At 44.8% G+C, this 57,671-nt stretch carries 52 protein-coding genes, 1 tRNA gene and 2 pseudogenes; 43 read left to right on the forward strand and 12 right to left on the reverse strand.

The window, feature by feature from the left end; translation table 11 throughout:
- Positions 1-118 precede the first annotated feature (118 nt).
- The 20 genes and pseudogenes from GVO60_RS11765 to GVO60_RS11860 form a co-directional block, all read left to right on the forward strand.
- Positions 119-979 (forward strand): annotated as a pseudogene (locus tag GVO60_RS11765) (alpha-amylase family protein); the annotation flags it as partial.
- A 57-nt stretch (positions 980-1,036) separates the two neighbouring features.
- Positions 1,037-1,558: a crossover junction endodeoxyribonuclease RuvC gene (ruvC, locus tag GVO60_RS11770; protein ID WP_159654231.1), complete on the forward strand. Its 522-nt coding sequence runs from the start codon at positions 1,037-1,039 to the stop codon at positions 1,556-1,558.
- Positions 1,559-1,698: 140 nt separating this feature from the next.
- The gene (ruvA, locus tag GVO60_RS11775) at positions 1,699-2,316 is read left to right on the forward strand and encodes a Holliday junction branch migration protein RuvA (protein ID WP_159654233.1); all 618 of its coding nucleotides are present in this window, start codon (positions 1,699-1,701) and stop codon (positions 2,314-2,316) included.
- An 18-nt stretch (positions 2,317-2,334) separates the two neighbouring features.
- Positions 2,335-3,339: a Holliday junction branch migration DNA helicase RuvB gene (gene ruvB, locus GVO60_RS11780; protein ID WP_159654235.1), complete on the forward strand. Its 1,005-nt coding sequence runs from the start codon at positions 2,335-2,337 to the stop codon at positions 3,337-3,339.
- A gap of 458 nt (positions 3,340-3,797) precedes the next feature.
- Complete coding sequence (gene cydA, locus GVO60_RS11785; protein WP_159654237.1) at positions 3,798-5,384, forward strand: cytochrome ubiquinol oxidase subunit I; 1,587 nt, start codon at positions 3,798-3,800, stop codon at positions 5,382-5,384.
- Between the two features lie 15 nt (positions 5,385-5,399).
- Complete coding sequence (gene cydB, locus GVO60_RS11790) at positions 5,400-6,536, forward strand: cytochrome d ubiquinol oxidase subunit II (protein WP_159654239.1); 1,137 nt, start codon at positions 5,400-5,402, stop codon at positions 6,534-6,536.
- A 12-nt stretch (positions 6,537-6,548) separates the two neighbouring features.
- Complete coding sequence (cydX, locus tag GVO60_RS11795) at positions 6,549-6,656, forward strand: cytochrome bd-I oxidase subunit CydX (RefSeq protein WP_000270284.1); 108 nt, start codon at positions 6,549-6,551, stop codon at positions 6,654-6,656.
- Positions 6,649-6,951 carry a cyd operon protein YbgE gene (gene ybgE / locus GVO60_RS11800; protein ID WP_159654241.1) on the forward strand — a complete coding sequence of 101 codons (303 nt, stop codon included), beginning with the start codon at positions 6,649-6,651 and terminating at the stop codon, positions 6,949-6,951. The genes cydX and ybgE overlap by 8 nt, the downstream gene beginning before the upstream one ends.
- A 166-nt stretch (positions 6,952-7,117) precedes the next feature.
- The gene (ybgC, locus tag GVO60_RS11805; protein ID WP_159654243.1) at positions 7,118-7,537 is read left to right on the forward strand and encodes a tol-pal system-associated acyl-CoA thioesterase; all 420 of its coding nucleotides are present in this window, start codon (positions 7,118-7,120) and stop codon (positions 7,535-7,537) included.
- Positions 7,527-8,225: a protein TolQ gene (tolQ, locus tag GVO60_RS11810; RefSeq protein WP_159654245.1), complete on the forward strand. Its 699-nt coding sequence runs from the start codon at positions 7,527-7,529 to the stop codon at positions 8,223-8,225. The genes ybgC and tolQ overlap by 11 nt, the downstream gene beginning before the upstream one ends.
- A gap of 5 nt (positions 8,226-8,230) precedes the next feature.
- Positions 8,231-8,674: an ExbD/TolR family protein gene (locus GVO60_RS11815; protein ID WP_159654247.1), complete on the forward strand. Its 444-nt coding sequence runs from the start codon at positions 8,231-8,233 to the stop codon at positions 8,672-8,674.
- Between the two features lie 12 nt (positions 8,675-8,686).
- A complete protein-coding gene (gene tolA, locus GVO60_RS11820) occupies positions 8,687-9,760 on the forward strand; it encodes a cell envelope integrity protein TolA (protein ID WP_159654249.1) in 1,074 nt (357 codons plus the stop codon).
- Between the two features lie 40 nt (positions 9,761-9,800).
- Positions 9,801-11,129, forward strand: coding sequence for a Tol-Pal system beta propeller repeat protein TolB (tolB, locus tag GVO60_RS11825; RefSeq protein WP_371862456.1), 1,329 nt, complete (start codon positions 9,801-9,803; stop codon positions 11,127-11,129).
- Between the two features lie 34 nt (positions 11,130-11,163).
- On the forward strand, positions 11,164-11,691 hold the full coding sequence (gene pal, locus GVO60_RS11830) for a peptidoglycan-associated lipoprotein Pal (protein WP_159654253.1): 528 nt from the start codon (positions 11,164-11,166) through the stop codon (positions 11,689-11,691).
- A gap of 15 nt (positions 11,692-11,706) precedes the next feature.
- The gene (gene ybgF / locus GVO60_RS11835; RefSeq protein WP_159654255.1) at positions 11,707-12,483 is read left to right on the forward strand and encodes a tol-pal system protein YbgF; all 777 of its coding nucleotides are present in this window, start codon (positions 11,707-11,709) and stop codon (positions 12,481-12,483) included.
- Between the two features lie 136 nt (positions 12,484-12,619).
- Positions 12,620-13,681: a quinolinate synthase NadA gene (gene nadA / locus GVO60_RS11840; protein ID WP_159654257.1), complete on the forward strand. Its 1,062-nt coding sequence runs from the start codon at positions 12,620-12,622 to the stop codon at positions 13,679-13,681.
- A 105-nt stretch (positions 13,682-13,786) separates the two neighbouring features.
- Positions 13,787-14,830 (forward strand): potassium channel family protein, encoded by a 1,044-nt coding sequence (locus tag GVO60_RS11845; RefSeq protein ID WP_159654259.1) that lies wholly within the window; start codon positions 13,787-13,789, stop codon positions 14,828-14,830.
- Positions 14,830-15,246 carry a DUF350 domain-containing protein gene (locus GVO60_RS11850; RefSeq protein ID WP_159654261.1) on the forward strand — a complete coding sequence of 139 codons (417 nt, stop codon included), beginning with the start codon at positions 14,830-14,832 and terminating at the stop codon, positions 15,244-15,246. The genes GVO60_RS11845 and GVO60_RS11850 overlap by 1 nt, the downstream gene beginning before the upstream one ends.
- An 8-nt stretch (positions 15,247-15,254) precedes the next feature.
- Positions 15,255-15,812, forward strand: a complete 558-nt coding sequence (locus GVO60_RS11855; protein WP_159654263.1) for a DUF1190 domain-containing protein — start codon at positions 15,255-15,257, stop codon at positions 15,810-15,812.
- Positions 15,813-15,814: 2 nt separating this feature from the next.
- Entirely contained in the window at positions 15,815-16,978 is a 1,164-nt protein-coding gene (locus GVO60_RS11860; protein WP_159654265.1) for a glutathionylspermidine synthase family protein, read from the forward strand.
- A 50-nt stretch (positions 16,979-17,028) separates the two neighbouring features.
- Here GVO60_RS11860 and GVO60_RS11865 read toward each other — a convergent pair whose 3' ends face one another.
- Positions 17,029-17,598: a UPF0149 family protein gene (locus GVO60_RS11865; RefSeq protein WP_159654267.1), complete on the reverse strand. Its 570-nt coding sequence runs from the start codon at positions 17,596-17,598 to the stop codon at positions 17,029-17,031.
- Between the two features lie 126 nt (positions 17,599-17,724).
- Between GVO60_RS11865 and GVO60_RS11870 the strand changes: the two genes are divergently transcribed.
- The 5 genes and pseudogenes from GVO60_RS11870 (at position 17,725) to GVO60_RS11890 (ending at position 22,941) form a co-directional block, all read left to right on the forward strand.
- Entirely contained in the window at positions 17,725-20,157 is a 2,433-nt protein-coding gene (locus GVO60_RS11870; RefSeq protein WP_159654269.1) for a hybrid sensor histidine kinase/response regulator, read from the forward strand.
- 223 nt (positions 20,158-20,380) lie between these two features.
- On the forward strand, positions 20,381-20,830 hold the full coding sequence (locus GVO60_RS11875) for an L-alanine exporter AlaE (protein ID WP_159654271.1): 450 nt from the start codon (positions 20,381-20,383) through the stop codon (positions 20,828-20,830).
- Positions 20,831-20,975: 145 nt separating this feature from the next.
- A tRNA-Ser gene (locus tag GVO60_RS11880) sits at positions 20,976-21,063 on the forward strand.
- 270 nt (positions 21,064-21,333) lie between these two features.
- Positions 21,334-21,447, forward strand: a pseudogene (locus GVO60_RS11885) (helix-turn-helix domain-containing protein); the annotation flags it as partial.
- A gap of 147 nt (positions 21,448-21,594) precedes the next feature.
- Positions 21,595-22,941 carry a hypothetical protein gene (locus tag GVO60_RS11890; protein WP_159654273.1) on the forward strand — a complete coding sequence of 449 codons (1,347 nt, stop codon included), beginning with the start codon at positions 21,595-21,597 and terminating at the stop codon, positions 22,939-22,941.
- Between the two features lie 515 nt (positions 22,942-23,456).
- Here the strand turns inward: GVO60_RS11890 and GVO60_RS11895 are convergent.
- On the reverse strand, positions 23,457-24,428 hold the full coding sequence (locus GVO60_RS11895) for a nuclease-related domain-containing protein (protein ID WP_159654275.1): 972 nt from the start codon (positions 24,426-24,428) through the stop codon (positions 23,457-23,459).
- Positions 24,429-24,646: 218 nt separating this feature from the next.
- Between GVO60_RS11895 and GVO60_RS11900 the strand changes: the two genes are divergently transcribed.
- From GVO60_RS11900 to GVO60_RS11945, 10 genes are all read left to right on the forward strand, one after another.
- Positions 24,647-25,264, forward strand: coding sequence for a class I SAM-dependent methyltransferase (locus GVO60_RS11900; protein ID WP_159654277.1), 618 nt, complete (start codon positions 24,647-24,649; stop codon positions 25,262-25,264).
- A 3-nt stretch (positions 25,265-25,267) separates the two neighbouring features.
- Positions 25,268-26,395 carry an HNH endonuclease gene (locus tag GVO60_RS11905; RefSeq protein ID WP_159654279.1) on the forward strand — a complete coding sequence of 376 codons (1,128 nt, stop codon included), beginning with the start codon at positions 25,268-25,270 and terminating at the stop codon, positions 26,393-26,395.
- Between the two features lie 293 nt (positions 26,396-26,688).
- A complete protein-coding gene (gene pnuC / locus GVO60_RS11910) occupies positions 26,689-27,426 on the forward strand; it encodes a nicotinamide riboside transporter PnuC (RefSeq protein WP_159654281.1) in 738 nt (245 codons plus the stop codon).
- A 4-nt stretch (positions 27,427-27,430) separates the two neighbouring features.
- Positions 27,431-28,162, forward strand: coding sequence for a nucleoside phosphorylase (locus GVO60_RS11915; protein WP_159654283.1), 732 nt, complete (start codon positions 27,431-27,433; stop codon positions 28,160-28,162).
- 122 nt (positions 28,163-28,284) lie between these two features.
- Positions 28,285-28,965: a Crp/Fnr family transcriptional regulator gene (locus tag GVO60_RS11920; protein WP_159654285.1), complete on the forward strand. Its 681-nt coding sequence runs from the start codon at positions 28,285-28,287 to the stop codon at positions 28,963-28,965.
- Between the two features lie 507 nt (positions 28,966-29,472).
- A complete protein-coding gene (locus GVO60_RS11925) occupies positions 29,473-31,056 on the forward strand; it encodes an L-lactate permease (protein WP_159654287.1) in 1,584 nt (527 codons plus the stop codon).
- A gap of 131 nt (positions 31,057-31,187) precedes the next feature.
- Positions 31,188-31,907, forward strand: coding sequence for a (Fe-S)-binding protein (locus tag GVO60_RS11930; RefSeq protein WP_159654289.1), 720 nt, complete (start codon positions 31,188-31,190; stop codon positions 31,905-31,907).
- A gap of 10 nt (positions 31,908-31,917) precedes the next feature.
- Positions 31,918-33,333, forward strand: a complete 1,416-nt coding sequence (locus tag GVO60_RS11935) for a LutB/LldF family L-lactate oxidation iron-sulfur protein (protein WP_159654291.1) — start codon at positions 31,918-31,920, stop codon at positions 33,331-33,333.
- Between the two features lie 10 nt (positions 33,334-33,343).
- Positions 33,344-34,099, forward strand: coding sequence for a LutC/YkgG family protein (locus tag GVO60_RS11940; protein ID WP_159654293.1), 756 nt, complete (start codon positions 33,344-33,346; stop codon positions 34,097-34,099).
- Between the two features lie 139 nt (positions 34,100-34,238).
- Positions 34,239-35,141, forward strand: a complete 903-nt coding sequence (locus tag GVO60_RS11945; protein ID WP_159654295.1) for a LysR family transcriptional regulator — start codon at positions 34,239-34,241, stop codon at positions 35,139-35,141.
- Between the two features lie 30 nt (positions 35,142-35,171).
- On the opposite strand, the gene GVO60_RS11950 is transcribed toward GVO60_RS11945, so the two are convergent.
- A complete protein-coding gene (locus tag GVO60_RS11950; protein WP_159654297.1) occupies positions 35,172-36,089 on the reverse strand; it encodes a LysR family transcriptional regulator in 918 nt (305 codons plus the stop codon).
- A 165-nt stretch (positions 36,090-36,254) separates the two neighbouring features.
- Between GVO60_RS11950 and GVO60_RS11955 the strand changes: the two genes are divergently transcribed.
- Positions 36,255-37,361, forward strand: coding sequence for an alkene reductase (locus GVO60_RS11955; protein WP_159654299.1), 1,107 nt, complete (start codon positions 36,255-36,257; stop codon positions 37,359-37,361).
- A gap of 116 nt (positions 37,362-37,477) precedes the next feature.
- On the forward strand, positions 37,478-37,702 hold the full coding sequence (locus GVO60_RS11960; RefSeq protein WP_159654301.1) for a hypothetical protein: 225 nt from the start codon (positions 37,478-37,480) through the stop codon (positions 37,700-37,702).
- Between the two features lie 4 nt (positions 37,703-37,706).
- On the opposite strand, the gene GVO60_RS11965 is transcribed toward GVO60_RS11960, so the two are convergent.
- Positions 37,707-39,767: a sensor histidine kinase gene (locus GVO60_RS11965; protein ID WP_159654303.1), complete on the reverse strand. Its 2,061-nt coding sequence runs from the start codon at positions 39,765-39,767 to the stop codon at positions 37,707-37,709.
- Positions 39,768-39,950: 183 nt separating this feature from the next.
- Between GVO60_RS11965 and GVO60_RS11970 the strand changes: the two genes are divergently transcribed.
- The 4 genes from GVO60_RS11970 (at position 39,951) to lhgD (ending at position 46,054) form a co-directional block, all read left to right on the forward strand.
- On the forward strand, positions 39,951-41,291 hold the full coding sequence (locus tag GVO60_RS11970; RefSeq protein WP_159654305.1) for a sigma-54-dependent transcriptional regulator: 1,341 nt from the start codon (positions 39,951-39,953) through the stop codon (positions 41,289-41,291).
- Between the two features lie 304 nt (positions 41,292-41,595).
- A complete protein-coding gene (locus tag GVO60_RS11975; protein ID WP_159654307.1) occupies positions 41,596-42,606 on the forward strand; it encodes a TAXI family TRAP transporter solute-binding subunit in 1,011 nt (336 codons plus the stop codon).
- A 90-nt stretch (positions 42,607-42,696) separates the two neighbouring features.
- Positions 42,697-44,832 carry a TRAP transporter permease gene (locus tag GVO60_RS11980; protein ID WP_159654309.1) on the forward strand — a complete coding sequence of 712 codons (2,136 nt, stop codon included), beginning with the start codon at positions 42,697-42,699 and terminating at the stop codon, positions 44,830-44,832.
- A 7-nt stretch (positions 44,833-44,839) separates the two neighbouring features.
- Positions 44,840-46,054: an L-2-hydroxyglutarate dehydrogenase gene (gene lhgD / locus GVO60_RS11985; RefSeq protein ID WP_159654825.1), complete on the forward strand. Its 1,215-nt coding sequence runs from the start codon at positions 44,840-44,842 to the stop codon at positions 46,052-46,054.
- A 12-nt stretch (positions 46,055-46,066) separates the two neighbouring features.
- On the opposite strand, the gene GVO60_RS11990 is transcribed toward lhgD, so the two are convergent.
- From GVO60_RS11990 to GVO60_RS12010, 5 genes are all read right to left on the reverse strand, one after another.
- Positions 46,067-46,522, reverse strand: coding sequence for a hypothetical protein (locus tag GVO60_RS11990; RefSeq protein WP_159654311.1), 456 nt, complete (start codon positions 46,520-46,522; stop codon positions 46,067-46,069).
- A 198-nt stretch (positions 46,523-46,720) separates the two neighbouring features.
- Positions 46,721-48,118, reverse strand: coding sequence for a PTS fructose transporter subunit IIBC (locus tag GVO60_RS11995; RefSeq protein ID WP_159654313.1), 1,398 nt, complete (start codon positions 48,116-48,118; stop codon positions 46,721-46,723).
- A gap of 13 nt (positions 48,119-48,131) precedes the next feature.
- Entirely contained in the window at positions 48,132-48,572 is a 441-nt protein-coding gene (locus tag GVO60_RS12000) for a PTS sugar transporter subunit IIA (RefSeq protein WP_159654315.1), read from the reverse strand.
- Positions 48,573-48,831: 259 nt separating this feature from the next.
- Positions 48,832-50,049 carry a mannose-6-phosphate isomerase, class I gene (gene manA, locus GVO60_RS12005; RefSeq protein WP_159654317.1) on the reverse strand — a complete coding sequence of 406 codons (1,218 nt, stop codon included), beginning with the start codon at positions 50,047-50,049 and terminating at the stop codon, positions 48,832-48,834.
- An 84-nt stretch (positions 50,050-50,133) separates the two neighbouring features.
- Positions 50,134-52,038, reverse strand: coding sequence for a PTS fructose transporter subunit IIABC (locus GVO60_RS12010; protein ID WP_159654319.1), 1,905 nt, complete (start codon positions 52,036-52,038; stop codon positions 50,134-50,136).
- A gap of 380 nt (positions 52,039-52,418) precedes the next feature.
- Here GVO60_RS12010 and GVO60_RS12015 point away from each other — a divergent pair, with 380 nt between their 5' ends.
- The gene (locus GVO60_RS12015; protein WP_159654321.1) at positions 52,419-53,258 is read left to right on the forward strand and encodes a helix-turn-helix transcriptional regulator; all 840 of its coding nucleotides are present in this window, start codon (positions 52,419-52,421) and stop codon (positions 53,256-53,258) included.
- A gap of 17 nt (positions 53,259-53,275) precedes the next feature.
- Here GVO60_RS12015 and GVO60_RS12020 read toward each other — a convergent pair whose 3' ends face one another.
- Complete coding sequence (locus GVO60_RS12020; protein ID WP_159654323.1) at positions 53,276-54,052, reverse strand: PTS sugar transporter subunit IIA; 777 nt, start codon at positions 54,050-54,052, stop codon at positions 53,276-53,278.
- A gap of 12 nt (positions 54,053-54,064) precedes the next feature.
- A complete protein-coding gene (locus GVO60_RS12025; RefSeq protein ID WP_159654325.1) occupies positions 54,065-54,364 on the reverse strand; it encodes a PTS fructose transporter subunit IIB in 300 nt (99 codons plus the stop codon).
- 202 nt (positions 54,365-54,566) lie between these two features.
- Here GVO60_RS12025 and GVO60_RS12030 point away from each other — a divergent pair, with 202 nt between their 5' ends.
- Positions 54,567-56,435: a fructose-specific PTS transporter subunit EIIC gene (locus tag GVO60_RS12030; protein WP_159654327.1), complete on the forward strand. Its 1,869-nt coding sequence runs from the start codon at positions 54,567-54,569 to the stop codon at positions 56,433-56,435.
- Positions 56,436-56,527: 92 nt separating this feature from the next.
- On the opposite strand, the gene GVO60_RS12035 is transcribed toward GVO60_RS12030, so the two are convergent.
- Complete coding sequence (locus GVO60_RS12035; protein WP_159654329.1) at positions 56,528-57,622, reverse strand: HD-GYP domain-containing protein; 1,095 nt, start codon at positions 57,620-57,622, stop codon at positions 56,528-56,530.
- Positions 57,623-57,671 lie beyond the last annotated feature (49 nt).

A 57,671-nucleotide genomic window follows, 5' to 3' on the forward strand; every position in this document is an offset into this window, starting at 1 on the left:
CTGTAACCAAATAGCTGGAAAGCTAAACTCGCGCCCAAGGAAAAGACTTGGGTTCTTTACACCTCAGGAGTATATTCATGCGCATCTGTAAAAAGTGTCGCACTTCAAACTTGATACTAAGCATGAAGACGGACGCTTACTTAAAGCGGAAGATGTCACGTATGCTGGTTGGCGCTGTACACCTTGGTATGTTCTAGACACGTCTAATCCTGAAGTTCAAGAGCACTTAACTCGCGTTATTAAAGTAATGCGTGACGAGTGGGGTGTTGAACTATTCAAACTGGACGCCAATTACTGGGGTACATTAAAGGGCCGACGTAGCCAAACAGGTATAACCGGTGTAGAGGCTTATCGCCTTGGTATGGAAGCGATCGCCAAAGGGGCGGGTGATGGGCTTATTTTAGGCTGTAATGCGCCTATGTGGCCTTCAGTAGGTTTGGTCGATGCAATGCGAGTGTCTGATGATGTGGAACGAAACGAAACTCGATTTGAACAGATCGCTAAAGAGACATTTTATCGCAGTTGGCAGCATCGTAAATTGTGGCAAATTGACCCTGATTGCGCGACGTTTGTTTCCCTGCCGAATCAAGCCACTGAAAGACAAAATTACGAGTTTCATCGTAATGTGCTACTTGCTAGCGGTGGTCTATTGTTATCGGGTGACCCGTTACCAGAGCTTACGCCATTTGCAAAACAAACCTTATCCAAGCTGGTGCTGAGACATAAGCACTGCCAAGATGCGGCTCGTTTTACAGCACTTAATTTACACCACGCGTTTTTGCCGTTAACTGCGCATAACGATTTACACTGTTTGTTTAATTATCAGCAGCCAGCGCGAGGTATTACCCTAACCGCTGAGCAGCCTGTCTATTGGTATGATTACTGGACCGGAGAAAAACTCGCAGAAGAAGCGACGCCTGTCATTGAGGTTAGTTTGGAGTCGGGTTTGTCTAGTCGAGCAATAATTACCTCGATATAGTCGGCTGTGTGCTTTACCATATCAGATTGAAGAAAATCATATCGATATCAGGTATCAATGTCAGTAATACTAGGTATAGACCCCGGCTCACGAATCACGGGTTATGGGGTCATACGACAGAACGGGCGTCACCTCCAATATCTTGGTAGTGGATGCATACGCACCTCAGAGAAAGAGCTTCCGGGACGCCTAAAGCAGATTTATGCTGGTGTTTCGGAGATCATCACCCAGTTCCAGCCTGACGTATTTGCGATAGAGCAGGTGTTCATGGCGCGCAATGCGGATTCGGCGCTGAAACTCGGTCAAGCGCGCGGTAGTGCCATTGTTGCGGCAGTGAATGCCGATCTTGAAGTTTTCGAATACGCCGCTCGATTAATTAAACAAGCGGTAACAGGTACGGGCGGCGCAGATAAAGAGCAAGTCCAGCACATGGTGCAGCAAATGCTTAAGTTACCCGGAAAACCGCAAGCGGATGCCGCAGACGCCCTAGGTGTGGCTATCTGTCATGCCAACACCAATAAAACTCTTATCGCGATGGCAGGGAAAGCGACCAGCGCACGTCGAGGACGTTATCGCTAGATACGTATCGTTGTCGTGGATTTCTTGTAAATTGGCTCTATCTTGTCGTCTCAAAAATCTAAGATCAAACAATAAAGAACTGGATGTCTATCCAGTTCTTTATTATCCTGTCGAAAATTCATTTCCAAAGAGTAAACACCGTGATTGGACGTCTGCGCGGCATTCTAATTGAAAAACAACCCCCTGAATTGTTAATTGAAGTCAATGGTATCGGCTATGAAGTTCAAATGCCGATGAGCTGTTTTTATGAACTGCCAAACGTAGGTGAAGAAGCAATCATCTATACTCATTTTGTCGTGCGTGAAGATGCTCAGTTACTGTATGGCTTCAATACGGTTAAAGAGCGTGCTTTGTTCCGTGAAGTAATTAAGGCAAATGGTGTTGGGCCGAAATTGGGCTTAGGTATTTTGTCTGGTATGACGGCAAGCCAGTTTGTTTCTTGCGTGGAACGCGAAGATGTTTCAACACTGGTTAAGCTGCCGGGCGTTGGTAAGAAAACAGCAGAACGCTTAGTGGTCGAAATGAAAGATCGACTAAAAGGCTGGGGCGCAGGGGATCTGTTTACCCCGTTTACTGATGCAGCGCCGGTTGATTCTGCGCCACAAGCTTCACAAAGCAGTGCGGAAGAAGAAGCAGTGAGTGCACTGCTTGCTTTAGGTTATAAGCCGACTCAAGCTTCTAAAGTTGTTTCTCAGGTTCTAAAACCGGGTATGAGTAGCGAAGAGCTGATTCGCGAATCCCTTAAGTCTATGGTTTAACGGTTAAGGTCAAAAATAATGATTGAAGCGGATCGCCTGATCGCCCCAGAAAGCCCAATCTATCGTGAAGAAGATGTGATAGATCGCGCCATTCGACCTAAAAAGCTTGAAGACTACAAAGGCCAAGATCATGTTCGTGGCCAAATGGAGATCTTCATTAAAGCGGCTCAATTGCGTGAAGAAGCGCTCGACCACCTTTTGATTTTTGGTCCTCCAGGCTTGGGTAAAACCACATTGGCAAACATTGTTGCTAACGAGATGGGGGTAAATATTCGTACCACTTCTGGCCCTGTGCTTGAAAAAGCAGGTGATCTTGCGGCGTTGTTGACCAATCTTGAAGAAAACGATGTCTTATTTATCGATGAGATCCACCGCTTAAGCCCTATGGTTGAAGAGGTACTCTATCCAGCAATGGAAGATTACCAACTCGATATTATGATAGGCGAGGGGCCTGCGGCTCGCTCCATCAAAATCGATCTTCCTCCTTTTACCTTGATTGGGGCAACAACCCGAGCGGGTTCATTAACTTCACCACTACGCGACCGATTTGGTATTACTCAGCGTTTGGAGTATTACAATATTCCCGACCTGCAAAACATCGTTCAACGTAGTGCCGATTGTTTAGGTCTCTCTATGGAGGCTGACGGTGCATTAGAAGTGGCTCGACGAGCTCGTGGAACGCCTCGTATCGCAAACCGACTATTACGCCGAGTTCGTGATTACGCGGAAGTAAAAGGTAACGGCCATATTTGCGCAGAGATTGCCGATAAAGCTCTGAACATGCTGGACGTAGATGCTCAAGGTTTTGACTATATGGATCGTAAGTTGCTGCTTGCGATCATGGAAAAATTCGGTGGTGGACCTGTGGGCCTAGATAATATGGCAGCAGCCATTGGTGAAGAAAAAGACACCATAGAAGATGTACTTGAACCTTACCTTATTCAACAAGGTTATTTGCAAAGAACGCCAAGAGGGCGAATTGCAACGGATCGAGCCTATCTTCATTTCGGAATTGAAAAATAAGTTTTCAGGTCAGCCACTCTTGGCTGACTTTTTATTTCGAGTGATCCAGATCACGTTTGAAAAATTCCTTCTACCACTAATTAGGTAATAACTTTACTGCAGATGTTAAGTTATTGTTCTGCATAAATACTTGTATCCCTCCATCGATTACCTGTACTTAACAAATGACCTCTCAAATGCTTGATTTGGATCAAGTTGTCGCTTTTTTAATCAAAAATGCAAAACAAAAGTTGATACAAATCAAAGCGGAACTCTCCTATAAACCTTTTGAAACAATCTGTTTTTAGCAGTAATATTAGCGCCAGCTATATTAGCTCATGCTTAACAATTAACTAACCGTTACGGTACATTCCTGCAACAATACGCCGTTCTTCGGTAACAATATTTAAGTCTTCACAACGCTTACTTATGCAGGGACCAATGTAAAGAGTGTCTTCAGCCGACACATAGGAGCAAACATGATTGACGTAGTTGATCTATCGCGGTTGCAATTTGCACTAACAGCGATGTATCACTTCCTCTTCGTACCACTGACTCTAGGTATGGCTTTCCTTCTAGCCATCATGGAATCTCTGTACGTAATGACGGACAAGCAAATCTATAAGGACATGACAAAGTTCTGGGGTAAGCTTTTCGGTATTAACTTCGCACTTGGTGTGGCAACTGGCCTTACCATGGAATTCCAGTTTGGTACTAACTGGTCTTATTACTCCCATTACGTAGGTGATATATTCGGTGCGCCGCTCGCGATCGAAGCCCTCGTAGCCTTTTTCTTAGAATCCACTTTTGTTGGTCTATTCTTCTTTGGTTGGGATCGCTTATCTAAACGTCAACACCTTGCTGTAACTTGGCTTGTTGCTCTTGGCTCTAACTTCTCTGCACTTTGGATCTTGGTAGCTAACGGCTGGATGCAAAACCCAGTTGGTGCTGAATTTAACTTCGAAACCATGCGTATGGAAATGGTGAGCTTCGCTGAGGTTGTATTAAACCCAGTAGCTCAAGTTAAGTTCGTACACACGGTTGCATCAGGTTACACCACAGGTGCAATGTTCATTCTTGGTATCAGCTCTTACTACCTACTAAAAGGTCGTGATATCGCGTTTGCACGTCGTTCATTTGCTATTGCTGCGTCTTTCGGTATGGCAGCTATCCTTTCTGTAATCGTACTAGGTGATGAATCTGGTTACGAGCTAGGTGAAGTTCAGAAAGTGAAGCTAGCGGCTGTAGAAGCTGAATGGCATACAGAACCGGCACCTGCAGCATTCACAGTATTTGGTCTTCCAAATCAAGAAGAAATGCACACAGATTTCGCAATTAAGATTCCATACGTAATGGGTATCATCGCGACACGTTCATTTGACGAGCAAGTAACGGGTCTTCGTGACCTTCGTGATGAGCACGTAGATCGTATCCGTACGGGTATGTATGCGTACGAATTACTTGAGAAGCTTCGTGCGGGGGATCGCTCTGAAGAAAACCAAGCTGCATTTGACGAAGTGAAAGGTGATCTAGGTTACGGTTTACTTCTTAAGCGTTACACAGAGAACGTTGTTGATGCGACAGAAGATCAAATCCAAGCTGCTGCGGATGACTCAATCCCAACAGTATGGCCTCTATTCTTCTCATTCCGTATCATGGTTGTGTGTGGCTTCATCATGCTATTCGTCTTTGGTGCTGCGTTTGTTCAAACATGTCGCCAGAAGATCGAACAGAAACCTTGGATCCTAAAAGCAGCGCTATTCAGTATTCCACTACCATGGATCGCTATCGAAGCGGGTTGGTTTGTTGCTGAATACGGTCGTCAACCTTGGGCTGTTGGTGAAATTCTACCAACGCACGTAGCGGCTTCTGCATTGACAGTAGGTGAGCTATGGACATCACTATTTGCAATTATCGCACTTTACACAGTGTTCCTAATTGCAGAAGTGTACCTAATGCTTAAGTTTGCACGTAAAGGTCCAAGCAGCCTGAAAACAGGTCGCTACCACTTTGAACAAAATGGTCAGTCTGTAGAAGACAAAGTTGGCCGTTCAGTCGAAGTTTAAGTGAGGGAATATTAAATGTTTGATTACGAAATCTTACGACTCATCTGGTGGATTCTAATTGGCGTATTGCTAGTTGGTTTCGCAGTAACGGATGGCTTTGATATGGGTGTTGCGTCGCTATCACCTGTGATCGGCAAAACTGATACTGAACGTCGTATTATGCTAAACACGATTGCCCCTCACTGGGACGGCAACCAAGTTTGGCTAATCACAGCTGGTGGTGCACTATTTGCTGCATGGCCGCTTGTTTACGCTACGTCGTTTTCCGGCTTCTACCTAGCAATGTACGTCACTCTAGCCGCGCTTTGGTTACGTCCACTTGCTCTTGATTACCGCTCTAAGATTGAAGACCCTAAATGGCGTCAAGCTTGGGACTACGCACTTTGCTTTAGTGGCACTGTTCCACCAATCATCTTTGGTGTGGCATTTGGTAACTTACTACAAGGTGTACCGTTCGAGCTAAACTCACTGCTTATGTCTGAGTACAAAGGTTCGTTCTTTGCGCTGCTTAACCCATTTGCACTTCTATGTGGTGTATTGAGCCTGATGCTATTTGTACTTCAAGGCGCAACTTGGCTACAAATGAAGACCACTGAAGCGCTGCATACTCGTGCTCGTAACGTGGCGCAAATCGCGGGTCTAGTTGCAGTTGCATTGTTTGTTATTGGTGGTTTCTGGGTTCAGTCTATTGATGGCTACGTAATTACAAGTACGCTTGATACAATGGCAGATTCAAACCCACTAAACAAAGAAGTGGCAGTACAAGCGGGTGCTTGGATGGCAAACTTCGAAACTTACCCAGCAATGTGGGCTGCGCCAATCCTTGGTGTGTTTATGCCGCTGTTGGCTGTGATTGCGTCTCGCTTTGAGCGTGGTGGTTTTGCATTCTTGTTTTCAAGCTTGTCTAACGCAGGTGTTATCTTGACTGCTGGCTTTGCAATGTTCCCATTCGTAATGCCTTCAAGCCTAGTACCTAGTCACAGCTTAACTATGTGGGACTCAACGGCGAGTGAATTGACGCTTGGCCTAATGACTGCTGTAGCTGCAGTTATGGTTCCTGTGATTCTTGCTTACACGACTTGGACATACTACAAAATGTTTGGTCGTCTTGATAAGAAACACATCGAAGACAACGACGTTTCAGCTTACTAAGGAGCAATTACTATGTGGTATTTCGCATGGATTCTAGGTGTACTACTTGCTTGTGCATTCGGTATCATCAACGCTCTTTGGTTAGAGCACTCAGAAATGATGGACAAAGACAGTGAGTAATCTCGCTGCGCAGGTAGCTAAGCTGCATGCACCATTGGATAAGACCCTGCTTAGGGTCTTATCACTTGTTTTAGGTTTTTATCACGTTGCTATGGTGATGTGGGATCCTGAAGCTTACTCCGCCTCTATCGGTGGGTTTAATGCTTTAATTTCACCACTTTTGATTTGGGCTATTTGCTCAAGCATGGTATTTGGATTGAGCTTTAAACCACGCAATTGGTATTGGCAGGTCCTATTCAGCCCGTATTTTTCACTTTCGATTTTGAGTTACTTAACCCTGATTCGACTGCTCTAATTTGGGCTGATTAAAAATCATTCGTATATTTATTAAAATAGCGCCAACAAATGATAGTTGGCGCTATTTTTTTGTTTCAATCTTTGAAAACCTCAATTAACCCTTGCATAAACAGCGCCGAGTTGCGTTATAGTAAAGCTCTTCAATCAGTTAATAGGCTATAGATGTGCAACAAGCCCAAGCAATTTTTGACTGGCCAGTAACGGTTTATTATGAAGATACCGACGCTGGTGGAGTGGTATACCACTCAAACTATCTCAAGTTTTTCGAACGAGCTCGTACGGAGCTACTTCGCACAATTGGCGTATCACAACACTCTCTTTTGGAACAAAAGATTGGTTTTGTAGTCCGACACATGGACATCGATTTTCTGCAAGGTGCACGCCTAGACGACCAATTGCTGGTCAAGACTCATATTGCAGAACTGAAAAAAGCATCTTTAACCTTCTGTCAGGAGATCGTAAATCCTGACGGCAAAACATTGTGTAAGGCAATGGTTAAGGTAGCATGTATCGATAATGAGAAAATGAGGCCGCAAGCGATCCCTCAATCAATAGTTATGGAGTTAACTCATAGTGACCGCTGAAATTTCAATGCTTGACCTGTTTTTACAAGCAAGTCTGTTAGTAAAAATGGTGATGTTGACCTTGTTAGGTATGTCGATTGCTTCATGGGCAATGATCATTAAACGCAGCAAGGTTTTGTCGAAAGCGGCAAAAGATGCCGAAACATTTGAAGACAAGTTCTGGTCGGGCACCGATCTTTCTATCCTTTATCAAAACGCTAAGAAGCGTAAAGATGAACTGGCGGGAACGGAAGAGATCTTTTATTCAGGCTTTACTGAGTTTGCTCGTCTACGCAAATCAAACGCAGATTCACCAGACTTTATTATGGAAGGTACTGGTCGCTCTATGCGTGTTGCCGTTGCCCGTGAAGTCGATGAATTGGAAACTAATCTGCCTTTCCTAGCAACCGTTGGTTCGATCAGCCCTTATATTGGCCTTTTTGGTACGGTATGGGGGATCATGCACGCCTTTATCGCACTGGGTGAAGTGAAACAAGCAACGTTAGCTATGGTTGCTCCGGGTATTGCTGAGGCTCTTGTTGCGACTGCTATGGGTCTATTCGCTGCAATTCCAGCGGTAATGGCTTATAACCGTTTGAGCAATAAAGTTGGCAAACTAGAGCATAACTACGCGACGTTTTCCGAAGAATTCCACAGCATTTTGCACCGTCAAGCAATGGCTGGCCGTGATAGCGCGCACAAGGAATAACTGAGATGGCGGGCTATCAACGCAAAAAGAGAAAGATGACAGCGGAGATTAACGTCGTGCCTTATATCGACGTTATGTTAGTTCTGTTGATCATCTTTATGGTGACATCGCCGTTTGTAACGCAAGGGGTGGATGTTGAGTTGCCAAAAACAGCCACGGCAAAGCCAGCCTCTGAGTTAGCCGGCGAAAGTGATGCAAGCTTTATCATCGTTGAAATTGATCGTGACGGAAATTTAGGCCTGAGTGTGAACGATGAAGAGATGATGCACGGTCTTTCCTTACAGGACATCATCGTGCGCGTTAAAGCTGAGTTATCTCTAAAACCTGATTCACCAGTTGCGGTGGGCGGGGATGCAGCTACGCCTTATGCAGAAGTGGTACTGGTATTAGACGAATTGGGTCGAGCAGGGATTCCTAAAGTTGGATTGCTGACGGACATCAAGGAATAAGTCCCTGAGTTTATGAAACAGAATAGTAAGCCTAAGAAAAAAAGTGATTACACTAAGCCGATAGCAATATCGGCTTCACTGCATGCGATCTTGTTCATTGCGCTTATCTGGGGAGCGGACTTCACGATGTCGAAACCCGAGCCAACAGGGCAATTGGTTCAAGCCGTGGTGATCGATCCTGCACTTGTTAAACAACAAGCTCAGCAGATCCGTAGCCAACGTCAAGAAGCCGCAAAGAAAGAGCAAGATAGATTAGACAAGTTGCGTCGTGAGAGTGAACAGCTTGAGAAAAACCGTAAAGCCGAAGAAGAACGCATCCGCAAGCTAAAAGAACAGCAAGCGAAAGAAGCGAAAGCGACTCGTGAAGCAGAGCGTATGCGCATTGAAAAAGAGAAAGAACGCAAAGCCGAAGAAGAACGAGTACGCAAAGAGAAACAACGTGCTGAAAAGCTTGAAGCTGAGCGGAAAAAGAAAGAAGCCGAGGTTAAGAAGGCGGAAGAACAACGATTAGCGAAAGAGGCTGCGGTTGCCAAAGCTGAAAAAGAGCGTTTAGAACGTGAAAAAGCAGCGAAAGAAGCGCAAGAAAAAGCTAAACGTGAACGTGAAGCCGCTGAAAAAGCCGAGAAAGAGCGTATTGCTAAAGAGAAGGCTGCAAAAGAAGCGGCAGAAAAAGCCCGTAAAGAGAAAGAGCGCTTAGAGCAACTTGAACGCGAGCGCAAAGAGCAAGAAGCAGCTCTAAACGATATCTTTGCTGGCCTAGAAACAGAATCTGAGCAAAACAGTGATGCGCGCGGCCAGTTTGCGACGAGTGAAGCCAACCGCTACGGCGCTATTTACACCCAGCTTATCCAACAAAACTTATTGTTGGAGGACAGCTTTAGGGGAAAGTCGTGTAAGGTTAATTTGCGTTTGATCCCAACAGGATCGGGCGCCATTGTGGGTGATCTTAGCGTTCTAGATGGTGATAGCCGTCTATGTGCAGCAACAAAGCGTGCAGTAGCGCAGGTGGGGACGTTTCCTTTGCCAAAAGACCAAGATGTGGTCAGCAAGTTGAAGAATATCAATTTAACCGTAGTACCTGAGTAATAAGGAAAAGCTTGTGTTAAAGCGACTAATTTTAGGATGTATGCTCACTGTGTTGGGCGCGTTTCAGGTAGCCAATGCGGCACTTGAACTTGTCATTACCGATGGTATCGATTCGGCACGACCAATCGCCATTGTTCCATTCAAATGGGAAGGAGCAACTAAGCTACCGCAAGATGTGTCAGCTGTGATTGCCTCGGATTTACAACGTAGTGGTAAATTCAGCCCAGTTGCGACTAGCAAAATGCCTCAAACACCTTACAGTGAAGCTGAAGTGGATTTTGATGCATGGACAGGTCTTGGTGTTGATGCGTTATTAACCGGTAGCATTACGCAAAATGCAGAAGGCAATTATGTTATCAATTACCAACTGGTTGATGTAGTACGCGGTCAGTTGACGCAAGGTCAAGGAAAGGCGCTAAGTGCTGATGGCCAACTTGTACTATCTAAGTACCATGTATTGTTCAACAAACGCGCAACCGTACCTAGCGAGCGACTACGTGAATACGCGCACCGTATCTCTGATCTTGTGTACCAAGAGCTTACTGGTGAACGCGGTGCTTTCTTAACGCGTATTGCTTATGTTGTTGTTAACGACAAAGACAAAAAATACCCATATCAACTACGTGTTGCTGACTACGATGGTTACAACGAGCGTCTAGTGCTTCGTTCTAAACAGCCGCTAATGTCTCCAGCATGGTCGCCTGATGGACAAAAGCTGGCGTATGTGAGCTTCCAAAATGGTCAGGCAGAAATTTTCATCATGAATATCTATACCGGTGAGCGTGAGAAAGTAACCTCATACCCTCGTCATAATGGCGCACCAAGATTCTCGCCAGATGGCAATACGCTAGCCCTAGTTCTATCTAAAACCGGTAGCTTGCAAGTTTACACGTTGGACTTAAAAACTCGTAAGCTAACGCAAATAACTCGTGGTCGCTCAAATAACACTGAACCGTATTGGCATCCAGATGGTAAATCCCTTATCTTTACTTCGGATCGCGGCGGTCGTCCTCAGATCTATCAGGTTGATTTAGCAAATGGTTCTCCTAGCCGATTAACATGGCAGGGTAGCCAAAACCTAGGTGGTCAAATTACACCAGACGGCCGTTTCTTAGTAATGGTTAACCGTAGTAACTCTGGTTTTAATCTGGCGAAACAAGATTTGGAAACTGGCGCAGTACAGATTCTAACGAAGACTCTACTTGATGAGTCTCCAAGCATTGCACCAAATGGTGGAATGGTTATTTACAGCTCTATCTACAATAAAACCAACGTTCTTTCGATGGTTTCAATAGATGGTCGCTTTAAAGCTCGATTACCGGCAACAAATGGACGAGTTCGTGCGCCTGCATGGTCACCGTTTTTGTAGCAAGTAAGTATCAATAAGTAAGGAAAAAACAACAATGCAACTAAACAAAGTTCTTAAAGGGCTACTGATTGCGCTACCAGTACTGGCTGTTACAGCTTGTAGTTCAAGCGATGACGCAGCAAACGCTTCTGGTTCTACAGAAACTAACCAATCTCAAACGACTGACGGTACAGTAGTATCTCCAATCGATGAGAACAGCCTACTGACAGAGCAAGAGCTAAAAGAACAAGCTCTACGCGAAACTCAGACTATCTACTTCGCGTTTGACAACGCAACTATCGCAGGCGACTACGAAGAAATGCTAGCAGCACACGCAGCATTCCTAAGCAAAAACCCTGCTCTACAAGTTACTGTAGAAGGTCACGCAGATGAGCGCGGTACTCCTGAGTACAACATCGCACTAGGTGAGCGTCGTGCAACTGCAGTTGCTAAGTACCTTCAAGCACTAGGTGTTCAAGCGGACCAAATCTCGATTGTTAGCTACGGCGAAGAGAAGCCTCTTCTTCTAGGTCAATCTGAAGATGTATACGCTAAGAACCGTCGTGCTGTTCTAGTATACTAATTAAGGAATATCCTTATGTTCAGTAACCTAAAGCGCGTTGTTACGCTTACGTTACTGGCAAGTGCAGCGGGCCCTGTGTTCGCTGCACCAGCTCCAGTATCCGATTTAAGTGGCAGTAATTCAGCAACGACATCATCTGTTCGTTCAAATGAAACGGACGTGCAGCGCCTTGAGCGTTTGCTTGAAAACCGCAACCGCGTTCAATTGCAGATGCAGCAGCAACTGGATGAGATGGCTCTTGAGATCAGTGAGCTACGTGGTCAATTGGAAAAGAACAACTATGACATGCAGCAAATGTTGCAGCGTCAAAGAGAGTTGTTTATTGAATTAGACAAAGTGCGTGGTCAAGTGAGTGCTGCTCCGGTAGCGGCTGTTAAAGCTGACGACGCGACTAAGAAGTCGACAGGTGGCACATTCAGCTCGAATGCGGATGAGCAAACCGCTTATCAAGACGCTGTCGATCTTATCTTGAAAAAACGTGACTATACGGGCGCAATTGCTGCGTTCCAACAGTTCCAAAAAGATTACCCAGACTCTTCTTTTACCTCTAACTCTCACTATTGGTTAGGTCAGCTCTATTTTGCTAAAAAGCAAGATAAAGAAGCGGTAAAGAGCTTTGCAGCCGTGATCTCTTATAAAGATTCAAACAAGCGGGCAGATGCCTTGGTGAAATTAGGTGATATTGCTAGCCGCAATAATAATGCAGAGCAAGCGAACAAGTATTATCAACAAGTATTAAGCGAATATCCTGACAGTGCGTCAGCAAAACTCGCGAAAGAGCGTATTAAATAAATTAAGAGGAGTGCCAACGCACTCCTTTTTGTTGGCTGATTAACAAGCTTCTAAGTAATTCCCCTATACACTGGCATCTTGATTCCGCTTGAGGTTACAATACTCGGATTACCGGAAGTTGCGTAGAGCAAGAGCAATGAGCCACATTTTAGACAAAATTGACACTGTATACCCATTCCCACCAAAACCGATCCCTCTTACAGACGACGAAAAACAAGCGTATATCGCCAATATTAAAAAGCTTCTGAAAGAGAAAGATGCGGTTTTAATCGCACACTACTATACCGATCCAGAGATCCAAGCTCTCGCTGAAGAAACGGGCGGTTTCGTTGGTGATTCGCTTGAAATGGCTAAGTTTGGTAACCGTCATCCAGCGAGCACGCTGATCATTGGCGGTGTTCGTTTTATGGGGGAGTCTGCCAAGATTCTTACTCCAGAAAAACGTATTTTAATGCCAACATTGGAAGCTGAATGTTCTTTGGACTTAGGCTGTCCTGCGGATAAGTTCTCTGAGTTCTGTGATGCTCACCCTGACCATACGGTTGTTGTGTATGCCAACACATCTGCTGCGGTAAAAGCGCGCGCAGATTGGGTGGTAACATCAAGTATTGCTCTAGAAATCGTTGAGCACCTAGATGCGGAAGATAAACCAATCATCTGGGGCCCAGATCGCCACTTAGGCTCTTACATTTCAAACAAGACTGGCGCAGATATGCTGCTATGGCAAGGCGAGTGTATCGTTCACGACGAATTCTCTGCTGATGCGCTACGCAAGATGAAAGGGCTCTATCCTGAAGCGGCCATTCTTGTTCACCCAGAATCACCAGCAAGTGTTGTTGAACTGGCGGATGCCGTTGGTTCAACTAGCCAGCTTATTAAGGCGGCGAAAGAGCTACCACAGAAGAAGATGATCGTTGCAACGGACAAAGGTATCTTCTTTAAGATGCAACAATTAGTACCAGAAAAGGAACTGATTGAAGCGCCAACAGCAGGCGCAGGTGCAACTTGTCGTAGCTGTGCGCATTGTCCTTGGATGGCAATGAACGGTCTTAAAGCGATTGAAAGTGCCTTGCGAGATGGCGGTGAAGAGCATGAGATTTTCGTAGACGAAGAGCTTCGCGTTAAGTCGCTCGTTCCTCTTAATCGCATGCTTGATTTCGCTGAGCAGTTAAATCTGCAAGTGAAGGGTAACGCCTAATCTAGAGTGACCCACATCACATATATAAAGCCAGCTCAATGAGCTGGTTTTTTTATGTCTGCTTTTTCCTTTATATTCACAAGCTTGATGAATAGGGGTGTGAATATGGCCGTTTGGTTGTTTATGAAGAAGTGGTTCAGGTCGCATGTGTTTCGGTTAAGTAACCGTAACTTACTGATCTTGAGTCTACTCTATGTCGTCATTTCTTGGCTGCTTTTGAAAGCCTCCGGAGAACAATCGCTCACGAATGAATTCTCTACATTCATTTACTACTTAATGGTCACAGCATCAACGGTTGGCTATGGCGATTATTCACCGTCTTCGGATGCAGGCAAGTGGGTCGTGGTGCTGTTTGTGATTCCTGGAGGCTTGAGCTTGTTTGCTGCCTTGTTGGGGCGAATCGCAAGTGGGGCGATAGAGTATTGGCGTGCTGGAATTTTGGGTAAACGGAGAGTTCGTGTGGAAAATCATATTTTGTTGTTAGGTTGGAACGGTCAGCGCACGACGCATTTGATTCGTATGCTGCAACATGAAGAAGAAGGCAAAAGACCGATCGTTCTTTGTAGCCGATCAGACATCGAAAACCCGCTGCCGGGTGAAATCAATTTTGTCAAAGTGACTAGCTACACTGACAGCCAACAAATGAAGTTGGCGAAGGTATCGCAAGCGAGCTGTATTATTGTCGATAATCTAGAAGATGACATTACTCTGTCTGCATCACTTTACTGCGCCAACATCAACCCAGACGCTCATTTACTGGCATATTTTAAAGATGATGCGCTTGGGCATTTACTCAGTCAGCATTGCCCGAAAGCGGAGTGTATTCCTGCGGTTGGAGCGGAAATGCTAGCGAAAGCGGCAGTCGATCCTGGCTCTAGTGCTTTACACCAAGAATTACTCGCTTCAACCCGAGGCATGACGCAGTACTCAACTTGTTACCCTGCAAACGAAAGTGAAACCTCGGTGGAATCCATTTTCACTTTTATTAAGAAAAAATACCAAGCGACATTAATTGCAATGGATATTGGCAATGGCATTGAGCTCAATCCTGATTTGGAACGAAAAGTGCCTGCCGGCAGCAAGCTATTTTATATTGCAGATGAACGAATTGACTCGTTTGACTGGACGTCAATGAACAAGGAAAAATAATGGAAATGTTATCTGGCCTACTCGCAGGCTTCCCAAACTTCGCGCTTTATTTTGGCTTATCCATCTTATTTGTGCTGGCGTTTAAGTTTATCTATGTTCGCTTAACGCCTTATGACGAGTGGCAATTAATTAAAGACAAACAAAACACCACAGCAGCCATTGCATTAAGTGGTGCATTTTTAGGTTACTGTTTGGCTATCGCGGGGGCGGCGAAAAACTCCGTTAACCTGCTGGACTTTGCGGTTTGGGGGCTGGTGGCTATGGTCGCTCAAATGATGGCGTTTGCTATTGTTCGTTTTGTTCTTGTTCCTAAAATTGCAGAGCGTGTCGAAAACGACGAGTTACCTGCGGGGATTGTTTTAGCAACGGTGTCTATTTCTATCGGCGTACTTAACGCTGCGTGTATGTCGTACTAGGGGGCAGGATGAAACGCAGTTCTAATGTCCAACGCCCTTCAATGGAAAAGGCGCTTGGTAAAGCCTTTCCGTTTGTTATGTTTGGCGGCTTTATGATCTTCTCTCAGTACGAGTCGAAGACAGAGGGCGCGATCTATTATGATGCTAACGAGTGCCAAGATAACAACCCGGAAGAAGCACAGCAGTGTGAATTGGCTTACCAAGATGCGATGGATGAAGCCGAGCGAAGCGCACCAAGATACAAAACAGAACGTGAGTGCGAATATGACTTTCGTGAAGATGATTGCTACTACAGCTCACGTTACTTTTCTTATATTCCTCGAATGAGCGGTTTTTTCTATTCTACCGATTTAGATGATTTCGACGGTTATAAGAAGCGTTATTACTCACAGCCAATGTATCGATTTAAGAAAGGCTATTACTCTGGTACTGGTAGCTTTTACGGCTCTCACCGAGTTCAAACGGTGAAAATGTCGAGCGGTAGCTTACGCAAAGGTGGCACCATTGGAAAGGCTATGTCTCGTGGTGGTTTTGGTAAAGCGGTCTCGTCTAGTCGTGGCGGGTAACAATGCTAAGGCGTGATATCAAAGAGAGAGCGAATTGGAAAGCGCTGGCACAAAGGTATGGGTTTGGTTTTCATTCAATGTACGATCAACCCTACTGGGACGAATCGGCTTTCTACCAATTTAACCTCCAGCAAATAGAACAAGATCTCGAAGCTCCGACGGAAGAACTGCACCAGATGTGTTTGTCGATTGTCGATAAAGTGGTGCATGACGAGCAGTTACTGACTCGCTTTGCTATTCCTAGCTCTATGTGGGGAGAGGTGCGCTCATCATGGATGCGTAAAGAGCCTTCACTCTACTCTCGACTCGATTTCGCTTACAACGGCACTGGGCCGGCGAAGCTCTATGAAAACAACGCTGACACGCCCACCTCGTTATTTGAGACTGCCTTTTGGCAATGGCTCTGGTTAGAAGACATTGTTAATCAAGGGAATATGCCTCGCTCGGCCGATCAGTTTAATATCTTACAAGACTTTCTCATTGAGCGTTTTAGAGAAATCGCCACGCTTCAACCTGGGCAAATGTTGCATTTCTCTTGCTGCAAATATACCGAAGAAGACAAAGGCACCGTTCAGTATCTTGAAGATTGCGCCAAAGAAGCAGGATTACAAACGGCCTTTGTTTATGTCGAAGATATTGGTGTAGATGCCAATGGCCAATTTGTGGATAGTAATAACCGCCTCATTCGTTGGATGTTTAAGCTCTACCCTTGGGAGTTTATGTTTGAGGATCAATACTCTGCGCATTTAGCGTCAGCCAAAGTGAACTGGCTTGAACCTATGTGGAAGTCGGTGCTATCTAATAAAGCTTTACTGCCATTATTGTGGAAAGAGTTTGAAGGCCACCCCAATCTTTTACCTGCTTACTTTGGCAAAGATCGTAAAGCGAATGCTTTGACGGATTACGTTATTAAGCCATTGTTTTCACGAGAAGGGGCGAATATTGAAATTGTCCGAGGAGGGCAGTCTGTGATCAAAACAGCAGGGCCTTATACTTCTGATGATGTGATCATTCAACAATATTGTCCTTTGCCTAAGTTTGGTGAGAACCACACCTTAGTCGGTAGCTGGCTGGTGAATGATCGAGCGGCAGGCATTTCGATTCGTGAAGACGCCTCGCTCGTCACGCAAGATATGGCGAGATATATCCCACATGTCATCATCTAAAAAAGGGGCGAAATTCGCCCCTTTTTGCATATTTTATAGCAAGCTAAACTTTATTTTGTTTCAACCAATGCCGCGCCGCGCATCGTTAAACCACAAAGCATCATAGGTACAGAGTTAAAGATTTCAGTAAACTGATCTAAACCTTCCATACCTTGCTCGCTCAATGTCGCGATAGAGGTTTCAGGATCATACAACATGCTAAGTGACAGCAGTACGCCACCAAGTAGTGCGCTATCTTCGCTGTCTTCTGGCATGATGGTTTCCCAATCATCACGCGCAAGCTGCCAACCTTGAAGGAAGCCTTCACAAAAATCACGGCTCGCTTCATTGACGATCTCTTCTTCATCTAGCGCGCAAGACTCAGGCCATTGCCACTCGTTATCTAACAAGGCTGGACGGTACTCATTCCAAAGAGCAACGATCAGCTCGACATACGTTTCAAACTGTTCGCCACAAGAAAAAGGTGCAGCATCTTCACCGCCCCATAAGAAGGGCAGCCACTCTTCAGGTGGTAAAACGTTCGGTGCAGTTGCCATAGCGGTTACAAAACCACGCGTTTTTGCTTCGTTGATCAGCTTGTCTTGTAGCTCAGGTAGAGCAAGAAGGTCTGTAAGGCTCAATGTAAATACCATAAATGTGATTGAGTTGTGATTGCGCAATGTTAACAGGCGATGTGGGCGATAAAAAGGTTGAAGGTACCAAATATTCACTATAATTTTTGGTAAACAACAAAAATTCAATTGGTTATGGATATACGCTCCTCGCTCAAACGAAAAAGTATTTACGCGCTCGCATTTTACCTTGCGGTGGTGATTGCTCTTATTGGTACGGTCAGCTATCAAGTGGTAGAACCGCCGACTCGTGATCAATTGAAAAAGAATCTTGATTTGCGTACCGAGCTCATAGCAGTTCAAATTCAAGAGCCGATAAACAGTTCACTCGGTATTTTACAAAGTGTGGCCAGTATTGGCAGCAACCACGAAACCCAAGAACATCAGGCAGAACTTCTTCATAGCCTATTTTCCTTAGTGAAAGGCGTCACCATTAGTGGTGGGCTTTGGCCGATTCCCTATTCCATATATGACGATATGGCTTATTCAAGCTTATTCTTCAATCGCTCAGAAGATGGTGTAGTCGACCGAGTGTATTCTTGGGATAACCCTCAATCTGGTGGCTACGATAACGAATCTTGGTATACCTCTGTTGTAAATACTCCGATTGGTACCGTGTCTTGGTCTCAGGTGTATATTGACCCTTTTACGCAGGTTCAAATGATCACTGCCTCAACGCCTTATTATATTGATGGCGTGTTTTCTGGGGTTGCGACGGTAGACATCTCACTCGAAAGCTTAGTGAACTTTGTACGCCGCCACGCTGAAGAATATGACTTGGGAGTGATATTACGAGATTCCTATGGAGAGATGATTACTGAACATAACTTTCAAATCGTAGAAGGGATATACATCAGCCAATTTAGCTTTGGCGACTTTAATTGGAGTGTGGATGTCGTCAATGCAAAGCGCATCGTAGCAGAACAAGTTTATGATGTGGTTTCTAAAGTAGAGACGGGCATCATCCCGATCATGTTGTTGTGCGTAATGCTTGGTTACTTTCTGATTAACCGTTTCTTGATCTCGCCAGTTATCGCTATTGCAAAAAACGTCGATGATTCGAAAGAGGGCGGTATCATCGATATTCGTTACAATAGCCGGGATGAAATTAGACACCTCATTGATACCTTTAATCAAAAAACCGTTTACATAGAAGCCGAAAAGGTCAAAGCGCAGGCATCGACTAAAGCGAAGAGTGCGTTTTTGGCGACCCTTTCTCACGAGATCAGAACGCCAATGAATGGTGTGCTAGGTACCGCTCAGATCTTATTGAAAACCCAGATGGATAAAGAGCAGCGTAAACACCTTCGTACCTTGTATGACTCTGGCGATCACATGATGACGCTACTCAATGAGATTCTCGACTTTTCTAAGATAGAGCAGGGACATCTGGAGTTAGAGTGCAATCCATTTCCACTTGAATCAATTTTGGGCAGTATCAACAGTGTTTATCACACGCTGTGCTCAGAAAAGGGTTTGCAATTTAAAATAGTTTCCGACGTGCCGATAGACAGGTGGTTTCGCTCCGATAAGGCGCGCTTGCGTCAGATTTTATTTAACTTACTCAATAATGCCGTCAAGTTTACTTCTCATGGATATGTAGAAGTACACTTCAGTGAAATTACGGTGAATGGCTATAACTATCTGCAAATAAAAGTACGAGACACCGGAATTGGAATTGCCAAAGAGGCTCAAGCCAAGATCTTTAACCCATTCGAACAAGCTGAATCCTCTACGACTCGACGTTTTGGCGGGACAGGTCTAGGCCTTGCTATCGTGAAGCAACTGTGTGAGTTAATGGATGGAGATATTCAGTTAACTAGCGAAACGGGCATTGGTTCTTGTTTTGAAGTTAAATTACAAATGGAAGTCTGTGATGCCATCTCTATTGAAGCGAAAGAGCATAAAAAATTAGATTACAAAGGCCTAAAAGTGCTGATCGTCGAAGACAATCGAACGAATGCGATCATCATGACAACCTTTATGACCAACAAAGGCTTTATTTGCGAATGTGTAGAGAATGGCGAGCTGGCCGTGCATGCAGTTGTTACAGGGCAATATGATTTGATTTTGATGGATAACCATATGCCAGTCATGGATGGGGTAGAAGCAACAACGACGATTCGAGCGCTGAATGATAGTAAGTCCCAATTGCTGATATTTGGTTGTACTGCGGATGTGTTTAAAGATACCCGTGAACGCATGCACAAAGCAGGGGTGGATTACATTATCTCGAAGCCCATCGATGAAAATGATCTTGATGACGCCCTATTTACTTACGTTGAGAAGCTGTACCAATATCAGCCGAAGCTACTTAAAACACAATCTAGCTCGGTAGAAGAAAGTGTGGAAGAGTTGTTAGTGGCATGCTTTATGGCGATTGAAAACTGTGAATATAGAGCAGCATTAGGTTCATTCCAGAGAATTTGTGGGCAGATTGATGTCGAAGCGAACCCTTTATTAACCTCATGCATTGAGCGTATCGACGCTAATCTAAATAATAATGAGGCTCCGAATCAGGGAGACATAGATTTATTTGCCGTTCAAGTAACTGAGTTCTGTAGTTAAATTACATGATTTGACTGTTTTTTGACCTTGTGGCGGAAAAGTAGTGATTTAGACCAAGTTTACTTACAAATTTGGTTGTTTATTTACCGCTTGTTTTTAAATTTGAAATCTAAAACTAGATAATTGGTGTTTTAATAGCGATATAAACTACTAGTGTGATTTTTAGTTAGTTTTTCGTGTTGTATATTTGATGTTTTGCTAGTTATTTGTTTTGGAGTAAGTAATGAAGTCTCGCGGGCCTTTTTGTATTCGCAATGCCGCAGCGGATACGTTCGCCATGGTGGTGTTCTGTTTTATCTCAGGAATGATCATTGAGATTTTTATTTCAGGCATGACCTTTGAACAATCTTTGGCTTCGCGAACTCTGTCTATTCCAGTAAATATCGCGATTGCATTCCCTTACGGCCTATTCCGAGATTTTGTGCTACGCCAAGGCGCGAGAATCTCTGACACTGGCGTAATGAAGAACCTGTCTGATTTGGTGGCGTATGTTTTGTTTCAATCACCAGTTTATGCCGCGATTCTGTTTACTGTCGGTGCTTCTACCGATCAAATCATCACAGCGGTAACCTCTAACGCTGTCGTTTCTTGCGGTATGGGCGTACTTTACGGTTACTTCTTAGATATGTGTCGTAAGTGGTTTCGCGTACCTGGCTACTATCAAGAGGCCTAATTTGCTTGATTCACAATCGAATTAGCCAGTTAATAACCAAACAAACGCAATAGGGCGCTTTTTTTAGGGATTGGACTTGACCTAACCTAATAGAATCATTAAATTAGCGCCTCGTTGGTTAACGAAACCAACCACAATTTGATTCGGTGAGTTGTCCGAGTGGCTGAAGGAGCACGCCTGGAAAGTGTGTATACGGCAACGTATCGAGAGTTCGAATCTCTCACTCACCGCCACATTCTAAAAGGTCTGATTTATCAGGCCTTTTTTTCATATCTGAAGGTTCTACAAGATAGCAGTAGCCCACACTGGAGCTAACACATGCTATTAAACCATCGTTTACCCTCACGTAAAGCATTGTACCTTTTCACCAGTCGAACGGGTGTTTATACCTTTCGGTGGAGCATTAGGAATAATGGCAAGCACCACCAGCTAACACTTAGTCTAAAAACAAGAGATTCCCTCACTGCTGTTAGGTTGGCTTCTGATTTGGCTATTCGACTCTCGATAAGACTTTACATTCACGCATACAGGAACTTGCAGATCAGGGAGTGAATAAGCACGCGATCAGTAAAGAGCTTGGGTGTAGTCGGACGACGGTGTATAAGGTGTTGGGGTAAGGAAAAGTCCTTGCGCTTTCTCTTCTTAGACGATTACTTAAAGTTGTTAATATTAATTTGTCGCATAAATGATAAATATATCTTTAATTATTTCCATTTATTACCTAGGTGCTTAATTGTGATTTTGATTCAAAAAATAATTTCTGTTTGAAAGGTAAACTTCACACATCATTTGAACAAGAGATTAAACTAGTTTTGAAAAATCCGATTTTATTGACTTTTTTGCTTGCTGCTACTCCAGTCGTAACGGCTGGGGTTAGAATCCCTCCGCCTGAACCTATTTATATGGAAAAATCAATAACAGCAGATGGTAGTGATATAGAATGGGCTAACATTGAGCCCGATTTTAATATTAATTATAACGATATTGGTGTTGAACTTAGCATTCAAGAGTTTGTTAACAAGTTCTACTATAACTATGTACCTTCCCAAATCATCGACCAAAAGGTGACAGGCTATTTGTTTAAGATTGACGGCACAGAGACCTTCAAACTGGGTGAAAAGCTGTCGCTTGTTGTTAAGTTTAAAGATCTAGCTAGTGGTGAGTTGCTAACTAGGACAAGCTGTAGTACTAAACAGTATAGTAACGGAAGAAGAGTTAAAAAGTGTACGACTGTTGATTTAAAGAATCAGCTTGATTTATACAGAGATAAAAAAACAGGAAAGCTACGTTATAAATATGATTCTGACGGATTCCATGTAGAGTATGGCTCTAAGCTCATTAATGGTACGGAATTTTTTGAAATATATACCAGTGATGGGAATTTTTTCACTCATGAAAACCTAAAACTAGGGACTTATAAACCAGTTGTTATCGTGACTGCTCAAAACGAATTGAGTGACAAGGCTGGTGTAGGGCGAATGCAGAGGTCGTTTAATAACAGCCCTTGGTCTTCATACTCTAGTCGACATATTTATGATATACAGCCCGGAGCTGAAGCCTATCTTAGAGATATACCTGATGTGAGACCAGTTGTTCAGGTTGGGGTAAGTGCTCAGCTCCATCGTACTGATTTTAATCTTGCTGTATCTTCTGATTTCAGAAACTTAACACTTTCTTATGATGCCGGAGCGACTCTCATTAACACTGACCGCGAAATTGAAATATTTGTCAACGCTTTTGCTACTGATGACTTAAATAAAGTTACAACAGGTAGAACAACAACGGTTGCTGGTGATATTGGACTTCCGGGACCTCTGATCAACAAAATAAACGTTGGGGCGCAAGTTATTTACGATGATGAGGATCTAGCGTTTGGCGCAGGCCTTTCATTTGGAGTGGGTCTTCCTGATTCTGACGTATCGGTTAACTACGGGAATATCTTGTTTACGACAGAAGAAGAATTATCTCCTGCCAAAGTTGTAGCTGCTGTACTTAAAAGACAAAAGAAAGAATCAGGCAGTGACAAGAAAGAACGTATTCATAGAGAGAACCGACGAGAAGGTAGAACTTCAAGAGTAAGAGGTGAAGGGGGAAGATCAATTGAGAATTAGAACATATGTGCTCTATTGAAATAGTTTCAAATAGTGATTGGCTGAGGTTGTTGTCGGCTATTGTTGGTTTGGGTGTTTTCTTTAAGGTATTTATATTAAAGAGGCTGTCGAACCATCCATATGAAGGAAAAAAAACGGAGTATTTTGCCCGTGGACTAGGCTTTATTGGGACTGTTTTTATGACGTGGGCGTTAATTGTTCATGTGATAGCTATCTACGAAAAAGCCTGTTTGAGTTAAGTAAAAAAATGTGGCCTTGCTGATCACTCCAGCTTAGTCTGGCCACTTCCTACCTTTTCCCACCAAACAGCATGCAATGGGCTAAACACGTGAAACTTCGTTACACAGCCCATCACATAAAGGTCGAAAAAGATAGGGCGGCACAACTTATCGTCAGCTCTGACTTGTATACTCTCGGTACGTTTTCTTTTGGCTGTACCGACCAATCCATAAAAGACGCAAGTTGTTTAAAGCCCCAGCAGAAATGCTAGGGCTCTTTCGTTCATATCTTTTAGGTTACAGCTGAGCAGAGTTCGTATGCTTAAAAGTGGTTTGCGAGCCACAGTTACAGCTTACGGTGTAAAGTTGTTTTCGCTTAGAAACTCGAGTTTTTTTGCTACCACAACTCAGACATGCTTGAACCATCGAAGTATTTGTTTCGCATTCGGAACAGGTTACATAGTAGCCAAATTTTCCATACTTTGGCTCCGTGTTGCTGTTTTCGCATTTTTTACATTGAAACCATGATGAGCGGTTAGTTAGATCTGTACATTTAGCGCCTTCATTTTTAGTTGCTTTTGAATCGCTAGCGTTAGCCTTTAAGTGTTCGGTAGATTGTTTTTGGGGTGGTAAATTTGGTGTGTGAGCGGCCAGTAGAAAGTACTTAATATTAGTGAGTTCGGATGAGCTGAAAGAAGGGTTAGGTCTTAAAATATTGCTGTTGCGAGAAATAATTTCTTTTACACGACTGCCAATTGCTTCCGCTTTAACGACTTTCGGTGAAAGTTTAGAAGGTATATGTGAGCGGTCAATGATTGCGTCGTTTGAAGCAGCACATAATATGTCCCAGCAGCGCCCACCAAAGTATCCTTGAAGTGCAACTACAAGTACTTTTGCAAGCATAGAATCCGCATTATCATTTAGTAGTTTTTTAAGAAGTCTAGCTTGTATCTCAGCTTGAGTAATTGGGGACGGCATTCCAGCCCAACGCCCACGAACCGTTCTTTGCCATTCCAATTGGTCATTGATTTTCACCGTACCTTTTATTGATTTTGACTCTATGAGAATGAATCCTTTTTTATAGACAACCAAATGGTCGATTTGGGCGAATTCGTGATTGAGTTCGATTCTTAGATCATTGAAAACAAGAACATCCTCCTGCTCTGAAAATTGACGTTTTAAATAAAAAGCTACATCACTTTCAACCTGGTCACCGAGCTGTTTTTTATAGTCGGTCGATACCGAAACGTCTTTGTCCTTAATTATCATTATTCCTAGCCTATGATTTTCTTTTTATGCTATCACGCTCGTATCATTCTTTGGTCAAGCAAACGAGCATAAATATGTTTAGTTTGTGATGCATCGTAAAAACAATGGTCAGCTAAATACGAGATTAACTCACAATAAGTCATTCTTTTCTCGTACTTTATCGCCATATGCAATCAAGATGGTTATTATGCCTTTAGGGAAACTTTTGGGTATTTGCCATGGATGTAAACCTCTCTTTTTACGACGAAAATGCTGTTCAATTGGCTGAGCAGTATGACTCTGTTGATTTTGAATCTGTACATAGTAGTTGGCGATCATATTGGCCCCTATCTGGTAGCCGAGTGCTGGATATCGGGGCAGGGTCAGGGAGAGACGCCCAGTGGTTTGATTCACAAGGCTGTAAGGTAGTCGCTATTGAGCCTTCGGCAGGTTTCCGCCAGTTAGGCCAAGAGCGTACCTCAGCTGCAGTTCATTGGGTTGATGCGCAGCTTCCAGACCTTAGTTCTATAGACTCTTTGCCTTATAGATTCGATCTTATTCTTGTTTCAGCTGTTTGGATGCATATTCCGGTACCTAAGCGCTATCAGTCACTTCTCTCGATGGTAGAACGGTTAGCTGAAAAGGGAAGAGTAGTCATTACCCTACGTCATGGTGCGTTCGGTGATGGGCGTACAAGCTATGGTGTTTCTCTTGCTGAATTAGAACAGATAGCTCAACGATTAGAGTTAGTGATTTGCCATGTTGAAGATACCGAGGATGGCCTATCTCGGACAGGATTGACTTGGCAAACTGTGGTATTAGAAAAAGCATCATCAATGCAGAGAAAGAGGAAATAAGCAGTGTCTCTTGAGTTCTATGTTGAAAAGTTTCAGAACCTGAATATGAACAGTGCTGGCGGTAAGAAAAGCCCGCATAAGGTGTGTATGCTGCTGACTGTAATGGACTTGATTCAAGCTGGTCATCTAGTAAAGAACAGAATTGAGTTCAACCAAGCGGTGAAAGATCGCTTTAGCCATTACTTTGATAGTTTTGCCCAAGGCAAGGATCGTAATACTCCAGAGAATCCGTTTTACCATCTTAAAAGTGAAGGCTTTTGGCACCTGAGTTATCACGCTGGTTATGATGAGACAAACACCAAAAGGTATTCAACCAAAGCGATAAAGTTTGCCTATTTAGACCAAGAGCTGTTTGATTATATGAATAGCTCTATTGTTTCAAATGAGTTGAAAGATGCACTTGTGGCGAATTTTGCCGATCTTCCATCTTTGTTTCGCCAATGGCTGCTCGATATTGGTAAGTCAGAGAAAACTGCGAAGAACTACGTAGGGGCGATTCGAGGTTCTATCTCTAATTGGCTCGCAGATGTAGGTGAACTCGAACAACCACTCACAGAGGTTAAATCTTATAAGCAGTTTATTCGTTATGAAGAGCGAGTAAGGCAGTTGGATGAGTTTAAGATTCGGGACTCGCGCGGTAAAGGGATGTATAGCGCGGCGCTCAATCACTACCATCAGTTTCTAGCCGATCTGTCACAGGTTGATGTTAATGCCGATGTTCGTGGTGTTTTGAACGATAACAAGCTGACAGAAACTGAAAAAACGATCTTGGTTAACACTCGAATGGGGCAGGGCCAGTTTCGCTCGAAGCTGGTGGATATGTGGGGTGGTTGCGCGGTAACAGGCTATCGAAATACGCAACTTCTGGTTGCTTCGCATATTAAGCCTTGGCGCAATTCAAACAACGAAGAAAGGCTTGATAAGTTTAACGGATTGCTACTTGTTGCGAACTTAGATAAGGCGTTCGATCTCGGGTTTATATCCTTTGATGATGGCGGCAAAGTGATGATTTCAAAGTACCTAGAAGCACCCGATGTTCTAGGCCTTAGGGAAGGGATGTCGTTTAATATAAGACGAGAGAATAAGCCCTATCTTGGCTACCATCGTGGAGTGTTGTTTAAAGGTTTCTAACTTTGTTCTGCACTCAATAAAGAAAGAGCCAGACATCGCCGCCTTCGCTTGAGGCTTCAAGAGCGACTCAACCGTCAAACCATTGGTTCTTTCACTTTAGGTTAATTGAGAAAGGTAAACTGAATATCAGATGGTCAGCAGTTTTTGATTTGACCTCTAATACTGAAGTTTAAACTTAGTATTGATCTGATTTATGATCGGGTACATCGAAGGGGGGACAAATGTCCTCCTTTTTGTTTGCTGCGACACCATAAGATGAGCGGATTCCAAGCACAATAATAAAGGACATCTTCATGGACCTATTTGCCCTGTTAGACATCAACAACACCCTTGTTAACATTCCTATTGGTGGTGGCTATGCAATGAGCTGGATCGAAGCCTTTGGTACGGTTTTCGGTCTGCTTTGTATTTGGTTTGCGAGCCAAGAAAAAACCATTAACTACTTGTTCGGTCTGCTGAACGTAACACTTTTTGCCGTTATCTTTTTCCAGATTCAGCTTTACGGATTGCTTCTGCTTCAACTGTTCTTCTTTTGCGCCAACATCTATGGTTGGTATGCATGGACAAGACCAAATGCCCAAGGTGAAACTCTTGAGGTTCGCTGGTTAAATAAACGGAAGCTGATAGCGACAGGTTCAATTAGCGTTGTAGCAATTGCGATGCTAACGATTTATATCGACCCATTCTTCTTTGCGTTGGCTAACATTGCTGTTGATACACTGAATGTGTTCGGTGTTGGTTTGTCTGAGCCAGTCTTAGAGCCTGATGCGTTCCCATTCTGGGATGCAACCATGACAGTGCTATCTATCGTGGCGCAAATCTTGATGACACGTAAGTACGTTGAGAACTGGATTCTTTGGGTCGTTATCAACATCATCAGCGTTGGCATATACGCGACACAAGGCGTGTACGCAATGTCAGTTCAATACGCGATTCTAATGTTCATTGCAGCAAACGGAACAAGAGAGTGGGCACGTAGCGCGAAACGCAATGGTGAGAAGACTCTAACTCAAGCGACAGCACAAGGTTAAGTCGATGATGAAACAACCTCATATTGGCGTAGACAGCACTCAAATAGCGCCGCGAGTGATCGTCTGTGGTGAGCCAGATCGAGCAAACCGTATTGCCGCGTTGTTTGATGACGCAGAATTGGTCTCTGAAAACCGTGAGTATCGAGTGTTTACGGGCACATACAAAGGTCAACGTGTCTCAGTGTGCAGTACGGGTATTGGCGCGCCATCGATGATCATTGCAGTGGAAGAGCTAAAGCATTGTGGTGTGACAGATGTGATTCGAGTAGGGTCGGCTGGCGCGATGCAATCTGGTATTCAACTTGGAGAATTGATTTTGGTAGAAGGCGCAGTAAGAGATGAAGGTGGCTCAAAAGCTTACGTTCGTTCTTCTTACCCGGCGTATGCAAGCTTTTCGTTACTGAAAACACTAGACAGCTATTTAGCTGAAAAAGAAGCGCGCTATCATTTAGGTGTGGTTCGCTCTCATGACAGCTTCTATACCGATGACGAAGAGTCCATCTGCGAATATTGGAACAAAAAAGGTATTCTCGGCGCAGATATGGAAACTTCTGCTCTATTTACCGTAGGACGTCTTCGTGGCCTGAATGTCGCTTCAATCTTGAACAATGTGGTTTTGTATCAACAAGATGTGAAGGAAGGGGTCGGACAGTACGTAGACGAAGCGCAAGTGATGATGGATGGTGAGCGTTTGGCATCTTATGCCGCTCTTGAAGCCTTAATTGCGCAAAGTTAACTAGATCACAGCGTAGTTAGTTTTTAAAGCGGCACCTTGGTGTCGCTTTTTTATTGGCTGTCTTCAAACTATTCTAGCAAGTACAATCTATTTGAGATTGATGTCGCTAAAGAGAAACTCACGTGAAAATAAGCCCTTACCCAACCGGACGTTTCAAAAGCTTTCTAGAGCAAAAGAGCACTGAGTTTCGTGACCTGATCTTTCAATGCCAAATCGGTAGCCGATACTTTGATTCAGGTGAAGAGATCCTCCGCCAAGGTGAGCAGCTTCAATATTTGTATGTTGTGCCAGTTGGCCGAGTGTCAATGAGCATTATTGCAGCAAATGGGCGTCGCTTTCAGTTGGGGGAAGCCAATTGCGATTACCATCTCTATGGTGAAATGGAGTACTTTACTCAGACACCTTGCCAATGGAATGTGGTTGCCGATGAACACATGCAAGTGGATATAATCTGCATCCATAAATTGACTGAGGCGCTACATCAGCAACCTGACATGATGTTCTTCTTCGCTTCTGCGTTGGCGGAGGATTATCAAGATTCGATGGACATTTACACCAATCGTTTGTTACATCCAATCACTTACAACATCGCCTATGATTTGCTGGTGCAAAAACAAACCAACACCTTGTTGGGAGGATTCGATAAAGTTAATCAAGAAGCGGAACGTTTTGGTACATCGGGGCGTGTTTATCGTCGGGCAGTAAAGGATCTTATGGATAAGGGCTTAATCACGAAAGGTGAACAGGGGCTTGAAATAACCGATGAAACCGCACTGAAAGCGTATCTTGATACGTACGAATAAGCCGAAAGTATTTCCCTGCGATAGGTGCCTCAAAATGACTTTAACTCATAGTAGCGAAAGCTCCTTTTAAATAAGAAAATATGCCTATTAATATATTTTCTTATTCTCTCTCTTTTTAATATCTCCTTTTATAGTCAATTTACAAATTAATATAGTGACTTACTGTATTAATAGTATTGATGAGAATAATTCTTATACCACTTGTTCTTATCTTATTAATTAGTTGCCACTTTGAACTTTATTGTTTCCAAAACAGCTCCAATTAAACTGCTTGTCATCATTAGTGCTTCTATAACTTATTGAAATTTAATAATTGTAGATAGTTCAGACTTCAACCGACTAGTAGCACGTCACAGATTCCTTCTGATGTAAAAATTGGCTTATTTAAATATCAATAGCTAATTCAAATCCTCTCTCTAAAATAACCACAACAATTATAAGCTTTACCTTAAGCAACAAAAATCAAAATAAAAATAACGATTCCAATAACGAAAACATGGAGGCCCAATGGCCAACTTATTGATATCTATTGCCCCTATTATTTTACTCATATGGATGATGACCAAAAAAAAGGCCATTCCTTCAAATATTGCTTTGCCGCTAACGGCACTGTTAGTCGGTGTCATTCAACTGTTTTACTTTGACGCGCACATCACGCCAGTTGTGGCCAGTGCTATTGCTGGTGCGCTATCTGCCATTACACCAATTTCGATTATCGCCGGAGCCATACTTTTAAATAGAACCATCTCTTTATCCGGTGCGGAAGCGGTCATCAAACGTTGGCTCGAAGGGGTCAGCCGCAATCAAATTGCGCAGCTTATGATCATTGGTTGGGCGTTTGCCTTTATGATTGAAGGTGCTTCAGGGTTTGGTACACCGGCGGCAATTGCAGCGCCAATCTTAGTTGGGCTTGGTTTTCCGGCGCTTCGTGTGGCTATGTTGGCACTTATTATGAACTCTGTGCCTGTCTCTTTTGGTGCGGTGGGTACGCCGACTTGGTTTGGCTTTAGCGGCCTTGGGTTGAGTGAACACGATCTACTGGAAATTGGTCGCACTTCCGCATTGCTGCATACGGTTGCTGCGGTTTTTGTTCCGGTAATTGCGCTGAGCTTTGTCGTAAGCTGGAAGTCCATCCTACGTAATATTATCTTTATTCAGCTCAGTATTTTTTCTTGTACTCTGCCATACCTTGCTTTTGCGCAGTGGAACTATGAGTTTCCAGCGCTGATTGGCGGGGCGATTGGTCTCACTATCTCTATTGTATTGGCGCGGTTAAACATCGGGATGGAGCCAAAACAGCCAGAGGAAAATGAACAACAAGCGCAGATTCCAAGGGCCGAAATTCTCAAAGCGATGAGCCCAACATTACTGCTTATCGCCATTCTCATTATTACTCGTATCCAGCAACTCGGGATAAAGCAGCTCTTAACCGATTCGACTCAGCTGTTCACCATTCAACTTGGTCATTTTGCGGAGTTTAGTGTCTCGAATGCTTTAATCTTAAAACTGAGCCAGATTCTGGGAACAGAAACATCATGGGCGTACAAAACCTTGTATGTGCCTGCATTAATCCCTTTTTTATTAGTGGTGCTCGTCAGTGCGCTCGTCTTCAAAATGAGTAAACAGCAGCTATGCCAAGTGTTTACTGAAACAGGGCAGCGAATCAAAACACCTTTCATTGCTCTTGTTGGTGCGCTGATCATGGTGAAGTTTATGATGATGGGAGATGCAAACTCTCCAATCATGACCACCGGTAGAGCACTGTCTGATCTGTTGGGCACCAGTTGGCAGTTCTTCGCTTCATACCTTGGCGCGTTGGGTGCGTTCTTTTCTGGCTCGGCGACCGTTTCTAATCTCACATTCGGTGGCATTCAACAAACCATCGCGCAGACAGTCGGCTTGCCACAAAACCTTATTTTAGCGCTGCAATCTGTTGGCGGTTCGATGGGCAATATGGTTTGTATCAATAACATCATCGCTGTTTCAACCATTTTGGGTATCGCCAATAAAGAGGGTTACATCATCAAGCGAACGGTGATCCCTATGGTTCTGTATGGGGTGATTGTCGCCTTAGTGAGCAGCGCTATTTAAACCAATTATGCCTACCTGCGCTGTAGTAAGGGCTTTGGGAACAGAGTCATGCAGGTGGGCAAACTATAAAAAATCACTGGATTTAGGGCGTATGCCGAGTAATCAAAGTCAGTGAACACTGGAGCATAAAAATGAAGGTTAACTTTTTTGTCACTTGTTTATGTGACTCTGTGAAATCGGAAGTCGCCCAAAAGACGGTGTTACTTCTAGAGCAGTTAGGCTGCGAGGTTCTATTCCCAACTCAGCAAGGTTGTTGCGGTCAGCCGTCATTAAATAGCGGCTATATTGAGCAAAGCAAACCAGCCATGAAAAAGTTGATTGAGAGCTTTGAAGGCAATGATTTCCCAATTGTGACGCCTGCAGGATCTTGCGCAGCTTCTATCAAAAAATACCCAGAATACTTAGCCTCTGAACCTGAGTGGGCTAAAAGAGCGCAAAAGGTTGCGGATCGCTTATTCGAGCTGACTCAGTTCATCGTTAACAAGTTAGATAAAGTGGATGTGGGCGCTCGTCTTAACGGACGCGCGGTCTACCACCCATCTTGCAGTTTGATTCGTAAATTGGGTGTGCGTGAAGAGCCACTCAAGCTACTAGAAAATGTAGAAGGGTTGGAGATGCTGCCAATCAAAAACCAAGAAACGTGCTGCGGTTTTGGTGGGACGTTCTCGGTCAAAATGTCAGAAATCTCCGGTGAAATGGTGAAGGAAAAAGTCCGCCATATCAGTGATGTCAGCCCAGACTATTTGATCGGCGCTGATATTAGCTGTTTGATCAACATTGGCGGTCGTATTAGTCGTGAAGGCAAGCCCGTTAAAGTAATGCATATCGTTGATGTGTTGTTGAGTCGTTAAGGAGAAGAGTATGTCGATGAAAACCAGCGATGTGGCCTTCAAGCAGCGCATCAAAGTAAAAATGCAAGATGAGTTTATGCGTCATTCTGTGGCGAATGCTCAGGAGCGCATGTTCAACAATCGCCAAATTGCGGCGGACAAGCTCGGCCACTGGGAAGAGTGGCGTGATATGGGCATGGACATTCGTAATCATGTATTAGAAAACCTAGATTACTACCTGCATCAACTGAGTGAGAACGTGGTAAAAAACGGTGGCAGTGTTTTTTTTGCTTCGACTGCAGAAGAGGCAACGGATTACATCGAAACCATCATTCAGCAGAAAGGGGCCAAAAAAGTCGTCAAATCCAAATCTATGGTGACGGAAGAAATTGGTCTAAATAAAGTGATTGAGCGCAATGGCTGCGAAGTGGTTGAAACCGATTTGGGTGAATACATTTTGCAAGTGGATGATTGCGATGCGCCTTCGCATATCGTTGTGCCTGCTCTACACAAAAACCGTACGCAAATTAAAGCGATCTTTAAAGACAAGCTCAACTACCAAGGCTCGGAAGATCCAGAAGAGATGACGCGCTTTGTACGTGATTATATTCGCCATGATTTTCTAGAGGCGGATATTGGCATTACCGGTTGTAACTTTGCGGTCGCGGAGTCGGGCACGGTTACCTTAGTCACCAATGAAGGTAATGCGCGTTTGGCGACAAGTTTGCCAAAAACGCATATTGCGGTGATGGGTATGGAGCGCATTGTTCCAACCTTTGAAGAACTGGATATTGTGATCAGTTTGCTTTGTCGCAGTGCGGTCGGTTTACCGTTGACTGGGTATGTCACCGCTTTAACTGGCCCACGTGAAGCGGAGCATTGCGACGGCCCAGAAGAGTTCCACTTAGTGATTGTCGACAATGGCCGATCAGACATTTTGGGTTCTGAGTTTAAAGACATCTTGCGCTGTGTTCGCTGCGCAGCATGTGTGAATACGTGCCCAGCTTATCGTCATATCGGCGGGCAATCTTACGGCTCTATCTATTCGGGGCCAATTGGTGCGGTCCTTTCCCCACTACTTGGCGGGTACGACGATTTTAAAGATCTGCCATACGCTTGCAGTTTATGTAAATCTTGTCATGACGTGTGCCCAGTTAAGATCCCGCTTTCTGATCTACTCATGAACCATCGTGAAAAAATGGCCAGTGACAAGATCACGCCTTTTAGTGAGAGAGCTATCGTTTCTGGTTTCAACCTAATTAACGCTAAACCGCTTTTGTGGGATATGAGCATCAAAGTGGGCGCAACAGTCGCTAGCGGTTTGATCCGAGATGGAAAAATGCCACTCAGTGTCGGCGCAATTAAGCAGTGGAATGAATCGAGAGATCTTCCCACACCAGATGGCCAGTCGTTCCGTAGCTGGTTTGCCAATCGAAAACAGAAATAAGGATCTCATGATGTCTACGTTAAAAGATAACAGCCAGGCAGCGGTTCATAATCGCGATCAGTTTCTGCTTAATATCGCCAACAAACTTGGTAGAAGCGCTCCGTTAACACAGGTTACAAGGCCTTTGCTTCGTCATTCTTGCCACCAAGAGGTGATGAAAGGGCTGAGTACCGAACAGTTAAAGCAAGTATTGCAAGAGTACGCGCACACCTCGTTAGGGGCTGAAGTCATTGAGACGACAAAGAGCCAGCTTCAAGCCGTGTTGGGTGAAGTCTGTCAACGTGCCTGCGCCGCCGAACAAGATACAAAAAGAGTCGATACGATTTTTTCAGCGTCTCCTGCTTTATTGGAACTTGTCACACCATCGGAGCTCGCGAACGAACAGCATCAAGTGCATGTTTGGGATAACGCCTTAGGTTATGAAGCGAATATCACCATTGCGGAGCGCGCTAAGATTGGTGTCGTAATGGCGGAACAAGCACTCGCTGAGTCAGGAACAGTGGTGCTTTATAGCGACCCAAAACAAGGGCGCTCAATCAGTTTATTGCCTGAAAGCTCTGTCTTTGTAATTGCCAAAAGTACGTTGTTACCTCGCTTAACTCAGGCGACGATGGCACTGCACAACAAAGCTCAAAAGGGTGAACGCATTCCTTCATGCGTTAACTTTATCTCAGGGCCAAGCTCTACTGCTGATATTGAGCTGATCAAAGTGGTGGGGGTGCATGGCCCTGTGTCGGCGACTTACATCATCGTTGACGATATGTAATTAGAATTCAATTTGCTCTATGGGAACAGGGCATCAAGGCACATCTCATGTGGGTGTGCCTTTCTTCTATTAATGGCTCGTCTCTGAATAGGTGAACCGTTATAATCCTTTCATACTCTTGCTCTTTAGAGGATCTCCTATGCCGCAAGTTGATGATCTTATTCTGTTTACTCAAGTCGTTGAACACGGCTCTTTCAGTAAAGCTGCGGAGCATAATCACACCACCAAATCAATGATCAGCAAAAGAGTGAGCAAGCTTGAAAGTGATCTTGGGACGCAACTGCTTTATCGCACCACTCGTAAACTGACGTTAACAGAAGCGGGTGAGGTGCTTTATCATCGCTCTAAAGATATCTACTCCACAGCCAATGCCGCGTTTAAGTCGATAACGGGTTACAACGAATCGTTAGCGGGTCATATTCGAATGTCGGTGCCAACCATTTCTGGCGAGTTGCTATTGGCTGAGTCCATCTCCGAGTTTTGCAATAACAATCCTGGCCTAACCGTTGATATGTCGATGGATAACCACTTCGTTGACTTGATAGAAGATAACTATGATTTAGTGATTCGCACTGGCTATTTAGAGGATTCAAGTCTCATCGCGCGTTTCATATTTAACTCTCGCTGGATGATTTGCGCCTCTCCACAGTACCTTGAAAAACACGGTGAGCCGAAAACACCAAAAGCGCTTCAAAGGCATAATTGCTTGGGTTACACCCATGAAACCGGTGGTACTTTTAACTGGCAATTTAAATGCAACAGTGACAACTACACCTTGAAAGTGTCGGGTAACTTCTCTTCTGATAATGCTGCTGCACTGCGTAAAAGTGCGATTGCTGGCAATGGTCTCGCTTACTTACCGACATGTTTGATCTATCAAGATCTTCAACAAGGAAAACTGGTAGAGGTGCTTTCAGAGCACACTAGCAAAGTGGTCGGCATTTACGCGGTTTACCCATACACTCGTAATCCGGCGAAACGAATTCAAGCATTGATTGAGCACATCAGAGAAAGCTACTTGTCGATTCAAGAGTGTTTTTAAACAGGTGAGTAGTTGAGCTAGGTGGGTTTATTAGTCCAACTCGCTAAACTGCTCAATCAAATAATCCAAAAATAGTCGAATTCGTTTTGGCTGATATTGCCTACTTAGGTAGATCACATTCAGATCCGCGCCTGCCGCTGAGGTCGAGGCGTTAAAGTTCTTCATATAGCCATCGAGCACAGTCATTAATCGTTGCTGCTTGAGATCGTCTTGCACATCCAGAATCGATTTGAGCGCAATACCCGCACCATTGATGGCCCACTGCCGTATCACTTCGCCATCATCCGAGAGTCTTTTAGGGGTAATCGTGATCGCGTGGTGTTTTTTACCCTCTTGGAAATGCCAGGTCTTTAAAGCTTCACCGCCACGTATCATCGCTAAGCAATCATGGTCAGCGAGATCTTGTGGCGTCAGTGGTGTGCCTTTGTCTGCTAAATATCGAGGCGAGGCACACAGCACTCGTTGGCTTGGTGCGAGCTTGCGCGAGATAAGATTACTATCTGCCAACTCACCATAGCGGATCACGATATCGAATCCGGATTCTGCCAAGTTGGTTAAATTGTCATTTAAGTAAAGATAGGGCGTAACATCTGGGTATTGCTTGGCAAAGGCGGACAAGATAGGCGAGATGTATTGCTTACCGATGTCTCTTGGGGCCGAGATTTTTAGCGCGCCACGCACTTCACTATTGCCAGTTTGGAGCCGATTTTCTGTCTCTTTAACGCTTTCAAGGATCTCTAGGCAAGCTTGGTGGTACAGAGCGCCAGAGTCGGTTAACGAGATATGGCGCGTGCTTCGGTTGAGCAGTTTCACGCCATAACGACCTTCTAAAGCTTGTAAGCGAGCAGTGACAGATGCCGGTGAAAGGCCGAGCTCTCTTCCTGCTGCGGCAAGTCCTTGGTTTTTGATGATACTGACAAACAATGCCATGTCTGAAAACTTATCCATGAGCAGCTCTTACTTTCTATTCTTCAGTTAAAGTGAATAATAAATTCAAATATTACCTAATTATCAATCTGTGTCTAATCAATATACTGGTTTTATCAACGCGGCAGTGGAGAGGTTTTCTTCCTGTTCGCGACTTAATGACCAAATTCGATAGGCAGGGCAGATATGAGCAAACTCTTTGAACTCACGACTCTTAATCAATTAGTACTTCAAAACCGTATTGTTATGGCTCCGATGACGCGCGCGCGAACGTCGCAGCCCGGTAACATCCCAAATGACATGATGGCAACGTACTATCAACAGCGAGCTAGTGCGGGGCTGATTATTTCGGAAGCGACGCAAATTTCTGATGATTCTCAGGGGTACTCATTTACTCCCGGCGTGTATACCGATGCTCAAGTCACTGGGTGGCAAGGTGTGACTCAAGCGGTGAAAAAGCAGGGCGCAGTGATGTTCTGTCAGCTTTGGCATGTGGGCCGTGTATCGCACCCAGTGTTTCAACAAGGGGATAAGCCCATTGCACCTTCAGCGCTTGCTCCGGTAGAAACTAAAGTATGGATAGCGGATGAGCAAGGCAAGGGTGAAATGGTGGATTGCGTCGAACCGCGTGAGATGACTCAAGTGGATATTGATCGTGTGGTACAAGATTTTGCCTATGCGGCAAAGCGGGCAATTGATGCGGGGTTTGATGGCGTTGAGATTCATGGTGGGAATGGCTACTTAATTGATCAGTTCTTGCGTACTAATTCTAACCACCGTACAGATAATTATGGTGGCAGCCGAGCGAATCGAATTCGTTTTTTGCTAGAGGTGGTCGATGCCGTCAGCAAGGTAATCGGTGCTGATAAGGTTGGGGTTAGATTGGCGCCTTTTATCACCTTCAAAGATATGAATTGCCCAGATATTGTGCCGACGATTCTTGAAGCCTCTAAACAGCTGCAAAGCCGTAATATCGCTTATCTTCATTTGTCTGAAGCGGATTGGGATGATGCGCCTGAAATCCCAGAGAGTTTTCGTATTGCGCTGCGCGAGTGTTTCAGCAACACCATTATCGTCGCTGGTGGATACACACCAGAGCGTGCAGAGGAGGTACTAAATAAAGGCTATGCAGACTTGGTAGCGTTTGGCCGACCGTTTGTTTCGAATCCGGATTTAGTCTCTCGTTTACAAAGCCAACTGCCACTCGCAGAGCTCGACGGGGCGACGTTATTTGGTGGTGGTGAGCGAGGTTATATTGATTATCCGGCATTTTCTGAGACTGTCTCAGGGTAATACTGATCGCAAAATGGTATGTAACTCAGGATGCTTATTAATCCATTGACACCAATCAATAGCGGTTATGAGCTACCGGTATAGCTTGCTGGAAAATCATCGAATAAGGAAAGCGTATGAGCAAGCTAAAGATAGTGACCTATAAACAAGGAATTGAAGAAGGAACGATTAAGATACCGCTTACGCTAGCCCGGATGATATCGACACCATTTTTGAATAGGTTGAACAGCGAGCAGGCTCAAGTGATTCGCGAGGCATTTGATATAAAAGATTATCAAGGTGTTATTTTAGAGATAGAAGAGCATAAGACCGACGAGCGAATCATCTTTTTCATCGAATAAATGCTTACTCTTGTGCACTAATTAATGACAAACGAAAAGTCATTCCGGCATCAGCGTTAAGGTTGGCGCTGATACTGCCTCGCATATCTTTCATGTTGTTAGCTGAAATGGCCAGTCCCAAACCTAAACCTTCACCCATCTTTTTCGTTGTCTGGAAGGGTTCGAAGATCGAATCGAGTTGCTCTGGGGCAATCCCACAACCATTATCACTAACATCGACAATCACATACTCTTCTTTGCGATACGCGCTAACCGTGATTTTGGCGGTTGGCAGCGCTTTGGTTGCATCAATGGCGTTGCTGATCAAATTGCCCAATACTTGCCGCAGGCGAACTTCTTCTCCCATAACATCATGAATATCATTGGCAATTCGAACACGAATATCTACTTGGCTGAGTGCTTGCTGCTGGATGCGCAGCACCTCTTCGAGAGCGAGGGTTAAAGAGACAGGGTGGGGCTTTTCAAGTCGATTGAAAGCAAACGATTTTAACTGTGAGGTCATATTTGCCATTCGATCGATGAGCGTGTTGACCAAATTCATGTTGGCTTTTAATAGCTTAGTCTCGCCGCGTTCCATCAGCAGTTGGTTGCTCGAAAGTAGCGTTCGTAAGCCAGTGAGCGGTTGATTGAGTTCGTGGGTAACGGCGCTCGACATTCTGCCCAATGCGGCGAGTTTACTGGTTTCGATCAGCTCCTTTTGCGCCTCTTTCAGGGCATGAGTTCTCTCTTCCACTCGCTTTTGCAATTGTTGGTTGGCCGATTCTAGGGCGATTTCTGCTTTTTTACGCTTGCTGATGTCCATGATGGTACACAAATAGTAATTGTGAGAATGCCATGGGAACTGACTAATGGAGAACAGCACCGGGAAGTAGCTGCCATCACTGCGCCTCGCCATAGTTTCGACACTGCTAATGTCAGCAAGCTCTTGGTTTTTTGAGAGGTTTTGCAGCAGTTGAAGCGTGGTGGAGTTTGGGTTGCCCGCATCAAACAGTTGCCAAGCTTGTATCGATTGCACCATCGAATCGGACAAACTGAAATAGCGTTTGGCCATTGGGTTGATGTCGGTGATCTGGCCATTTTTATCTAACAGCAGTAATCCAACATGGGTTTTATTAATCATGCCGCTGAGGCGCTTTTCAGATTCTTCAATCAGTTTTTGAATCCGTACGTGACTGAGCTGTTTTTGATAACGTTGGTAACGAATCACAACCAACAAAAGAATTAGCACGCAGGCGGCTGCAATACTCCAACTGAGCCAATTAACGGTTTGTTCGATAGCACGCAGTGGGGTGAGGTAAGTTAATCGCCATTGCAAATCATCAAGCACAACAGATAAGGCTAAATAGCGCGTTTTATCTAACTGCCACAAAGTGATGCGAGTTTGATCATAAAGATCGCGTGATTGAGAAGATTGGCTCGGATCAAACGAATCATTAAACCAATCAGCATCAAAGACTTTGCTGCTTGAGAGAAAGAACTGTTGCTGCGCATTTTGGACCAAGATGATTTCATCGCTGGCGAGCCATTGCTCCGTAAGCAAACTCAGATCAATTTGCACTACGGCAATACCCGCAATGTCAAAACCAAGGTAGATAGGGGCGGCTAAAAAGTACTCTGGAATGGCATCTTTGCTTTTTGTCACAACAGAGACACCTTCTCGCTGTTGGTGTATCTGTTTCACAATGGCATCAGCATCAGATTCATCTAAGTGTTGACGTTTTAGGCTAGAGGCAAGGACATCGCCACTGGCTGAGAGTATGTACCAACCTTTGGTATTCGCGGCTTTATCAAGCTTGATGAGTTGCTGCTCGATGGAGGCTTGTCGCTCGGTTTCACCCTCTAGGTAACGTAGGCTCTCACTGTCATTAGTGACCAAATAAGGCAGGTGATAGAAGCGTCTTAACGAGTGTCGAGCCTCGCCAATATAGCTGAGTAAACGTTGCTCGGTTTGCTGTTGGGCCTGTTCAAGTTGCCATTGTGTGGCGATTCTTTCACTGACAAGTTGAACTACGATGATCATTAAGCAAGCTAGAAGCAAAAGCCAGTAGCGGTGAATTTTAATCATACGGAGAGTCCTAATCTAACAGCAAAAGCGATCGCAATGGAGAGCTCAATAGAAAGAAACGCTAGCAAACAAATGCTTTTATGTTAAGGAGTTGTTGGTGGAAAGTGGGAGCTAGCTCCTTTTCGTCGTGCTGTTTTTTCCTTAACGTTGCAGGCAGAAGATGTCCATCTTATGGAGTGAAATATGGAATCACGCATTGCCCTGATTGAAGATGATGAGATTGTTCGTCAAGCAACGAGCCAGTGGCTGCAGTTAGCGGGGTTTGAAGTCACCACATTTGATTGCGGGCAGCAGGCGTTGGATCAGCTTGCGACCCTTGAGTTTGATGCCATTGTGAGTGATGTTCGCTTGCCTGATATTGATGGCCTAGACGTGTTAGCTCATGTTAAGCACGCGTTCCCTACCATGCCAGTTATTCTCATTACAGGTCACGGCGATGTCGATATGGCAGTCAAAGCGTTACAAAAAGGGGCGTATGACTTTATCGAAAAGCCGTTTGATCCAGAGCGCCTTTCGCAAACCGTGATGGCAGCGGTGACTAAGTATCAGCACGGAAAGGAGCGAGAAGATCGTCTCTCTTACCTAGAAAACCTAGCTGGAATTGAACAAATCATCATAGGTAGAAGTAAAGTGATATGCGACTTACGCGAGCAGATCGCTAAAGTCGCAGCTATCGATACCAATGTGATCATTTATGGTGATACAGGTTGTGGCAAGGAGTTAGTCGCGACTTGTCTGCATCAGTTTAGCCTTAGAAAGCGTCATAAATTTGTGCCGATTAATTGTGGGGCGATTCCAGAGAACCTGTTTGAGAGCGAACTGTTTGGTCACGAAGCTGGAGCGTTTACGGGCGCGATGAAACGGCGCATTGGTAAGTTGGAGTACGCCGATAAAGGCACAGTCTTTTTCGACGAAATAGAAAGCATGCCACTTGCAATGCAAGTCAAAGTGTTGCGCAGCTTACAAGAAAATCGCGTGGAGCGTGTGGGCGGTAATCAGCCTGTGGTGGTAGATTTGCGCGTTGTGGCCGCGGCTAAACATGATTTGCTCAACCATGAAGAGTTTCGCCAAGATCTTTTCTATCGCCTTAATGTGGCTCAACTGTCGATTCCGCCTCTATGTGATCGAGAAGATGATGCGCTGCTGCTGTTTGACTACTTTACGCGAAACGCTAACCCCGATACGCGTCAAGCCAGTGAAGCAGATAGGCAAGCTCTACTTTCATATGCTTGGCCAGGGAATGTGCGTGAGCTAAGGAATGTCGCGATTCGATTCGCACTCGACGAGGCTCTAACGGTAGGTGAGATCCTATCTTGTCGCCCAAATACAATTTCAGAAGCCACTTCGGTCGGGATCCCGTTGGCGGTTCAAGTTCAGAGCTTTGAACGCAAAGTCATTCATGATGCATTGGTTCGTCATCAAGGAAAGATCAGTGAAGTGATGCAAGAGCTTGATTTACCTCGTCGAACCCTCAACCAGAAAATGGTTCGTTACGCTCTCAATCGAGCAGATTATACCGATTGATTTTAATTCGTTTGGCTATAAGCGAAATTTTGCCTACTTCAAAACTTAACAAATAACACGAAATGATCACATTTTTGTGAAATCTGAGGGGTGAGTCGGTCAAAAATGCCGTTTTAGGTTTGAGTCGATGAGCAAAATTTTGCTTATTCACACTGAGCCAAATGAGCAAGATTTTGCTTGTTTTGAGTGTGCTAGATAGTCTAGTTGTTTAAAATCAATAAGTTAAAATCTGGCACTGCTTTTGCTCTCTAGGAGTTGATGTTAACAAAAATATAACGTGAACAACTCTACATGGAGAGTAAAGATGAAATACAACAAGTTAGTCAAAACTTTAGTCGTGGCAATGGCTTCTTTAGGCCTCACTGCCAATGCTGCCGCAGAAGATAGAAGCTACATCCTAGCAACGGCATCTACTGGTGGTACTTATTACCCTGTAGGTGTGGCACTGGCGACACTAAGTAAAGTAAAACTGACGCCGAAACATCATTTCTCACTATCTGCAATCAGCTCTGCGGGATCGGGTGAAAACGTAAAACTGCTGAATGAAAATGAAGCGCAATTTGCCATTCTACAAGGTCTGTATGGTGCTTGGGCATGGTCTGGTCAAGGCCCATATGAGAAGAGTGGCCGCCAAGAGAACTTGCGTTCTGTCTCTATGCTATGGCAAAACGTTGAGCACTTTATTGTCCGCTCTGATGTGGTAGAAAGCGGCACTGTGAAAGATTTAAATAATCTCGATGGTAAAAAGTTCTCTATCGGTAAGAAAAACTCAGGTACAGAAAATTCAGGTCGCCAAATCATGAAAGGCTTGTCTGTTGACCCTGATAAGTTCAACTTGGCGTACATGGGTTACGGCGGTAGTGCGAGTGCGCTGCAAAATGGCACAATCGATGGGATGAACACGCCAGCTGGTGTGCCTGTGGGTGCGGTTACCCAAGCTTTTGCTGCACTTGGTGATGATATCCAGATCCTCTCGTTTACTGATCAACAAATTAAAATGGCGAATGGTAAATATAATCTGTGGACTAAGTACGAAATCCCAGCAAACACTTACCCAGGCGTCGACAAGCCAATCACTACGATCGCACAACCAAACTTCCTAGCGGTACGTGAAGATATCTCTGATGACGATGTCTACCAGCTAACGAAAACTATCTACGAAAACCTACCATTCCTACAAGGTATCCACAAAGCAACCAAAGCAATGGCGATTGAAAAAGCGATTGCTGGTTTACCTGTGCCACTTCACCCAGGGGCAGCTCGCTACTACAAAGAAGTGGGCGTAGAGATCCCATCCGATCTTATGGTGAACTAATTCACTTGCGCGCTCTAGGAAACTGGAGCGCGCACCGATTGACGACTGTTTTGGCTCTGATCGCAAGGTTGGAGTGCGTTGGAGTGGACTATGAGCGATTCAATACAACAAGAATTGCAAAAATTTGAGTTACCGACCCGAACGGACTTTCCGTGGGTGGGTAAAGTCATCACAGCTTTTGGTGTGGTGCTATCCCTATTACATATTTGGTTTAATACCTTATCGACGTTGCCTGAGCTCTGGATCTCGGCGACTCACTTTGCTGGCTTTGCAGTGATCTGCGCCTTGTGGTACCCGGCCCACATTTCTTTGAAGAAGAGTAAGATTGCTCTGGCGGTCGATATTGTTATCGCTATTGCTGCGTTGGCTTGCCTTATTTATATTCCGTTTGCTGAAGATGCCCTGTATGAACGCGGCGTTAAATTTATCGCCAGCGATTGGTTCTTTGCGATCCTCGCGATCGCTATCGTAATTGAGCTGATCAGACGAACCATGGGGTGGTTTATCCCTATGCTGATTCTGGTTTGTTTGAGCTATGTGGTGTTATGGGGCCAGTGGGCAAGCGGTATTTTTCACTTCCCGGGCTTGAGCCTTGAAACGCTACTGTATCGTAGCTTCTATTCATCGGAAGGTATGTTTGGTTCGATTTCTCGAATCAGTTGGACTTTCGTGTTCATGTTTATCTTGTTTGGCGCGTTTTTGGTTCGCTCTGGTGTTGGTGATTACATTATTGATGTGGCGAGAGCGGCAGCGGGTAAAATCATCGGTGGCCCTGGTTTTATCGCTGTTATTGGCTCTGGCTTAATGGGATCAGTATCAGGCTCTAGTGTGGCAAATACGGTATCAACAGGGGTGATTAGTATTCCTCTGATGCAAAAGGCCGGATTCCCACCTCGATTTGCCGCAGGCGTTGAGGCGGCGGCGTCAACGGGAGGGCAGTTGATGCCACCTGTGATGGGCGCTGGGGCATTTATTATGGCCTCGTACACTCAGATTCCTTATGTTGATATCATTGCGGTTTCTTTTATTCCGGCGCTGATCTATTTCTTGTCTGTCGCCTTTTTCGTGCGAATCGAAGCTAAACGTAGCGGCGTACAAAAAGTGACGACCAGTAGCGAATCTTTGCTTAAAGTTCTACTGTCTGGCTGGCACAATCTTATTCCACTTGCGGTTCTTGTCACTTTGCTCGTTCAAGGTTTCACCCCAACCTACGCAGCGGGTCTATCCATCATTTCGGTTGTGGTGGCGTCTTGGTTCTCAAAAAATCATAAAATGGGGCCGAAAGCGATCATTGAAGCACTCTCCCAAGGTGCTAAAAACATGGCAACAACAGCTGTGTTACTGGTGGGGATTGGTCTGGTCATCAACGTGATAAGCACGACTGGCATTGGCAATACGTTTTCGTTGATGATCGACGGCTGGGCGAATGGTGACCTGTTCATCATGATCGTTTTGATAGCCTTAGCATCGCTTGTTTTGGGTATGGGTTTACCGGTGACGGCGGCTTACATTGTTCTAGGCACTTTGTCGGCTCCTGCGCTATACAAACTGCTGGCGGAAAACCAACTTCTTGAGCTGTTGGTGGCAGGGCAACTACCTGAACAAGCGAAAGCGATCTTTATGCTTGCCGCGCCAGATAAGCTTGCTTTGCTAAATGCGCCAATGAGTCTTGAAACAGCCAAAGAGATGGTGGCTGTCGTTCCGGCTGATTTCATGGAAACGCTACTGGAACAGAGTTTGGGTCTAGAAGCTGTTGGCTTGGCACTATTGTCGGCTCACTTGATCATTTTCTGGCTTTCGCAAGACAGTAATGTCACCCCACCAGTTTGTTTAACTGCATTTGCGGCGGCGACGATTGCCAAAACACCACCAATGAGAACAGGTTTGATGGCGTGGAAAATAGCCAAAGGCTTGTACCTAGTCCCATTGCTGATCGCTTATACCGGCTTGGTGAGTTGGGATGTCAGTTCGGTGCTTGTGACAGGTGTGTTTGCCATTATTGGTACTTATGCATTTATCGGTGCGATAGAAGGGTATTTAGAAGGCGAGCTCAATGTGTTACTTCGCATCATGTTAGTCGCGATTGGCATTGCACTGGTGTGGCCTGATGTATCTATTTGGATTCGCCTGGCGTGCAGTGCAGCATTTGTTGCCATCTTTGTGTACAGCGGTCGCCAAAGCCAATTGGCGAATGTGAGCGCATCAACCAACAAGGTAGCCAGTTAAGATGACGATGGAGAAAGTGTACGATTACATCATTGTTGGCGGTGGTATTGTTGGTGTGTCTACGGCTTGGCAACTTAAACAAGCGCATCCGGATAAATCGATTTTGCTCATCGAGAAAGAATCGGGGTTTGCAAAACATCAAACGGGTCACAACAGCGGCGTAATTCACGCTGGTGTGTACTATCAGCCGGGCAGTCTGAAAGCGGAATTCTGTAAGCGTGGCGTAGAGCGAACGTTAAGCTTTTGCCAACAGCATCAAATCGCCGTCGAAAATTGCGGTAAGTTGCTGGTGGCGACGAACAACCAAGAGCTCGAACGAATGAACGCGCTGTATCAACGCTGTCATGATAACGGTATCGATGTTGATCTGCTCGATGAAGCTCAATTGAAACTCGCTGAGCCGAATATCACCGGGCTAGGTGCCATCTACGTCAAATCGACCAGTATTGTGGATTACACTTTAGTCACTGAAAAAATGGCCGAGCAGTTTGTTGAGCTTGGTGGTGAGGTTGCCTTAAATACTGAGGTGATCTCAGCTCAAGAAACCAGTGATGATGTTTATCTGACTTGCCTGAAGGAAGGCCAAAGTTCTGTTGTGGTTGGTCAGTTCCTGATTACTTGCTCGGGTTTGATGGCGGATCGGATGACCAAAATGCTCTCAATCGAAACGGATTTTCAAGTAGTTCCTTATCGAGGTGAGTACTACCAGCTCGACGCCAAACATAATCAAGTCGTTAACCATCTTATCTACCCGATACCGGATCCAGACTTACCATTTTTAGGGGTTCATTTAACTCGAATGATAGATGGTTCGGTTACTGTGGGGCCTAATGCTGTGCAAGGTTGGAAGCGAGAAGGTTATGCGGCGATCAATTTCAGCTTAAAAGACACTTGGCAGATGCTACGTTTCAGTGGTTTTTGGAAAGTGACAGCTAAGCATCTCAAAACAGGGTTAATTGAGTTTAAGAATTCTTGGTGGAAACCGGGATATTTGAAGCTGGTTAATAAATACTGTCCGAGCATTTCAGCACAAGATCTAAAACCTTATCCGGCAGGGATTCGAGCGCAAGCCGTGATGAGTGATGGAACCTTAGTGCATGACTTCTTGTTTGCTGAAAGTCCACGTAGCCTGCATGTCTGTAATGCGCCATCACCGGCGGCAACTTCAGCGATGCCCATTGGTGAGTATATTTGCCAAAAGGTCATCGCTAAAGTGGGGTAAATAATAATTGGGTTAAGGTGTCGGAATGGTATTAAAAGTCGCGTCAAATACGCTTCTATCGCCTTCTGACAACTTAGCCTGATAATCAAGCGCTTGTTGGTAGAACTCTGCGGCCTGTGTTTGTTGACCTGATATGGACAATGCGTGGCTTAATACCGCGTTAGTGAATGCTTGAATCCAATCCGCCCCTTCGCCATCAAAGTGTTCAAATGCACTTTGGGCAAACGAAATACTTAGCTCTGATCCGCTGATACAAAGTGCTCTAGCAACTGCGAGCTCAGCAAGATGAATGTTGTCTGCCGTGCCTACGCTTGACCAATGATAGAGCGACGAAAATGCAACCGTGAGTAATCGTTGCTGCTCTTGCGTTGTACTGGCTTTTTCAGACAAGCTCCAAAATTCATTGTTACTTTCGATAGCGAAGTAGCGGTTTAGGCGAGTGATTTCATCTTGTGTTGGTTTTGCCATGAGACGTCCTTTTATTATTTTGAATAGATACATATGGGCTGAACTCTAAATGGTATCTATCGTCCCCGAAAAGGCACTATTTCAGAACAAGCTCTTGGAAACACTCTAGGTTTTTGATGTAAGAAGGTTGCAAATAGTTGGAATAAAACAAAAAAGCCCGAGCGTCTATTTGCTCGGGCTTTTTTAGGGTTGGTTGATTTATGCTTGAATCAACTCACTCGCTTTCTTCATTGCTTCTTTGGTTGAGCATTCAATTACGTTCGCGTTAGCAAAGCGGTGTGCATCTTTCACTTGGATATCGTGAGCTAAGATAACCAGCTTAGCGTTTGCTACATCTAGGTCAGTGATACGGTTTTGGATACCGTTTTGACCTTGAGTTTCTACTTTGATTTTAAGACCTGCAGCCGCACCTGCTTTTTCCAGTGCTTTCGCTGCCATGAAGGTGTGTGCTACGCCAGATGGGCAACATGTTACTGCTACGATGTCGTACTCGCCTTCGCCTGCTGCTGGAGCTGCTTGAGCCTGAACTGGTGCTGCTTCTACCATCTCTTCTTCTGATTCTTCAGCAACTGGTTTCCAGAAGCCAACGATAACTGCTGTTGTCAGTGAGCCTAGTGCAATACCTACAACGTACATTGGGATGTTGCTTGATACAGGCGCTGTGATTAGGCCGCCCCACGGTGCGTGCAGTAATACATCAGTTAGGAAGCCGAACACACAGCCAACGATACCACCAGCAACGATTGATGGAAGTACGCGCATTGGGTCATTTGCCGCGAACGGAATTGCACCTTCAGAGATACCGATAGAGCCCATGATTGCGGCAGCTTTACCTGCTTCTTGCTCTTGCTTAGTGAACTTCTTCTTGAATAGGAAAGTTGCTAGCGCCATACCTAGAGGAGGCGTACAGATTGCGATGCCTACACCACCCATTAGCCATGGTTGAGTATCCACTTGAGTTTGAGCAAATAGGGTTGCAACTTTGTTGATAGGGCCGCCCATATCGAATGCCGTCATACCACCAAGAATCGCACCAAGAACCACTTTAGAAGCGCCAGCCATTGAAGCTAGGAATTCGTTCATTGAAGCCATGAACAGTTTAATCGGCTCACCGATACCCCATAGAACGATACCTGCTGAAATCAACGTACCAATAAGCGGGTAGATGAAGTAAGCACCAAGCGCGGTCATGTTGGCAGAAAGAGGGATTTTCTTAAGTTGGAATACCACACCACCCGCGATGAAACCTGCCACGATACAACCAAGGAAGCCGCCGCCCATGTCAGCCATGATGCCAGAAGAGATCATTGCAGGTGCAAGTGCTGGTTTATCAGCAATTGAGTAGCCAATGAAGCCACCAAGGATGATTGGGAACAGTACTAGACCTTTAATGCCGATATTAGAAATATCCGCCAGTAAACCATCTGCAGGAACTGCACCTTTACCCGATGCCATTACCGCCAGCGCCAGTAGTACACCACCCGCAACGATAAATGGAAGCATGTGAGAAGTACCGAATAAAAGGTGACCTTTCATGGTGCTTAAGAGTTTTTTAAAGTCGCTATTATTAGTAGCTTGAGCTGTTAGGGTACTCATAATTTGTTACGCCTTATGAATTAATTAAAATATTAAGGATTTGTTGTTCATCTTTTGCGTTATGGATATCTTGAATAAATTCATCGCTGAATTTTCCAAATAGTTCTTGTAGTACGTAAATATGATGATCAGCACCGTTATCTGGTGATGCGATCATAAAAAATAGCGTTGGTTTAATGCCATCTTCGTCGCCATACTCAATGCCTTCACGCTTTACACCTACAGCGATCGCAGGTTCAATTACCGCTTGGCTCTTAGAGTGAGGGTAAGCAATGCCATCCATTGATGTGATACTTTGAGACTCACGAATTTCGATGTCCGCTAAGAAGGCTTCTTTACTATTGATTCTGTTGTTTTCAAATAACATTGTCGCCAGTTCTTCAAACAGTTCTTTTTTATTATTTGCTTGAAGGTTGCCATTAATTAAATTGACGTTAGTTAGTTGTGTGATCATTTATTAACTCATTCACTATTGAAGTTCTGAGTTAAAATTAATAGATCGCAAAGGATTGCGAAATAGCAAAAAAAAGCCTTTCACTGTACATTTGTATCCAGCAAATTTAAGTGTGATTTGCATCATTAATGCTATGTGATTCCGGTCTCGGTTATGGCGGTGAGAGGTCTGTGTTTTAAGCAAAATGACGGCGCATAAAAACAAAAAGCCCCGCATAAGCAGGGCATTGGTAGTGAAGTGTAGTTAGCTTTTAGTTTGATTAGCTGTAAGCGCGAGCCACTCGGCCCTTGCAGTCAATGGTATAGCTGTTGGCATACGCAGGAATGAAGACTGATTGGCCTTTCCCGATGACGCACTGCTCGCCACAAATGTGGGTCAGGGTCATAGCTTCATCGAGTGGCAGCAGAATTTCAGCGCCTTGTGTGTCAATTTCTCGCTGTTCAGAGTGTTCAATAATAGCGAATTTAAAATCTTCGACTGGAATTGGGTATTCCAGCATGCCATTGTCATGAGTAGGCTCTAGCAGCAGGCTATCGATGCGCTTTTCATTAAAGCGGGTGCAAGAGACCAGCTCTTTCACATCCATGTATTTTGGCGTTAGTCCGGCGCGCAGGACGTTGTCAGAGTTCGCCATGATCTCAAGCCCTGTACCTTTGATGTAGGCATGTGGTGTTTCGGCATCTAAGTACATTGCTTGGCCGGGTTTTAAGGCAATCACATTGAGGATCAACGGAGCAAACAAGCCAACATCGCCAGGGTATTGCTCTTCCAGCTCCGCAATCAGGTTAAACAGTGGCGTCGGTGATAGCTTGGCTTTCATGATAAGCATCATCAGCGCGACTTCTTTCCGTTCACCTTGCAGTGATAACAATCCTGCGAAAAAGCTCGCTAGGCCATTTGGCGTTTGATCGCCCGATAAGTCGTTTACCAGTGAGTTAAGCTCAGGAATATCAAGGTAGTTGAAATGAGCAAGGATCTCGCTAATCGGCCTAAAGCCATTCATCGCGGTATAGTCGGTCAACGCGTAGACCAACTCTGGCTTATGGTTCGCATCTTTGTAGTTGCGATTGCTTGCAGACAGCGGAATACCTTGCTGCTCTTCGTGTTCAAAACCAAGCTCGGCTTGTTGTTTATTCGGGTGAACCTGGATAGAGAGTGCTTTTTCAGCAGCGAGCACTTTAAATAGGTATGGCAGCTCACCAAATCGGCTAGCAATCTTGTCACTTAAGAATAGGCTAAGGTTCTGGCTGATTAGGTTTGAGAGTTTAGCCTGCTCAGCGCCTGTATCGACCATTGAGCAACCATTTGGGTGAGCGCCCATCCAGATCTCGGCTTGAGGTTCACCTGCTGTATTCGCAGTACCAAACAGTTGAGTAAACGAAGATGGGCTGCCCCATGCGTAGTTTTGAATAATGTTGGTCATCGGGTAGAAAACGCGCTGTACAAATGAGCCGTTTGCTAAAGAAAAATCAGACATCGAAATCACCAAGAAAGAAACATGGCTTGAGCCCACTCGCGTTGTTCGAATCGAAAGTGCTCAAGCCATTGAAGTAGAAAAGACTTAAGCAGCAGCGGTGGTTAGCTTGGCTTTACGTAGATTTTTAAGTGCGATACAAGTAACAGCCGTCACACCTGCACCTGATGCCATACATACAAGCGCAAGCAGCGGATAGTTCATCGCACCCAGTAGAGCCACAACAGGGCCACCGTGAGCAACGCTATTGGTGATGCCGAATGAGAACGCCATTACCGCAGCAGTCATTGAGCCAAGAACGTTGGCTGGGATAACTGACATTGGATCTTGAGCTGCGAAAGGAATCGCACCTTCAGAGATACCCACCAAGCCCATTGCACCGGCCGCTTTACCCGCTTCAATTTCAGAAGATTCGAAGAGATCAAACTTGCGGCCAACCACAGTTGCGATCGCCATGCCCAGTGGAGCTACAGGAATTGCACAGGCCATTGCGCCCATAAATTGAGTTTGACCGCTTGCAATCATGCCGACAGAGAACAGGAACGCGACTTTGTTGAATGGCCCACCCATATCAAAGCCAGCCATGCCACCCAGAACAATGCCAAGCAGAATAACGTTGCCAGTGCTCATACTAGTCAGTAGGGCTGTTAAGCTATCCATCAATCCTGCGATAGGTGCGCCAATAACAAAGATAAACAGACCCGCAATGAATAGAGAACCCGTGATCGGAGCGATCATGATAGGCACAAGTGGCTGAACAAATTTGTGGTAGTTAAATGAGGTAATCCATTTAACGAAGTAACCCACTAGCAAGCCCGCGATGATAGCGCCGATAAAGCCGGTACCAGCGTCAGCGCCGTAGAAAGAGCCGTTATTGGCAATCCAGCCGCCGATTAAGCCAGGGGTTAGAGCAGGGCGGTCAGCAATCGCGTAGGCAATGTAACCAGCCAGAATTGGGATCATCAGGGTAAAGGCAACCACACCCACTTCAAGGATTTGGTTCCACATGCTGCCAGCAGGAATGGCCATGCCTGATTCACTTGGCTCACCACCAATCGCGAGGGCAAGGGCAATCAATAGACCACCGGTGACGACAAATGGGATCATGTGAGACACGCCATTCATCAGATAGCGATACAAGTCTGAGCGTGCTTGTGATGCTTTGTCTGCGACAGATTGATTGGCATTGGACTGCTCTGCTTGATAGCTCGGAGCATTCAGCGCCTGTTGAATCAAACCTTGCGCATCACGGATTGGCGCTTTTACGTTCGTTTTGATAACGCGCTTACCCGCAAAACGTGCCATGTCGACTTGTTTGTCACACGCTACAACGATAGTGTCCGCACGTTTGATCTCTTCTTGAGTTGGGCTATTTTTAACCCCAATTGAACCATTGGTTTCGACTTTGATGTCGTAGCCTAATGCTGCGGCACCTTTCTCCAGCGCTTCTGCCGCTAAATAGGTGTGAGCAACACCCGCAGGGCAACCTGTTACCCCAATGATGAAGCCTTGCTTTTCAATGCTGGTATCGCTTTCTACAGCTTTAGGTTTTTCAAGTAATAGATTGAGCGCCGCTTGTTCAGAATTCGTATTCATGAAGTTGTCGATAAAACCTTCTTCAATCAGTTTTGAAGAGAGCTCTGCAAGTACTTCGATGTGATGATTATCGCCACCATCTGGGGAGGCAATCATAAAAAAGAGTTTTGATGGTTGGCCGTCATCTGCGCCGTAGTCGATCCCGTGTTTGTGAATACCAATCACCACAGCAGGTTTGATTACGGCAGTACTTTTGGCGTGAGGAAGGGCAATGCCCTCTTCGAAGCCGGTATTTCCTTGCGCTTCACGCGCTTGAATGTCAGCAAGAAACTGAGCTTTATCTGAAATTCGACCTTGTGCGTAAAGCACATCAATAAGCTCTTCAAACACCTCTTGCTTAGAAGTGGCATTGAGCGATAGCTTGATTAAATCTTGATTGATCAATGTTGTGATCATAATGAACCCCTATCTACGTTTTTATTTTGATAGAGGTATTCTGAAATCTATCACTAAGCATCTGTAGTGCAGAAAAAACGCATTTACTGGACGATTGTTGCGTCATAAATAGAGTGTGATTTTGATCGGTGACTCATGCTGTTATGGGTTGGTCTTGACACGATGTTGTGTTTTATAAGGCCTTTTGTTATTGGGGTTTCAGCAGTTTTACTGCACTTAAATTGAGCGTTGGCAAGTGTTTTGATAACTGGATATTTATCTCTTTTACTGGATTTTTGTAACCTAGATCCCGAATTGTGATTTTGCTCAATAGCGCTATGTTTCACTAAGGAGTATATCTACACGCGTAGTTTTATTGCTGCCTGCTAAGAGTTCGAAAAATGATATTTCATGACTTAATCTCCTCAGTACTTAATGAGCGAGAACCGTTTCATAACATCTGGTTTGCCGGTGATTTTCATACGCCTCCTGCGTTTAGCTATCAGGTGAATTTTCCGCGTCTGGAATTGGTGCTGGATGGGGAGTATGCCAATGAAATGGAGAGTCATGATCGCAAAGTTACCCAAGTTGTAGCAAAAGCTGGGGATGCGATTTTCATTCCCCCAAACTGTTGGAATAAACCGGATTGGGATACGAGCTGCTCAGTGCTGAGTATGTTGTTTGGTCGGCGACAATTGGGTTTGAGTTTAGTGAGTAAGCGTAAAGGTGAAGCGAGCTTTTATGATATTCAAAAGCACAGTATTCAAACTCGCTCTGGTTTCGCAATAGACAATATTCTAGAGGCGCTAAGCTCGCTAGCGAGAGAAAGCAATAAACAGCCGATGGACGAATTGTTGTTGCAAGCCTTACTTCAATACAGCAAAACCATGCTGGATGCGCCTGTCGAGAAATCACACAGCCGTGTTCAAGATTTGTATCAGGGGATCTGTATTTATATCCAAGAGAACTTTCATCGCCAAATTACTCGGGACAGTATCGCGACGCGCTTTAGTATTTCCTCTAATCACCTGTCTCGTTTGTTCCGTCAGCAGGGGCACATGACGTTGGCGGATTACATTACTTGGGTTCGTGTTGACCGGGCCAAATTCATGCTCAAGAAATACAACTTTAAGCTCAATGAAGTCTCTATTCGCTGTGGCTTTAAAGATGTGAACTATTTTTGCCGAGTGTTTAAGAACAAGACAGGGCGAACCCCAACAGAATATCGCGGTTCGATTTAATACTGTTGGTGCGCCGACTAAGGAAGCAAGCGAGACATGGAGTACATTAGCAGCGCCTGTAAATCGACGCTGCTTCGAGTGAGCAACAGTCGCTCTGATATTTGGTCACACAACAAATTACGGGTTAGGTTCGTTGCCGCAATAATCTGCTCTCGGTTCGGTTTAGCCGGCATCACCAGTGCTATTGCAATATGAACATCACCCATTTTTGAAGCCCAATCTATCGGAGTTTCACTGGTGATAACCGCGATTGAAATATGATCGATGTTATCAAACATGACGTGAGGGAGCGCAATACCCGGAGTAACACAGGTAGAAGAGCGCTCTTCGCGTTTTATGAAGGCTAAGATGAGTTCATCAGGATGCTTGGGATGGATTAACTGAGCTAAGCCTTTCAAGCATTCGAATTTAGTCAGTTCGGTATGAGCTTTAGCGTAATGCCACTGTGTTTCACTGGGTGGGCATAATTGTGGGAGGCGCTGGGCAAGTTGGCTAGAGAATTCATAGTTAATCTGCGAGCCAATCAAGGTGTAGTGCTCGGCAATAACGTCTTTAAGAACAAAGCAGGCAAGCTCCGCATCAATACCTATTGCGGTTATTTGGCATAGGTCGCCCTCTATCAAACCTGCTTGTAGCATGGCGATGGATTTAGTGAGTTCCGCACTTCGGTTCTGAGTAACGTTAATGATACGCAGGGTACATTTGAATTTTTTGGCTAACTGGCGAAGTGGCTGGGCAACAACAGCGCTGGCTTGGGCATCGTCTACGAGAAAAGTAAGTTGGTATTCATTCATAACAGTGCGTGGTTATCGGCCGTGAACGAGAAACACTTTATCGACGTTGAGCAACACCTCTTCGATAGAAATTCGAATTGCGTTAACCCCCTCAAAACGGGCGGCTTGGTCGATGTCAATATCAGAGACGATCAACACTTTATCGGCTTGCGCGATATCGTGTGAGGAGAGTGGGTTTTCAATTCCCATTGCTCCCTGAGTTTCGACTTTGATTTGCACATTATATTTTGGCGCAGCTTTAACAAGTGCATCGGCTGCCATATAGGTATGTGCAATGCCAGTTGGACAGGCAGTGACAGCAACAATTTTCACGGTGATTCTCGTAGAGTTATTTTTGCGGATATTAGCACAGCGTAAGAGGGTTGCATTGATTTACTCCTCGTATTTGAAAGACGTACGTCACAGTTTGTACTGGGTGTTACAATAATCCAGTTAATGGTTTTTTCGTCCTATATCTAAGGATAGTGGGGCTGGTTAATCTATGTTCGAGCGTGAACATTGCAAGGTAGAAACAATGGACATAACTAATCTAATTGGGCCGGAAACGATCTGTTTAGATCTTAAGGCAAAAACCAAAGATGAAGCGCTCGAAGAGTTAGTTGATTTGTTGGATTCAGCTGGGAAGTTGGCCAACAAAGAGCAGTTTCTTGCCGATTTATGGAAGCGAGAAGAGATCGGCAATACTGGGTTTGAAGACGGTATTGCGATTCCGCATGCGAAAAGTGACGCGGTCGCTTTGCCAGGTGTCGCGGTTGGTATCAGTAGAAGCGGCATTGACTATGGTGCAGAAGATGGCGAATTGTCGGATGTCTTCTTTATGTTGGCCTCTCCTGATGGCGGTGACCATCACCATATCGAAGTATTGGCGCAGCTCTCTACCAAATTAATTGAAGATGGCTTCATCAATAAGCTAAAAGAAGCAGAGGATATCGAACAGGCTCGAGTACTGCTCACCGATATTCCAGAATCCAATACGTATTCGTTTCAGAGTGATGTTTCTACCCAGTATGCAGAGCCAATTAGCCCGTGGAAGTTGCGTCTCGCCCATATTAAAGAGCACTTGCTGTTTGGTACGTCTCACATGATCCCTTTTATTGTAGCTGGCGGTGTGCTGCTCTCTTTATCGGTCATGATGTCGGGCCATGGTGGGGTTCCTGACTCAGGCATTTTGGCGGATATCGCTCAAATGGGTATTGCAGGTTTGACGCTATTTACAGCCATTTTAGGTGGCTATATTGCTTATTCGATTGCGGATAAACCGGGCTTAGCACCGGGGATGATCGGATCTTGGGTTGCAGTGAACCAATATAGCACTGGCTTTCTTGGTGCCATTGTCGTTGGATTCTTTGCCGGTTTTGTTGTCCATTTATTAAAGAAGATTAAGCTGCCAGAAAGCATGAGCTCATTAAGCTCAATATTTATCTATCCGCTCGTTGGTACTTTCGTTACTTGCGGCGCAGTGATGTGGGTGATTGGCTCTCCTATTGCAACTGCAATGTCGACTATCAATGAGTGGTTAACGGGCATGGCAGGCTCAGGCAAAGTGGCGCTGGGCACAGTGCTCGGTGCGATGACAGCCTTTGATATGGGCGGGCCAATTAACAAAGTGGCGACACTATTTGCCCAAACTCAAGTCAACACTCAGCCTTGGTTGATGGGTGGCGTGGGTATTGCGATTTGTACGCCTCCGTTAGGCTTGGCTTTGGCGACATTTTTATCACCCAAGAAGTTTAAACGTGATGAACGCGAGGCCGGAAAAGCAGCGGGAATTATGGGTATGATTGGTATTAGCGAAGGGGCGATCCCTTTTGCAGCTGCCGATCCAGCGCGCGTACTACCTGCGATTGTAGCGGGTGGCATCGTTGGTAATGTGATTGGTTTTATGTTCCACGTTCTCAATCATGCTCCATGGGGCGGTTGGATTGTGCTGCCTGTGGTCGATGGCAAGCTTGGTTACATTGTCGGCACATTGGCAGGTGCATTGACGACCGCATTCATCGTTATAGCACTTAAAAAAACTGTCACTGATGATGGCAAAGATGATCTGCTTTCTCGTTCATATCGCTCTGTCGAAGGAGAGGGAGAAGCTGATGTGCTTGCGGTGACGTCTTGCCCATCAGGCGTGGCGCATACGTTCCTTGCGGCGAAGTCGTTAGAAAAAGCGGCTTATTCGATGGGGATAAAAATTAAAGTGGAAACCCAAGGTGCGAACGGAATCACCAACCGAATATCTGAAGCCGATGTCGAAAAAGCGAGGATGGTGATACTGGCGCATGATGTGGCAATAAAAGAGCCTGAACGATTTAAAAATATAAAAGTGCTCGATGTGTGTACTAAAGACGCGATATTGAATGCGATTGAGTTACTGCATACGCGGCGTTAACAGAGTCCTTAAGTCAATAGTCTCCCCCCGACTATTATGCTCCTGGCTCCATCGTAAGGTGGAGCCTTTTTTATTGATGACGGGCATTGAAATCAATTATCAGAAAACTCACTGGCAATTTTTACAAAGAGTTCTTCTTGCGCAAGAAAAGCCTCGATCACTTCTGGATCAAAATGATGCCCATTCCCTTCAAGAATGATTGCTTTGGCCTTTTCATGACTCATTGGTTCTTTATAAACACGTTTACAAACAAGAGCATCATACACATCAGCGACGGCCATTAATCGTGCGCTAATAGGAATAGCTTCACCGGAATAACCGTTCGGGTAGCCAGAACCATCCCATTTTTCATGGTGGCCGTAAGCAATGTCTTTTGCGACATCGATTAGATCATTGTGTGCACCAGAGAGCTGCTCTGCTTTTTGGAGCGCTAACCGACCTAACTCAGCGTGAGATTTCATGATCTCAAACTCTTCTGTTGTGAGCTTTCCTGGTTTGAGCAAAATGGAATCTTCGATACCGACTTTACCAATATCATGCAGGGGTGCCGCTTTGAAAAAAGTATCAATGACTTTTGGCGTTAATTGTTCACTGTATTTTTTTGTCGTGGCTAAATGTTCCGCAAGTAGTTTGACATAGTGCTGAGTGCGTAAAATATGATTTCCTGTTTCAGGATCCCGAGTTTCCGCCAAGCTCGCCAATGCAAAAACTACCGCGTCTTGCATTCGGTCGAGTTCGCTAGAGCGTTTTAGTACTTCTTTTTCTAGGTAACCATTTTGATCACGCAAAAAGTCTTTCGAGAGTTTGTTTTGTAGATGTGTTTTTACCCTAGAACGAAGAAGAGGAATACTGACTGGTTTGTGAATATAGTCCGCAGCGCCTAACTCGAAGCCAAGTTTTTCATCCTCCTGAGAGCTTTTTCCGGTTAAAAACATCACAGGTATATGCCGGGTTGCTGGATTATTGGTGACGTGTCGAATCACGTCATATCCGGACATTTCTGGCATAACGACATCAAGAATAATTAGGTCGATACTAAACTTACTGAGTATATGTAAAGCCATTTCCCCAGATTTAGCGGCCTTAATTTGGTGTAGACCAGCGAGCCCCTGAGCCATAAAAGCGAGGTTGTCGGCCGAATCATCGACCAGTAACACTGTGCAATTGTCGAGTTTTTCTATTGGCATTTTTATCCTATCTAAACTTTTCGGCAAACTGTCAGCTAATAACTAAACT

It is taken from the genome of Vibrio atypicus, assembly GCF_009811315.1.
Taxonomy (GTDB): Bacteria; Pseudomonadota; Gammaproteobacteria; order Enterobacterales; family Vibrionaceae; genus Vibrio; species Vibrio atypicus.

Excerpts from the sequence above, each read along its gene's own strand:
- cydA (WP_159654237.1), top strand. The coding sequence starts at position 3,798 with ATGATTGACGTAGTTGATCTATCGCGGTTGCAATTTGCACTAACAGCG.
- GVO60_RS11895 (WP_159654275.1), bottom strand. The coding sequence starts at position 24,428 with ATGATAATTAAGGACAAAGACGTTTCGGTATCGACCGACTATAAAAAA.
- tolA (WP_159654249.1), top strand. The coding sequence starts at position 8,687 with ATGAAACAGAATAGTAAGCCTAAGAAAAAAAGTGATTACACTAAGCCG.
- cydX (WP_000270284.1), top strand. The coding sequence starts at position 6,549 with ATGTGGTATTTCGCATGGATTCTAGGTGTACTACTTGCTTGTGCATTC.
- GVO60_RS11900 (WP_159654277.1), top strand. The coding sequence starts at position 24,647 with ATGGATGTAAACCTCTCTTTTTACGACGAAAATGCTGTTCAATTGGCT.
- GVO60_RS11845 (WP_159654259.1), top strand. The coding sequence starts at position 13,787 with ATGGCCGTTTGGTTGTTTATGAAGAAGTGGTTCAGGTCGCATGTGTTT.
- GVO60_RS12020 (WP_159654323.1), bottom strand. The coding sequence starts at position 54,052 with ATGAATGAATACCAACTTACTTTTCTCGTAGACGATGCCCAAGCCAGC.
- GVO60_RS11875 (WP_159654271.1), top strand. The coding sequence starts at position 20,381 with ATGAAGTCTCGCGGGCCTTTTTGTATTCGCAATGCCGCAGCGGATACG.
- GVO60_RS11815 (WP_159654247.1), top strand. The coding sequence starts at position 8,231 with ATGGCGGGCTATCAACGCAAAAAGAGAAAGATGACAGCGGAGATTAAC.
- cydB (WP_159654239.1), top strand. The coding sequence starts at position 5,400 with ATGTTTGATTACGAAATCTTACGACTCATCTGGTGGATTCTAATTGGC.
- GVO60_RS11960 (WP_159654301.1), top strand. The coding sequence starts at position 37,478 with ATGAGCAAGCTAAAGATAGTGACCTATAAACAAGGAATTGAAGAAGGA.
- GVO60_RS11855 (WP_159654263.1), top strand. The coding sequence starts at position 15,255 with ATGAAACGCAGTTCTAATGTCCAACGCCCTTCAATGGAAAAGGCGCTT.
- GVO60_RS11940 (WP_159654293.1), top strand. The coding sequence starts at position 33,344 with ATGTCTACGTTAAAAGATAACAGCCAGGCAGCGGTTCATAATCGCGAT.
- GVO60_RS12035 (WP_159654329.1), bottom strand. The coding sequence starts at position 57,622 with ATGCCAATAGAAAAACTCGACAATTGCACAGTGTTACTGGTCGATGAT.
- GVO60_RS12015 (WP_159654321.1), top strand. The coding sequence starts at position 52,419 with ATGATATTTCATGACTTAATCTCCTCAGTACTTAATGAGCGAGAACCG.
- GVO60_RS12010 (WP_159654319.1), bottom strand. The coding sequence starts at position 52,038 with ATGATCACAACATTGATCAATCAAGATTTAATCAAGCTATCGCTCAAT.
- GVO60_RS11860 (WP_159654265.1), top strand. The coding sequence starts at position 15,815 with ATGCTAAGGCGTGATATCAAAGAGAGAGCGAATTGGAAAGCGCTGGCA.
- GVO60_RS11990 (WP_159654311.1), bottom strand. The coding sequence starts at position 46,522 with ATGGCAAAACCAACACAAGATGAAATCACTCGCCTAAACCGCTACTTC.
- ruvC (WP_159654231.1), top strand. The coding sequence starts at position 1,037 with ATGTCAGTAATACTAGGTATAGACCCCGGCTCACGAATCACGGGTTAT.
- GVO60_RS11930 (WP_159654289.1), top strand. The coding sequence starts at position 31,188 with ATGAAGGTTAACTTTTTTGTCACTTGTTTATGTGACTCTGTGAAATCG.
- GVO60_RS11935 (WP_159654291.1), top strand. The coding sequence starts at position 31,918 with ATGTCGATGAAAACCAGCGATGTGGCCTTCAAGCAGCGCATCAAAGTA.
- GVO60_RS11870 (WP_159654269.1), top strand. The coding sequence starts at position 17,725 with ATGGATATACGCTCCTCGCTCAAACGAAAAAGTATTTACGCGCTCGCA.
- GVO60_RS11950 (WP_159654297.1), bottom strand. The coding sequence starts at position 36,089 with ATGGATAAGTTTTCAGACATGGCATTGTTTGTCAGTATCATCAAAAAC.
- manA (WP_159654317.1), bottom strand. The coding sequence starts at position 50,049 with ATGTCTGATTTTTCTTTAGCAAACGGCTCATTTGTACAGCGCGTTTTC.
- GVO60_RS11970 (WP_159654305.1), top strand. The coding sequence starts at position 39,951 with ATGGAATCACGCATTGCCCTGATTGAAGATGATGAGATTGTTCGTCAA.
- GVO60_RS11915 (WP_159654283.1), top strand. The coding sequence starts at position 27,431 with ATGATGAAACAACCTCATATTGGCGTAGACAGCACTCAAATAGCGCCG.
- GVO60_RS11945 (WP_159654295.1), top strand. The coding sequence starts at position 34,239 with ATGCCGCAAGTTGATGATCTTATTCTGTTTACTCAAGTCGTTGAACAC.
- GVO60_RS11850 (WP_159654261.1), top strand. The coding sequence starts at position 14,830 with ATGGAAATGTTATCTGGCCTACTCGCAGGCTTCCCAAACTTCGCGCTT.
- nadA (WP_159654257.1), top strand. The coding sequence starts at position 12,620 with ATGAGCCACATTTTAGACAAAATTGACACTGTATACCCATTCCCACCA.
- GVO60_RS11995 (WP_159654313.1), bottom strand. The coding sequence starts at position 48,118 with ATGAGTACCCTAACAGCTCAAGCTACTAATAATAGCGACTTTAAAAAA.
- GVO60_RS12030 (WP_159654327.1), top strand. The coding sequence starts at position 54,567 with ATGGACATAACTAATCTAATTGGGCCGGAAACGATCTGTTTAGATCTT.
- GVO60_RS11980 (WP_159654309.1), top strand. The coding sequence starts at position 42,697 with ATGAGCGATTCAATACAACAAGAATTGCAAAAATTTGAGTTACCGACC.
- GVO60_RS11925 (WP_159654287.1), top strand. The coding sequence starts at position 29,473 with ATGGCCAACTTATTGATATCTATTGCCCCTATTATTTTACTCATATGG.
- ruvB (WP_159654235.1), top strand. The coding sequence starts at position 2,335 with ATGATTGAAGCGGATCGCCTGATCGCCCCAGAAAGCCCAATCTATCGT.
- tolB (WP_371862456.1), top strand. The coding sequence starts at position 9,801 with ATGCTCACTGTGTTGGGCGCGTTTCAGGTAGCCAATGCGGCACTTGAA.
- ybgF (WP_159654255.1), top strand. The coding sequence starts at position 11,707 with ATGTTCAGTAACCTAAAGCGCGTTGTTACGCTTACGTTACTGGCAAGT.
- GVO60_RS11965 (WP_159654303.1), bottom strand. The coding sequence starts at position 39,767 with ATGATTAAAATTCACCGCTACTGGCTTTTGCTTCTAGCTTGCTTAATG.
- pnuC (WP_159654281.1), top strand. The coding sequence starts at position 26,689 with ATGGACCTATTTGCCCTGTTAGACATCAACAACACCCTTGTTAACATT.
- lhgD (WP_159654825.1), top strand. The coding sequence starts at position 44,840 with ATGGAGAAAGTGTACGATTACATCATTGTTGGCGGTGGTATTGTTGGT.
- GVO60_RS12000 (WP_159654315.1), bottom strand. The coding sequence starts at position 48,572 with ATGATCACACAACTAACTAACGTCAATTTAATTAATGGCAACCTTCAA.
- GVO60_RS11955 (WP_159654299.1), top strand. The coding sequence starts at position 36,255 with ATGAGCAAACTCTTTGAACTCACGACTCTTAATCAATTAGTACTTCAA.
- GVO60_RS11975 (WP_159654307.1), top strand. The coding sequence starts at position 41,596 with ATGAAATACAACAAGTTAGTCAAAACTTTAGTCGTGGCAATGGCTTCT.
- pal (WP_159654253.1), top strand. The coding sequence starts at position 11,164 with ATGCAACTAAACAAAGTTCTTAAAGGGCTACTGATTGCGCTACCAGTA.